Annotated in this window: 39 protein-coding genes and 2 pseudogenes; 19 read left to right on the forward strand and 22 right to left on the reverse strand. The window is 57.5% G+C overall.

The annotated features are described in order from the left end of the window. Together E0F99_RS17160 and dusA are read right to left on the reverse strand one after the other, a co-directional pair. A pseudogene (locus tag E0F99_RS17160) lies at positions 1–177 on the reverse strand (IS256 family transposase); the annotation flags it as partial. A 168-nt stretch (positions 178–345) separates the two neighbouring features. Continuing rightward, positions 346–1,341 carry a tRNA dihydrouridine(20/20a) synthase DusA gene (gene dusA, locus E0F99_RS17165; protein WP_083359533.1) on the reverse strand — a complete coding sequence of 332 codons (996 nt, stop codon included), beginning with the start codon at positions 1,339–1,341 and terminating at the stop codon, positions 346–348. A gap of 189 nt (positions 1,342–1,530) precedes the next feature. Between dusA and E0F99_RS17170 the strand changes: the two genes are divergently transcribed. The 3 genes from E0F99_RS17170 to E0F99_RS17180 all read left to right on the forward strand — a co-directional run bounded on the left by E0F99_RS17170 (position 1,531) and on the right by E0F99_RS17180 (position 4,524). Continuing rightward, positions 1,531–2,460, forward strand: a complete 930-nt coding sequence (locus E0F99_RS17170; RefSeq protein ID WP_083359532.1) for a hypothetical protein — start codon at positions 1,531–1,533, stop codon at positions 2,458–2,460. Position 2,461: 1 nt separating this feature from the next. Continuing rightward, positions 2,462–2,956, forward strand: coding sequence for a hypothetical protein (locus E0F99_RS17175; RefSeq protein ID WP_165447619.1), 495 nt, complete (start codon positions 2,462–2,464; stop codon positions 2,954–2,956). 188 nt (positions 2,957–3,144) lie between these two features. Further along, a complete protein-coding gene (locus E0F99_RS17180; protein ID WP_130908831.1) occupies positions 3,145–4,524 on the forward strand; it encodes a hypothetical protein in 1,380 nt (459 codons plus the stop codon). A 274-nt stretch (positions 4,525–4,798) separates the two neighbouring features. Here E0F99_RS17180 and E0F99_RS17185 read toward each other — a convergent pair whose 3' ends face one another. The 3 genes from E0F99_RS17185 to E0F99_RS17195 all read right to left on the reverse strand — a co-directional run bounded on the left by E0F99_RS17185 (position 4,799) and on the right by E0F99_RS17195 (position 8,742). Then, positions 4,799–5,509, reverse strand: a complete 711-nt coding sequence (locus E0F99_RS17185; protein ID WP_083359530.1) for a hypothetical protein — start codon at positions 5,507–5,509, stop codon at positions 4,799–4,801. Between the two features lie 268 nt (positions 5,510–5,777). After that, positions 5,778–7,337, reverse strand: a complete 1,560-nt coding sequence (locus E0F99_RS17190) for a hypothetical protein (protein WP_130908832.1) — start codon at positions 7,335–7,337, stop codon at positions 5,778–5,780. A 472-nt stretch (positions 7,338–7,809) separates the two neighbouring features. Continuing rightward, the gene (locus E0F99_RS17195; RefSeq protein WP_130908833.1) at positions 7,810–8,742 is read right to left on the reverse strand and encodes an HNH endonuclease; all 933 of its coding nucleotides are present in this window, start codon (positions 8,740–8,742) and stop codon (positions 7,810–7,812) included. A gap of 771 nt (positions 8,743–9,513) precedes the next feature. On the opposite strand from E0F99_RS17195, the gene E0F99_RS17200 reads away from it, so the two are divergent. Together E0F99_RS17200 and E0F99_RS30460 are read left to right on the forward strand one after the other, a co-directional pair. Then, entirely contained in the window at positions 9,514–9,879 is a 366-nt protein-coding gene (locus E0F99_RS17200) for a DUF6124 family protein (protein WP_083359528.1), read from the forward strand. A gap of 146 nt (positions 9,880–10,025) precedes the next feature. Next, complete coding sequence (locus tag E0F99_RS30460; protein ID WP_083359527.1) at positions 10,026–10,247, forward strand: hypothetical protein; 222 nt, start codon at positions 10,026–10,028, stop codon at positions 10,245–10,247. 100 nt (positions 10,248–10,347) lie between these two features. On the opposite strand, the gene E0F99_RS17210 is transcribed toward E0F99_RS30460, so the two are convergent. Continuing rightward, positions 10,348–11,535, reverse strand: coding sequence for an MFS transporter (locus E0F99_RS17210; protein ID WP_083359526.1), 1,188 nt, complete (start codon positions 11,533–11,535; stop codon positions 10,348–10,350). A gap of 493 nt (positions 11,536–12,028) precedes the next feature. Here E0F99_RS17210 and mqo point away from each other — a divergent pair, with 493 nt between their 5' ends. Beyond that, a complete protein-coding gene (gene mqo / locus E0F99_RS17215; RefSeq protein ID WP_083359525.1) occupies positions 12,029–13,675 on the forward strand; it encodes a malate dehydrogenase (quinone) in 1,647 nt (548 codons plus the stop codon). A gap of 113 nt (positions 13,676–13,788) precedes the next feature. Here mqo and E0F99_RS17220 read toward each other — a convergent pair whose 3' ends face one another. Beyond that, entirely contained in the window at positions 13,789–14,178 is a 390-nt protein-coding gene (locus E0F99_RS17220) for a BrnA antitoxin family protein (protein ID WP_083359524.1), read from the reverse strand. After that, on the reverse strand, positions 14,175–14,462 hold the full coding sequence (locus E0F99_RS17225) for a BrnT family toxin (RefSeq protein WP_083359523.1): 288 nt from the start codon (positions 14,460–14,462) through the stop codon (positions 14,175–14,177). Before E0F99_RS17225 ends, E0F99_RS17220 begins: the two co-directional genes overlap by 4 nt. A 352-nt stretch (positions 14,463–14,814) precedes the next feature. On the opposite strand from E0F99_RS17225, the gene E0F99_RS17230 reads away from it, so the two are divergent. Continuing rightward, positions 14,815–15,144, forward strand: a complete 330-nt coding sequence (locus tag E0F99_RS17230; protein ID WP_083359522.1) for a YXWGXW repeat-containing protein — start codon at positions 14,815–14,817, stop codon at positions 15,142–15,144. A gap of 19 nt (positions 15,145–15,163) precedes the next feature. Here the strand turns inward: E0F99_RS17230 and E0F99_RS17235 are convergent, their stop codons facing one another. The 3 genes from E0F99_RS17235 to E0F99_RS17245 all read right to left on the reverse strand — a co-directional run bounded on the left by E0F99_RS17235 (position 15,164) and on the right by E0F99_RS17245 (position 16,259). Beyond that, positions 15,164–15,532: a hypothetical protein gene (locus tag E0F99_RS17235; RefSeq protein ID WP_083359521.1), complete on the reverse strand. Its 369-nt coding sequence runs from the start codon at positions 15,530–15,532 to the stop codon at positions 15,164–15,166. A gap of 77 nt (positions 15,533–15,609) precedes the next feature. Next, entirely contained in the window at positions 15,610–16,005 is a 396-nt protein-coding gene (locus E0F99_RS17240) for a PIN domain-containing protein (protein ID WP_083359520.1), read from the reverse strand. After that, positions 16,002–16,259, reverse strand: coding sequence for an AbrB/MazE/SpoVT family DNA-binding domain-containing protein (locus E0F99_RS17245; RefSeq protein ID WP_083359519.1), 258 nt, complete (start codon positions 16,257–16,259; stop codon positions 16,002–16,004). Before E0F99_RS17245 ends, E0F99_RS17240 begins: the two co-directional genes overlap by 4 nt. A gap of 155 nt (positions 16,260–16,414) precedes the next feature. Here E0F99_RS17245 and E0F99_RS17250 point away from each other — a divergent pair. Then, positions 16,415–16,805 (forward strand): annotated as a pseudogene (locus E0F99_RS17250) (RidA family protein). Here E0F99_RS17250 and ppnN read toward each other — a convergent pair. Both ppnN and E0F99_RS17260 read right to left on the reverse strand, forming a co-directional pair. Beyond that, positions 16,806–18,179, reverse strand: coding sequence for a nucleotide 5'-monophosphate nucleosidase PpnN (gene ppnN, locus E0F99_RS17255; protein WP_083359518.1), 1,374 nt, complete (start codon positions 18,177–18,179; stop codon positions 16,806–16,808). A gap of 149 nt (positions 18,180–18,328) precedes the next feature. Beyond that, on the reverse strand, positions 18,329–19,153 hold the full coding sequence (locus E0F99_RS17260) for an aspartyl/asparaginyl beta-hydroxylase domain-containing protein (protein ID WP_083359517.1): 825 nt from the start codon (positions 19,151–19,153) through the stop codon (positions 18,329–18,331). 375 nt (positions 19,154–19,528) lie between these two features. Here E0F99_RS17260 and fabV point away from each other — a divergent pair, with 375 nt between their 5' ends. Next, positions 19,529–20,722: an enoyl-ACP reductase FabV gene (fabV, locus tag E0F99_RS17265; RefSeq protein WP_083359516.1), complete on the forward strand. Its 1,194-nt coding sequence runs from the start codon at positions 19,529–19,531 to the stop codon at positions 20,720–20,722. Positions 20,723–20,931: 209 nt separating this feature from the next. Then, positions 20,932–21,555, forward strand: a complete 624-nt coding sequence (locus E0F99_RS17270) for an HAD family hydrolase (RefSeq protein WP_083359515.1) — start codon at positions 20,932–20,934, stop codon at positions 21,553–21,555. On the opposite strand, the gene E0F99_RS17275 is transcribed toward E0F99_RS17270, so the two are convergent. Further along, positions 21,552–22,457: a LysR family transcriptional regulator gene (locus tag E0F99_RS17275; protein WP_083359514.1), complete on the reverse strand. Its 906-nt coding sequence runs from the start codon at positions 22,455–22,457 to the stop codon at positions 21,552–21,554. The two genes, E0F99_RS17270 and E0F99_RS17275, sit on opposite strands and share 4 nt — an antisense overlap. A gap of 103 nt (positions 22,458–22,560) precedes the next feature. Between E0F99_RS17275 and E0F99_RS17280 the strand changes: the two genes are divergently transcribed. After that, positions 22,561–23,730 (forward strand): aspartate aminotransferase family protein, encoded by a 1,170-nt coding sequence (locus tag E0F99_RS17280; protein ID WP_130908834.1) that lies wholly within the window; start codon positions 22,561–22,563, stop codon positions 23,728–23,730. A 31-nt stretch (positions 23,731–23,761) separates the two neighbouring features. Here E0F99_RS17280 and punR read toward each other — a convergent pair whose 3' ends face one another. Next, positions 23,762–24,676, reverse strand: coding sequence for a DNA-binding transcriptional activator PunR (punR, locus tag E0F99_RS17285; protein ID WP_083359512.1), 915 nt, complete (start codon positions 24,674–24,676; stop codon positions 23,762–23,764). A gap of 122 nt (positions 24,677–24,798) precedes the next feature. Between punR and punC the strand changes: the two genes are divergently transcribed. Further along, the gene (gene punC, locus E0F99_RS17290; RefSeq protein WP_083359511.1) at positions 24,799–25,983 is read left to right on the forward strand and encodes a purine nucleoside transporter PunC; all 1,185 of its coding nucleotides are present in this window, start codon (positions 24,799–24,801) and stop codon (positions 25,981–25,983) included. A 66-nt stretch (positions 25,984–26,049) separates the two neighbouring features. Here punC and E0F99_RS17295 read toward each other — a convergent pair whose 3' ends face one another. Next, positions 26,050–26,883, reverse strand: coding sequence for a nucleoside-binding protein (locus E0F99_RS17295; RefSeq protein ID WP_083359510.1), 834 nt, complete (start codon positions 26,881–26,883; stop codon positions 26,050–26,052). A gap of 158 nt (positions 26,884–27,041) precedes the next feature. On the opposite strand from E0F99_RS17295, the gene E0F99_RS17300 reads away from it, so the two are divergent. Then, positions 27,042–28,544: a nucleobase:cation symporter-2 family protein gene (locus E0F99_RS17300; RefSeq protein ID WP_083359509.1), complete on the forward strand. Its 1,503-nt coding sequence runs from the start codon at positions 27,042–27,044 to the stop codon at positions 28,542–28,544. A gap of 98 nt (positions 28,545–28,642) precedes the next feature. Here the strand turns inward: E0F99_RS17300 and E0F99_RS17305 are convergent, their stop codons facing one another. Both E0F99_RS17305 and E0F99_RS17310 read right to left on the reverse strand, forming a co-directional pair. After that, entirely contained in the window at positions 28,643–29,575 is a 933-nt protein-coding gene (locus E0F99_RS17305) for a proline iminopeptidase-family hydrolase (RefSeq protein ID WP_083359508.1), read from the reverse strand. Between the two features lie 94 nt (positions 29,576–29,669). Beyond that, the gene (locus E0F99_RS17310) at positions 29,670–30,434 is read right to left on the reverse strand and encodes a LuxR family transcriptional regulator (RefSeq protein ID WP_083359507.1); all 765 of its coding nucleotides are present in this window, start codon (positions 30,432–30,434) and stop codon (positions 29,670–29,672) included. 183 nt (positions 30,435–30,617) lie between these two features. Between E0F99_RS17310 and E0F99_RS17315 the strand changes: the two genes are divergently transcribed. The 6 genes from E0F99_RS17315 to E0F99_RS17340 are packed head-to-tail and all read left to right on the forward strand — an operon-like array spanning position 30,618 to position 36,773. Then, the gene (locus E0F99_RS17315) at positions 30,618–31,505 is read left to right on the forward strand and encodes a proline iminopeptidase-family hydrolase (RefSeq protein WP_083359506.1); all 888 of its coding nucleotides are present in this window, start codon (positions 30,618–30,620) and stop codon (positions 31,503–31,505) included. A 3-nt stretch (positions 31,506–31,508) separates the two neighbouring features. After that, positions 31,509–32,456 (forward strand): ABC transporter permease, encoded by a 948-nt coding sequence (locus tag E0F99_RS17320; RefSeq protein WP_083359505.1) that lies wholly within the window; start codon positions 31,509–31,511, stop codon positions 32,454–32,456. After that, entirely contained in the window at positions 32,453–33,310 is an 858-nt protein-coding gene (locus E0F99_RS17325; protein ID WP_083359504.1) for an ABC transporter permease, read from the forward strand. Before E0F99_RS17320 ends, E0F99_RS17325 begins: the two co-directional genes overlap by 4 nt. Beyond that, complete coding sequence (locus tag E0F99_RS17330; RefSeq protein ID WP_083359503.1) at positions 33,307–34,263, forward strand: ABC transporter ATP-binding protein; 957 nt, start codon at positions 33,307–33,309, stop codon at positions 34,261–34,263. The genes E0F99_RS17325 and E0F99_RS17330 overlap by 4 nt, the downstream gene beginning before the upstream one ends. Beyond that, positions 34,260–35,243, forward strand: a complete 984-nt coding sequence (locus tag E0F99_RS17335; protein ID WP_083359502.1) for an ABC transporter ATP-binding protein — start codon at positions 34,260–34,262, stop codon at positions 35,241–35,243. Before E0F99_RS17330 ends, E0F99_RS17335 begins: the two co-directional genes overlap by 4 nt. A 15-nt stretch (positions 35,244–35,258) precedes the next feature. Next, positions 35,259–36,773 carry an ABC transporter substrate-binding protein gene (locus tag E0F99_RS17340; protein WP_083359501.1) on the forward strand — a complete coding sequence of 505 codons (1,515 nt, stop codon included), beginning with the start codon at positions 35,259–35,261 and terminating at the stop codon, positions 36,771–36,773. Positions 36,774–36,919: 146 nt separating this feature from the next. Here E0F99_RS17340 and E0F99_RS17345 read toward each other — a convergent pair whose 3' ends face one another. From E0F99_RS17345 to E0F99_RS17360, 4 genes are all read right to left on the reverse strand, one after another. Next, entirely contained in the window at positions 36,920–37,660 is a 741-nt protein-coding gene (locus E0F99_RS17345) for a YciK family oxidoreductase (RefSeq protein ID WP_083359500.1), read from the reverse strand. A 177-nt stretch (positions 37,661–37,837) separates the two neighbouring features. Next, a complete protein-coding gene (gene mupP, locus E0F99_RS17350; RefSeq protein WP_053255094.1) occupies positions 37,838–38,509 on the reverse strand; it encodes an N-acetylmuramic acid 6-phosphate phosphatase MupP in 672 nt (223 codons plus the stop codon). Between the two features lie 4 nt (positions 38,510–38,513). After that, a complete protein-coding gene (gene ubiG, locus E0F99_RS17355) occupies positions 38,514–39,212 on the reverse strand; it encodes a bifunctional 2-polyprenyl-6-hydroxyphenol methylase/3-demethylubiquinol 3-O-methyltransferase UbiG (protein ID WP_083359499.1) in 699 nt (232 codons plus the stop codon). A gap of 61 nt (positions 39,213–39,273) precedes the next feature. Next, a partial coding sequence (locus E0F99_RS17360) for a TRZ/ATZ family hydrolase (protein ID WP_130908835.1) occupies positions 39,274–40,460 on the reverse strand: 1,187 nt, incomplete at its 5' end.

A 40,460-nucleotide genomic window follows, 5' to 3' on the forward strand; every position in this document is an offset into this window, starting at 1 on the left:
GTGGTGGCCCAGCTCGGCACCAAGGGCTCGCTCGATCAAGGCCTTTTTGAACGCCATCGACGCATCCTGAATGGCTTCGGCACTCATCGGGCCGCTGACGAACTGGTCGATCAGCTCTTTTGGAATGACTGGAAGGTCACGCTGGGCCCTGCGGGCCGGTTTCTTTGTGGTTGGCATACATGCACCTCTTCAACATGTTATGCCCGAACACAAAATTTATGACAGTCCCGAGTCAGATGCTGGCTTTTAGTCCCACCACCCCAACAAGTCTAACCATACAAGCGGGCTTGCTCGCGAAAGCGGCCTGTCAGCCCCAAATAACCCCACTGACACCCACCCACTAAATCACCGCCCCTCCAACAATTCCCCCGCCTGATCCAACAACGCCAACGGATCACTCGCCTTATGAATATCCACCGACAACAACTGCCTGAACCGACGAGCCCCCGGAAACCCGGTCCCCAACCCCAACACATGCCGCGTAATGTGATGCATCGCCCCACCACTGGCCAAATGCTCCGCAATATACGGCCGCAACTGCGCCAACGCCTCAGCCCGACTCACCACCGGCGCCTCACTGCCAAACAACCGCTGATCCACCTCCGCCAGCACATACGGATTGTGATAAGCCTCGCGCCCCAACATCACCCCATCAAACACCTGCAAATGCGCCTGGCACTGCGCAAGCGTCTTGATCCCACCGTTCAGCACAATCTCCAGCTCCGGGAAATCCTGCTTCAACTGCGCCGCCACGTCATAGCGCAACGGCGGAATGTCGCGATTCTCCTTCGGCGACAACCCCTCCAGAATCGCAATCCGCGCATGCACCGTAAAACTGGTGCACCCGGCGTCCCTCACCGTCCCGACGAAATCACACAACTGGGCATAACTGTCGCGCCCATTGATCCCGATACGATGCTTCACCGTCACCGGAATCGACACCGCATCCCGCATCGCCTTCACACAATCCGCCACCAGCGCCGGGTGCGCCATCAGAATCGCGCCGATCATATTGTTCTGCACCCGATCACTCGGGCAGCCGACGTTCAAGTTCACTTCATCGTAACCGCCAGCCTCAGCCATACGCGCGCAGGCAGCCAGGTCAGCGGGAACACTGCCGCCCAACTGCAGCGCAAGCGGGTGCTCGGCTTCGTTGTGACGCAGGAAGCGCTCGTGGTCGCCATGCAGGATCGCGCCGGTGGTGACCATCTCGGTGTAGAGCAGGGCGTGCTTGGAGAGCAGGCGCAGGAAGAACCGGCAGTGGCGGTCGGTCCAATCCATCATCGGTGCGACGGAGAAGCGGCGGGAGAGGGGAGCGGGTATGGTCGTGTTTGCGGGCATGGGGGAAATCTAAATAGATGAGGCGGAGGGCTGGAGTTTAACAGGAACGGCGACGGGCTAGCCTGGCTGGTTTTTCCAACCGGATGGGTAAGGCTTCATGTGGTGTTGTGATTGCATATTGAGATCACTTTGTAAAAAGGGTACGTTCCTCGCTCTGCCATCCCAAATTGCAATTTCAAGGATTTTTTTGTGAAAGGAATCAAGCCATTCTTGGTGCTGCGGTACATGCTCATCGAAAATAAGCAAGCGGCTCTTGTATCTAAGCCTCTTCCAAACCCCAAAGGTGCAGCCGTAGTTTCGGCCCTCCAAGACGACGGTCGTGAGTTTGTTAAAAATAAGGTGCGTTATAGTTTTGTTGGTTTTTTTTATGTTGACCCAATAAGTACAGAGTTTCCCAAGGGAAGGTTTTTGGTGGGAAAAACTGCTAAACATAAAATAACCAAAGTGGGCGATAAAATTCCTGGTGACATCGTTCCTCATGATGCCGATGATTGGGTTCCTGTCATAACAATTGTTGATACTGTTGATCAGTACGTTTTTGTACAACATGATTGGCGGTTTGGCACTGAGGAGCAGATAGCTAATGCCATTCATGCTGGTTTAAAAAATGCTATTTTGGATGAGTATAACTATTCGATATTTATAGAGCCTAAAACAGTGAGGGGGGAGTTTTGGAGTGTTGTTAATTCTCATGATAAGGTTTTTGAGATTGAGTTAGAGCTTATTTCTCCTAATATTCTTGAGACTAATGTTAAGGCCCGTGATGCGCTGGCAGCGATGAAAAAACTATTCGGTCAGGAAGAGGTTAAGATTACCCTGAGTAATGAATATGGAGATCTGAAAGCTCCAAAAGCTCCGCTAGATGACTATTTGGACTATATTGAGGAAGGTGAAGGGAAGTGGAGTGTTACAACTGAAGGCGAGAATGGCGGTAAAAAAATTCATAAAAGCATATCTGCTATAGTAAAAATTGATCTGGACGTTCCTTCGGATGAAGTAGTGATGCATGAGGGGCAGTTGGAGCTTGAGACTGGTCTTCCTGCTCCGGGGCGTACAGGAAATGATGCTCGGATGGTATCTGAAGTCTATTCAGCTATAGGCAGCTTGTTGAGGCGTTAATATGCTTCGTTTGTTATTCGTGTTTTCAGCGTCGTTTAGCCTTTCTTATCTGCTGTTGTGGGGTACTGATGGAGAGGCTAGCCCTGCTTTTGGCAATATCAATGCGGTTCTGTTTGTTTTAGGGGCAATGTTTGGGGCTTTGTCTTTGGCGTTTTTTAGTTATGTTGAAGGCGTTATGAAGGATGTTCCTAAGAAATTAAAAGTTCAGAATTTCGAGCTGTACTCTCTGGTTATTAGTTCGTTGACTGATCTAAAAAGAGAGGTTATTAGTAATGTGCTTTTGGTTGTTGTTTTGTTATTGGTAGCATTTTTTGCTGGTGCAGTTGGGGAGATGGATTTTTCACATAGGTTGAGTTATTTATCATATTTGGCATGGGTGATTCAGTCTGTTCGTGGTGCTTGTTTTTTGAGTGTTATTGTTGTGGTGTGTGTTCAATTAGCTGGGTTCGTAACGGCAAATAGTTTGCGCGCAGAAGTTTCCATGTATGGTGAATAGAGTTGTGGGGCGCGCTTCGGAGAGTCTAACGTAAACGGGATAGATTTATTTTACGCCTAGCGCTCTAGCTTCCACCTTAAATAAATCCGTCCCGTTTACTGAATGTCCCTATGTCTAGAGTTTGAAGTAGGGTTTGAGAATATTGAATTCCCCAGTAGTTTTTTGTGGGTGGCTTGTTGGGAGGTTTAGTGCGTCGTATTAAAAAGCTTGTGATGTGTTCGCCAGGAGATGATGGATATATTGATTATGGTTCCTCAATTGTCAATATTGTCAAGTATACTAGCCGCGATAAGAAAGTATTGCGGAGGGCTATAAAACCTAAAATTGGCAGTGGTCGTTTCGACGTTGCCGCTGTCCAGGCAGCTAGATTGATAACTCATGAGTACACGCATTATTTAGATTTGACAACGACAGTTTGGGGGTTGGAGTTTATAGTGCGGAGGAACTTGGCATATCAAGCTATCGATGCCGGTGCTGACATAGAGAGCAAAGCCGTTGAAGTCGCTATGCTCAATTATGCTGAGATTCTAATGCATAAGGGGTTAGTGAAAGTTTACGGTCATGTTCCGATTGAGGATGTAGTTACAAAGCATAGTCTCTCTCGAAATGAAAAGTATGGAACTATTATAATGATTCACCTAATGAAAGGTGAGGGGAGGATAGCCGATGTTCCAGTTAGTATGTTGTCTTTGCTCGAGGCTAATGCGGTCGCCAATGAATTGATGGGTGAGGCTTTATGGATTGAAAGAGTTTTTGGAGAAGTAAGCTCATTTCATAAAAATCGTATCTCGTCAAATTTAGATTCGATTATGAAAAATGTGAATGCTTTGGAATATAACGCATTTCACTTGCTGGTAGTAATCCATTTTCCACGGTTGACGATATTTGATCGCCTCCGACTTGTTGGGGCTGTGGCAGACTTTGCTCTGAACATTAGTGGGATGCATCTTTCTCATGTGGCTAATACTATATTTCGATCCATTCTCAATTCTACACTAAGAAATGCTTTGTGTAATGAGTTGTGCAGAGGCATGTCTAGGCAGGTTGTGGCCTTTAAGGTTTTGTTGTTTATTTATCAATATACTCAAGAAAATGAATTAAGTGATGAAGGTGTGTCGGAAAAGCTTAAGTCTCCTTTGGAGTTAATTTGTTCGGCGCTCCAATACTTCGGATGCGATTTGCAAGCAGTGAATGTAAGGTCTATGTCTGACTTTGAGTATTGTTTCTCGGTTAGTATGTTAAGGGGGCTGAGAAGAAAATTTGAGCCCGCTGGTCACGTGGAGGCAATGCTGAGGAACAGGAGAGCGAGAAAAAATACTGTATTTATTTCTGAGAAGTTTGGTTTTTTTAAGTTGCCTGATCTTTATTTGTTCGACGATAAGTACTTCAAGATGCCTAATAGACAAAGATTCAATCTTTGGTCGTATTATGAGTCCATTTATGATGTTTATCGCCAGCTAAATAAATTTATGAATGATCCTGATCGCTTTAGAAAGCAGCAGCTTCCCCTCGGCTTCGGACCAATGGATTACTTGCAGAATTCGAGAGGCGAGGATCAAGTAGATTAGATATTGATCAACTTTTATTGTGTTTGCTCGTGCTTCAATGGTTGCGTCAGACCTAGTGTCATGGATCCTTCACCACTCTGCTGTTCGTAATATGCAGCGGGTTTCCAAGATTGACATTGTCTGGGATATCGTGATCTGACCCCGATATTCCATTTCATGACCCCGCTACATCTTTTAATGAGGAAACGCTCCGTTCATAGATGTGGTTCGCCGAACGAATACAATTATCGGCGTATTGTGGACGGTCAGTTTGTAGGGCGTGCTTAACCAGCCATTACAACCTTAAGCCTAAATCCCATGGGAAGGTGACAATTTCTGAAGTTGCTGACACCGCAGCCCAGTTGATCTTCAATTTATCCGCAGGAGTTATAAGCACGGCTTCGTTCCTGTCCCACTGGAAATCGTCATCTATTAACAGGGGGCCCGGAATGTGCGGGTTTAACACCCCGAAAGCGATGTGGTGAAAAGCTCCTCGTGGCCCTTCACTGCCTGTGATCACTAGCTCACTATGCCGAGTGGAATCATTGAATGTTAATGAAAGATGATCCACCTGGAGATCAGCCACGACCATTTTCCCTAGCGGGGGGCAGTCAAAATGTAATGCAGGGAACTCAAACGTCGTTTTTTCATCTGTGAGCGCTACGGCGAGCGTTAATAGAGAATGGTTAGCGTCGAATGTCAGAGAAACTAGGGAGTCGGAAAATCGGTATCCCCACCAATTTTCAGCAATCTTATTTGGTTGTCCAAGTTGCTCTTTAATCCATTCTGCAGGGGCCCCCAATTCAATGCCTGTAAAGATATTTTTAGGCGTTTTTCTTGCTTGTAGCATTACAGACGGTCGTCGAAATCTGGATCTCAACGTCCTGATGCCTTGCGTACCCATCGCTAGCCACAGAAGTGTAGCGCTGCCGAGAAACCCACCGATGGCGTTTATAGCTATGTCAGCAAGGTGTAGAGAATTAGCTAAATCAATGAATGTGCTCATGGCTCCACTCTAAATTATCTGAAGTTTTTAATGGTAGTCGTCATCGCCGCTCCCGTGGATAGGCACATGGCAGCTTTGGGCCCAATGTTGCCGTGAGCGAACGACAGCGCTCGATTTAGATACGCTCGTCGGGGGGGGTGAAGGGTTAAAGGGTGATGCGAGGTTCTTGTTACGGCTCAACTCGGAACTCGACGGGGCCAAAATGCCCTTTATACCCGATTTGGGTGAGGGCTAAGCGATTGATTCACTACTTAAGGCCGCTCTGTTCTCAGAGTGCAGCCTCTAGGGCAGAGTTGAGCTCCTTACTCAGGTTCCCCAGGTGAGCCCGAAGCACATGGTCCTGTTCATCGAAAAATTGCTTGAGGGTATACAGGTAGTCTTTTTTTTCTCTGTAGCCATAGGGGCTGATGAGGTGTGTACGCATCACACTAGCTAACGGTGCAAAGTGCGCATGCGGCTCTAAGTCACGCAGGGTTGTGAGCGCCACACCAAGCAATTCACCCTTGAGTCGGCGGGGCAAGCGCGGGGATGTCAAGATAGCGTGCATAACTCGGCCGATGGCGTCCGCGGCTTCGAAGGAGATGTAAACGTGATTGCCTTCGATTTGGTTGGGTCTTAGCACGTCGACAGGTTTTGTTAGATATTCGGCATCCCTAACCCACACCGCGGTAGCGTCAACGATTTCGTACAACAGGTAGCCCAGCGGTGTTGGGAACTCATAGTTCTCGTCTTCGGGGCGGACTTCGCGAGCGCGATCGACTAAACGCCCAGCGAAATGAGGCATGTAGTGGAGCCACAAGTGATCAGCGGTACGCTGATGCAGGCCTTCCAGGACCATTATCCTGAAGAACCAGATGCCTGCATAAATCGGGTCGTGGTGCTTTCCAACATCTTTAAAGGTAAGCAGCCGCCCGTTGAATTTCTTTTCTAGGGTTTCATCTGCATCAATCCGCGCGAGTACGGCCTCGCCAATAGATCGGTAGACCCCGAGCCGGGCTGCTACGCCAACATCGGCAAAGTAGAATCGCAAGATGCGGTTCTCATCTGGCAGCCTCAAGCGGCGTCCGCCCTCGCCGAAGTTTTTGTTGTTCTTGAGCTCGCTGTACAAGACGCTAGCTTCATTTGCCAACAGTGCGTTGAAGAACTCGTCTTGGAAGTCCTCTTCAAAGCGCGTTGCGCGCTCCATGACCTCCATGCAGAGATATGGTCGAACGATCGCGAGGTGTCCGGCAAGTCGCCGGGATGACAATAATCGTTTTACGACGATGGCGGCACGACGCTGCAGCCGCTGCGAGGGGCCGATCAGGTCGGCAAGCCACTCGCGAAAACTGAACCATTTGCGGAATAACCAGTTTGCCGGAGCACCTTCTCCTAACGAGAAGGACCCGTCGTCTCGGAAAATTAGTTGGAAGTCGGGTCGTGGTGGGCGAATAGCGCTGGCCAAATGGTTTCGCACGCTCTCGGACGCAGCCAGATCAATAGCAGATGCGAGATGACGATGTAGCAAGTCAGCAAGCTCATCTAGCTTACCTGCATGTAATAGCGACGTGCTCAAGTCATCGAATAGGTCTAGGTTCCACCGTGTAAGCTTCGTCCTGCGCGACCGCCAGTAGACAAATCCAGCGAGGAGTAGAAACAGCAGGTACTGGGTGGCGCTTTTGTCGAATCCCCATAGCCAGGGGCCAAAGCTAGGAACTCCTAGTGTGGAGAGTACGGGCTGGAAAAAAAACCATGGATGACTAGCAGGGTCGACCAGATAACCAGCCAGTCGAACCAATTCAAACTTAACCGGAAGCTGAGTCTGGCAGTGCTGGGCACGATCGCCCACACCGCAGCAATTAAGCCTAGCATGGTGAGTAATGCGCTAGTGTCAATGCCTGCAGGGTTCATAGAGTGATTCAACCGTAGAATAACTGTGGGGCCAAGGGTTTTACTGAAGCAGTTGTGGTTGTTACGGAGCAGCACCGTCTTCACTGCTACATTGATGACCTGCCCGGCACTCCGTCTTCACATAGCTCATATTGCAGTCAGTGAGTCCTAACTGCCATTGCTGGCGATTTGCTTCGAAAAGAACCAATCATAGCACTGACAATGCTTGGGATTACTGCATCCAGCGAGAAGGGACGGATTTTCAGCGCATAAAAACGTTTTTGGTGCGAAATTGGTGCTTATGGTCGGCGGTAGCGCTGTAGTCCAATATTGTGAGTGCTTTAGGTTTAGGCATTCCAATCCATCAAGGGGCGACGGAGAAGCGACGGAAGAGAGGAGCGGTTTGAGTCGCCGGAAAAACTGCGTGTGCACTACTCCTCGTCTATTAATTTTAAGACCTCTGGCTTAAAAATGCCACCCAACTCATAAAATGATAGATGTACCTCGGGACTTCCGTGCGCATAGCCTCCAACTTGATACTCGGCAAAAATAAATTCTAGCCCATACTGCCCAACTATAAACGGGGTCGATGCGATCGAGCTAGGGCTCGTTCCTTCCGTAAACCATTCTCCGTCGAATTGAGTGAACTGTTTTTTAATCTTTTCCCTAATGATGTCGGAGAGCTTGTTCAAGCATTGACTATTAATCAGCAAGGAATCTAAAGTTAAGGGGGAGAATGGTGATAGGAGAAAATTTTGTGCTCTAGTCTCTCTATATCCATGCGCACCTCCCAAGAATCCTTGAATGTTGTATCGTACGCTCAATACAGAATTATCTCTCCTAATAACGTCGTATCTGCCGACCAAATAGGTTCCGAGATGAATGTAGTCATTATCAATTGCAGCCTTCTTGTTGCTTTCGGCTATAGACGTGTGCCAATTCAGCAGCTCATTACCCCAGGCTTCTATGTTTTTTGAAGCGATAATTACTTCTGCATTGCAGAAGTCTGGGAATTCAAAGTCAAAGTAAATGCCAGGATGGTTGATGTCGATTGTATATATACGTCGCTTGATTTCAACGATAGGTTGATCAAAAGCTGAGTTTCCTAAGTCGCGAATAGCTGATACCAGTGCTGACTTGTATTTAATTAGTGACTTACGATCTATTTCGCCATCATGAACCCGAGTGTGGCAGTTGGGACAGAGTGCAATAAGATTGTGATATTCGTGTTTTTTGCATTTCGCCCACGGAATAATGTGGTGAATTTCTACCCTCGAGTGTCGGCAGGCAGGAATCGCGCATTGATGACTCGCCTCAATCAACACTGCTCTTTGAATCTCCATTGGAATTGCAGGTCTAGCCACGCCACTTATTCCTTACTTAATAGTGTCGAAATCCTTTTTGCATATTATCATAGGTCGCGGCGGACAAAAGGCGTGCAATTACCACCTAGTGAGTGCTGAGCTTTTTGACCGGCGACAATGATGTAGAGCAATTCCTTGAAACGCGTAGGTTGGCTAAGGTCATATAACGCCCGCTAGCGAAGACCCTCGGCCTCTCAATTGAGCCGGCCCTTGTTTGACGTGGCCCGGGTTTCCTACTCAATTTGAATACAATCAAACCTAGCTGTCCTAGCTCTGGCAGTGGTTAGACGAAACGCAGCCTACGAGAACGCGGCGCGGCTTCGGTGTGTAGAGGCTGTGCTGGTACGAAAGTGGTACGGCCTTTTGTTGGGAGGCTTTAAGGCCACGGATTACATGGTTTGTGAGATCAGGTGGTCCAATCCATCATCGGGACGACTCACAGAGTACTGAGTGATCTCGTAACAGGCTAAATACACTGGGAAACTTCCCACACTTTTCTCAGCTTGCCCCTCAGACCCCCTCTAGCTAACCTCCTCCAGCCGCTGCCAATCCAGCGGCCGGATGTGGAAGTCCGTCCAAGCTGAAGGCGCTCAATCGCCCATAAACACCTACCGGCGTTTTTTTACGTCTGTATGATTGCTTATGGCGGCTGTGCGCGGGGCACTTCGGTGCGCCGGGTCCTTTAGCCCTGGTCTTCCACACCTGCGTACAGCTGCCACCCTCATGTGGAAGTGAGTTTGGTAGTTCCTGGAATTCTAAAGGAGCTTCGCCATGTACAAGGTCACACCGAATCCGCCTCATGCCTCAAATGCTGAACCCGCTGATGCCAAGCTTCAAGCTGCAGCTCAGCGCGCTATTCATCATTACCTGCCCCCATCTGACGACACCGCCACCTCCGATCACGCAACCAATAACCTATTCCTAGTCAGCCCCAACATCGACACCGAAACCCTCCTAGCCAACGCCGCCGAAAACCTCGAATCCGCCAACCAAATGGCCGCCACCCTGGCGTTCGATCTCGAAGACCCCCACCGCGCCATCATCCTCGGCATCCAACAACTCATCGACCTAAGCGCTCTACTCGTCGCCCGAGCCCAGGAGCAAGTCGCGCCTGCCGCCAGCCCAGCCACCGCCTGACCCCCAACCCCGCCGCCTTACCCCAAGGCGGCAACCTGAACCCATGCTGTCACCCCGCTAAATTTCATAATCCCCAGTGCCTTTGAGGTCTACGATCCTCTTCAAGAGAGGGCCCCCGCGCCTCCAGCCCATAGGGAACTGAAAACATGATCTCGAACCTGGTTAAAGTCGTGATGATTGCTGGCACGTTGCTGTTGGGCGCTTGTTCGACGGGGTCGTCGGGCGGGAGCAGTGACCCGTGTTTTTCGGGGGGATGTCGGGCGTTTGGGGACCATAGCCCGGGCAAGGCGGCCAAGATGAGTTTTGGCGGCAGTGGGTTGGGGAGCAGTTATGGGGAGTATGGGTCGGGGTTGTTGCATGATGATTGATGGGGTGGTGGGGCAGTCATTGATGTGTTGACTGACCCACCGCTTTCGCGAGCAAGCCCGCTCCCACATTCGATCTGTGGTGGAGGCAAAAATTGTGGCGTTAGTGCCCGCCTTTCATGCGGCGGGCAATCAGGTAGATGCCCAGGCCGACCAGCGCTGTGGCGGCGCCGATGTAGCCGGTGCTGGTCCAGCCATACTCGGCTGTAATCGCCATCCCGCCAAACCACGGCCCCAGCGCGTTTGCCAGGTTGAATGCTGCGTGGTTGGACGCTGCCGCCAGGCTTGGGGCTTCGTGGGCGATGTCCATCAGGCGGATTTGCAGCGGTGCGGCCAACGCCACCATGGTGCCGACCAGGCCCATGCTCAGCAGCACGCCCCATAGCGACGATGCCGCGAAAGGGAAGAACAGCAGCACGGCTATCGACCACACCAAGATCAAGCCCACCGCGCGGAACTGCATGCGGTCGAACAGCTTGCCGCCGGCAATGTTGCCGATGATGCCGCCGACGCCAAAGGCGGCGAGGCCGAAGGGGATCCACTGCGGCGAGACTTTGGTCACTTCGAGCATGGTCGGGGCGAGGTAGCTGAATACGCAGAACATACCGGCAAAGCCAATTGCGCCAATCGACAGCGCCATCCACACCTGCGGTTTGGTGAAGGCGCGCAGTTCTTTGCGCGGGTCGCTGCGCGGTTCGTCGCGGCGGTCGGGGACGAATTGCCAGACGAGGAAGAGGGTGCACAGGGCGATGGCGCTGACCAGGGCGAACGCCGAGCGCCAGCCCAGGTGTTGGCCCAGGAAGGTGGCGATGGGGTTGCCGAGCAGCATGGCCAGGGTCAGGCCCATCATCACGCGGGCCACGGCGCCGGCGCGTTTGTCGTTGGGCACCATGCTGGAGGCGACGACGGCGGCAATGCCGAAGTAGGCGCCGTGGGGCAGGCCGCTGATGAAGCGGAAGGCCACCAGCGAGCCGAAGGTCGGGGTGAAGGCGGTGGCAAGGTTGCCCAGCGCGTACAAGCCCATCAGCAATAAGAGCATGTGTTTGCGCAGCAGCTTGGCGCCGAGGATGGCCAGCAGTGGCGCGCCGACCATGACGCCGAGGGCGTAGGCGCTGATCGCGTGGCCGACTTGGGGTTCGCTTAAGCCCAGGTTTTGGGCGATGTCGGGCATCAGGCCCATGATGGCGAATTCGCCGGTGCCGATCGCGAAGGCGCCCACGGCCATGGCCGCTTCCATTTTGGCGGCGCTGCGCGCGGGCAGCACGTGCCCGGGTGTTTGCTGGATAGTCATGGGTAACTCTGTGTGGGTGAAGTGCACGAAGGACCGCCGCCGATGCTACGCAAGCAGCGGCGAAGGTGTCTAGAACAGCCTTGACCGCGAGAGTTCCGCGCCGATTGCGACCCTGTGACGCCACGTCGCGCTTGCTCGGCTTGACAGGGGCGGGGAAAAGTCCGGTTTTAGCGCTGTCAATTAGCCAAACGACGCATAAACGCTGTTTAGCGTGATATTCTGCGCGCCGTCTTGGTCTAGTCTTTCCCCGGTGCGTACATCCGTATACGCCCCGGCGGTTGGCTGTCGCCCAGGTAGCTGAAGCCAATAATGATAAGAAGTCAGCGCAGAAGGGACAAAAACAGTGAGGTCGATACGTCGGCCTTGTGTGCCCACCCTGCGGCCCTTACGTGAATGTGCAAACCCCGCGGTGCGCTGCCTGGCGCGGCGTGGTGGAGGGTTGCGCATGCTCAGGGGCGGTGGGGCGGATGGCGTTTTATCATAGGTGCTACTGATGTTTAAAAAAGTAAACACTGCCCTGCTGGGGCTGGCTTTGTCGATGGGGATCACGTCCGTTCAGGCGCAAGAGGCAAAGAAAGTCGATGTGCTGCTGATCGGCGGCGGCATCATGAGTGCGACCCTGGGTGTATGGCTTAACGAGCTGCAGCCGGACTGGTCGATGGAGATGGTCGAGCGCCTGGATGGCGTGGCCGAAGAAAGCTCCAACGGCTGGAACAACGCCGGTACCGGTCACTCGGCGTTGGCTGAGCTGAACTACACGCCGGAAGACAGCAGCGGCGTCGTTCAGATCCCGAAAGCGGTCGAGATCAACGAAGCGTTCCAGATCTCCCGTCAGTTCTGGTCCTGGCAGGTCCAGCAGGGCGTGCTGAAGAACCCGCGTTCGTTCATCAACTCCACACCGCACATGAGCTTTGTGTGGGGCGATGACAACATCAAGTTCCTGAAAAAACGCTACGAAGCCCTGCAAGCGAGCCCGCTGTTCGCTGGCATGCAGTACTCCGAAGACCCGGCGCAGATCGCCAAATGGGTTCCGCTGATGATGGAAGGCCGTGATCCGAAGCAGAAGATCGCCGCCACCTGGAGCCCGATCGGCACCGACGTGAACTTTGGCGAGATCACCCGCCAGTTCGTCGCCCACCTGCAAACCACGCCGAAGTTTGACTTGAAATTGTCGAGCGAAGTGCAGGACATCACCAAGAACGCCGACGGTTCGTGGCGTGTGAGCTACAAAAACCTGAAAGACGGCACCAAGACTGAAACCGACGCCAAGTTCGTGTTCATCGGCGCCGGCGGCGGTGCACTGCACCTGCTGCAAAAGTCGGGCATTCCTGAAGCCAAGGAATACGCCGGCTTCCCGGTTGGCGGCTCGTTCCTGGTGACCGATAACACGGCCATCGCCGAGCAGCACATGGCCAAGGCCTACGGTAAGGCTTCGGTTGGCGCGCCACCGATGTCGGTGCCGCACTTGGACACCCGCGTGCTGGATGGCAAGCGCGTCATCCTGTTTGGCCCATTCGCGACCTTCTCGACCAAGTTCCTCAAAGAAGGCTCGTACCTGGACCTGCTGACCAGCACCACCACCCACAACATCTGGCCAATGACCAAAGTCGGTATTCGTGAATACCCACTGGTTGAGTACCTCGCCGGCCAACTGATGCTGTCGGATGACGACCGCTTCAAGGCGCTGCAAGAGTACTTCCCGAACGCCAAGCAATCCGACTGGCGCCTGTGGCAAGCCGGTCAGCGCGTGCAGATCATCAAGCGTGACGAAGAGCAGGGCGGCGTCCTGAAACTCGGCACCGAAGTGGTCAGCTCCGCCGACAACACCCTCGCCGGCCTGTTGGGTGCATCGCCAGGCGCGTCCACCGCGGCTCCGATCATGCTGACCGTGCTGCAGAAAGTGTTCAAGGACAAGGTCGCGACCCCTGAGTGGCAGGCCAAACTGCACCAGATCGTACCGAGCTACGGCACCAAGCTGAACGACAGCCCTGAGGCTGTTGCCAAGGAATGGGCCTACACCGCCGGTGTCCTGCAACTGACGCCACCGCCTGCGATTCCGCAGATGGCCGCGCCAAAGGCCACCGAGGCTGCCAAGCCTGCGGCTGAGCCGAGCAAGCCGGCGTCTGACCTGGCGCTGTAAGCCAAGCCGGATGTTAAAAAGCCCGCTGAACCGGTAACGGTCAGCGGGCTTTTTTTGTCCAGCTTTCCCGTCGCTGAAATTCGGGATTCAATCCATTCGGGAGGCTTTCTTACTCAGTCCGCGTCAGCCATCTGCGTTTTTTTCTGGCCTGCTACTTTGGCCTTGGGGGCTTTGTGCTCTGGATTATCCAGAAATAGCTGCATCTCAATCACGAGACTTGCCATTTTTTGCTCCAAAATGGCCACTTCTGTACGGCTAATTGTCGTGCGAGATTTGGATGCTGGTTTTTTGACCGTCGGCGAAGTCAGTTTATGAGTCTCTGGCACCAATGCTTGGCGTAGGAGATTATTAATAATCGTCTGATAGCCCGTTCCGGCATTTTCGGCTCGATCACGCGCAGCCTCGATAACGGCGTCATCCAGCATGATAGTAATACGGGTTTTGCCCTTGCTGCTGGCAATTTGTCCCCGCGTGGCTTCGCTGAAATCATATTCACTTTTCATCGCTTACCTCTTGCGTAGGATCTACGTTCTTTTGCAGTTGCCTTACGAGCGCTTATAGCCCGGATGATGTCAGGGTCTCGGTAGGTAAACAGTACTGTTAGTAACCGGCCCGCTGCGTCCAGCCCTACCGCGACCCATCTCTGTTCGTCATGGTCCTTATCTTCTAAATCTCTAAGGGCCCTGTCGTCATAAAACACCATTTCTGCGTCCGCAAGATTTACTCCGTGTTTATCTTTGTTAAGTTCGTTTTTTTCGGGGTCATACTCGTAATCGAATGATTTCATTATGCATATTTCATATGTATAAAAAAGGGTGTCTGTATGCCCGTCGTCGGCTTCATGAGTATCACATGCTCGCCTTTGGACTGCGGGCGTTCTGAGCGTAGGTTTCAATTCGCTGAAACACTGTAGAACATCCTGGCGATTGAGAAGGGTAGGTCAAAGCACTGTTGATCAGTGATCGAAGCTATGTCATGCGGTTCTCATCGATTTGTTTTAGAGGCAGCCCTCGCAGGGTTCAGCAATCTGACAGACATCACCTGTTACAAAGAACCCAGGCCTTAGCAGGAGCGCGGCTGAATCAAGGGGGCATTTTTTACTGGTGCAGGTGTTGGGCGTTAGCGCCCGAGGGCTTTGTATGTGGCTACGTTATGCAGCAATGGCGGCAGTGGTCGTCGCGGCATCCGGGTGTGTGCAAGAGCGCGTTGTGCATGACCGCAGGCCGGTACAGCGTGAGTATGTCGAAGTGGTTGCGCCACAACCGCCACCGGTCCAGGTGATCGAAGTCGAACCCGCAGCCCGTTACGGCTATGTATGGTCGCGCGGTTACTGGCGTTGGGAAGGTGGGCGATACGTCGCGGTGCACGGCCATTGGGAGCACGTGCGCGAAGGCTATCGTTATGTGCATCCGCACTGGGTGCAACGCAATGACGGTTACCACTGGCAGGGCGGTGGCTGGGTTCGCTGAGCCCCGGCTGAAACAACGTCTAGATCGGCTTCTGGGTACCTAGAAGCCGAACTTCCCGCAACAGCGCGGCACCCAGTTGATCAGTGCCCAATTCCTTGTAGCCGACCGCCTTGATCTCGCCGTTCTCTTCGGCCTGGATGATGATCACCGGTGTTTCCTTGCCGGTGCCTTCGTCCACATGCAGGGCGTACTGGGGAATAGCCAGCTTGATCGGCGTACCCGCCGCTTTGCCTTGCACGTTGATCAAGAACGCTGCACAGCCGCTGTCGACATCCACGCTGGTGGCTGAGCGGCCGCTGACGAAACAGGTTTTCGGCAGGTCGGGCCAGGCGATGGTGTCGGCGGAGGCCAGGGTGGAGGCCAAGCTCAAAGTAGCGAGTAGCAGCATGCGCACGTGAGTCTGTCTCTTGATCAAGGTTTAACGCGGTTTTTACCAAAGCCTGAACGGTGTCGCAATGGTGTGGCTCAGGTCAGCCGTTTCATCCCGGTTGCCTTGGCCGCGTTCAGATCAAAGGTGGCGGTGTATTCGCAGCCGGCCGCATGGGCGCAGCGCTCTATCAGGTAGTCGGCGAAATCGGCTTTGCCCGCCGTGAATCGTCGCAGTGCCTGCCAGATGATCTCGGCATGTTCCACAGTCAATTCACGTGTGCGCAGCAGCGTTTCCAGAACGGTCACCACCTCGCTCTTGGCCGATTGGTAACAGCTTTGTAAAACCCAGACCAGTTCCACCACCGAGACCAGGCTGACAAAGCCCGGCGACAGTGCAGTGAGCGATTCGATCAGCTCCGACGCCTTGGGTGATTGGACCGGGTCATCCTGGGTGACATAACGCACCAGTACATTGGTATCCAGGCCGATCATCGCGCTTTTGCTCCCTGGGTTGCGATGGCGTGGTTCATGGCGTCGATCGATACGGCCTGGGCGGGCTTGCGGATCAACCCCTTGAGGTCATGCACGGTTTTGCTCGCGGCAATGATGGAAAACTTTCCGTCTTCCGTTTCGACAAATTCAACCCGGTCGCCGGTTTCCAGGCCCAGCGCTGTGCGGACTTGGATAGGGATGGTGATTTGCCCTTTCGAGGTAAGTGTGGCGGTCGCCATAGTGAAGATCTCCATCGTGATATTCCTTACCCTAAGGTAAGGACTGATGAAGGGCAAGATCCGTTGGTCCATAGGTCGCTCTGCTGGTGTGAGTCAGTGGGAACAGATAAAACCCTAGCCCGAACTTTTCGCTCTCACACGCTTTCCTGCGCCCCAAAGAGATACAAGCTATGACCGATCGCCACCGCTCATCCCTCCCGCCATGCAGCCTATTGTTGAGCGCGCAGGCTGCGTGCCCGCGGTTAAAGTTGGCGACACTTTGTACTGCGCAGGACCGGCCGGCTGTACACCGGAACTGGCGGTGATTGAAGATCCCGAGGCGCAATTCATCGCCGCCTGGCAGAACCTGCGGCAGGTGTTGGAGGAGGGCGGTTGCCGGTTTGAGGGCGTGGTGGACATGACCACGTACCACGTGAACATGAGCCAGCACATGGCGGTTTTTCGTGAGGTGAAAAACCGCCTGTTCCCACGCGGGCATTGCGCCTGGACCACAATCGGAGTGTCCGAACTGGCACACCCCGGTTGGCGGTGGAAATCAAATGTGCGGCGGTGCAGCGCTAGTTACTGCACCACGCGATAACAGGGTACATACGCCGCGCCGCCCGGCAACTTCATGCGGTGCTGGGCGACAAACGCCTCTAGCAGTTCGTCCAACGGCTTCATGATGGCCGGGTCGCCGTGGATTTCGTACGGGCCGTTCTGCTCGATCAGGCGAATGCCCTTGTCCTTGACGTTGCCCGCCACGATCCCCGAGAACGCACGGCGCAGGTTGGCCGCCAGTTCATGGGGTGCCAGCGCGTGGGTCAGTTGCAGGCTGGCCATGTTTTCGTGCGTCGGGTCGAACGGGCGCTGGAAGCCTTCGTCGATCTTCAGCAGCCAGTTGAAGTGGAAGGCGTCGTTGCGTTCGCGGCGGAACTGCTTCACCGCTTTGAGCCCTGCTGTCATCTGGCGCGCCACTTCAGCCGGGTCGTCGATGATGATCTGGTAGTGCGCTTGCGCCGCTTCGCCGAGGGTGGCGCCGACGAATGCGTGCAGTTGTTGCAGGTACGGCGCGGCGTGTTTCGGCCCGGTGAGGATGACCGGGAACGGCACGTCACGGTTGTCCGGGTGCATCAGGATGCCCAGCAGGTACAGGAACTCTTCGGCCGTGCCGGCGCCGCCCGGGAAGATGATGATGCCGTGGCCGACGCGCACGAAGGCTTCCAGGCGTTTTTCGATGTCCGGCAGAATCACCAGCTCGTTAACGATCGGGTTCGGCGCTTCGGCGGCGATGATGCCGGGCTCGGTCAGGCCCAGGTAGCGCCCGCCGGTAATGCGTTGCTTGGCGTGGGAAATGGTTGCGCCCTTCATCGGGCCTTTCATCACGCCGGGGCCGCAGCCGGTGCACACGTCGAGGCTGCGCAGGCCCAGTTCATGGCCGACTTTCTTGGTGTATTTGTATTCTTCGGTATTGATCGAGTGCCCGCCCCAGCACACCACGATTTTTGGCTCGACACCCGGGCGCAACGTGCGGGCGTTGCGCAGCAGGTGGAACACGTAGTCGGTGATGCCTTGGGAGTCGCTCAGATCAATGCGCTGGCTGCCCAGTTCATTCTCGGTGTAGACGATGTCGCGCAGGGCGCTGAACAGCATCTCGCGGGTGCTGGCGATCATTTCACCATCGACGAAGGCGTCGGCCGGCGCGTTCAGCAGTTCCAGGCGCACGCCACGGTCCTGCTGGTGGATGCGTACTTCGAAGTCTTGATAGGCGTCGAGGATGGTCTTGGCGTTGTCGATATGCGCGCCGGTGTTGAGGATGGCCAAGGCGCATTGACGGAAGAGGGTGTAGATGCTGCCGGTACCGGCTTCGCTTAGTTGCTGGACTTCACGTTGGGACAGGGTTTCGAGGCTGCCCTTGGGGCTGACGGAGGCATTGATGACTTGACGTTGGGGCATTCTGATTCCTTGAAGGCGCAGCCACCGCACCCGTCACGGGCAGCGATGGCTTGAAAAGGGTGAGCGCCGAATTCGGTCGCACGAGACTGTAGTTTGGCCGTCTCACAGGCAGGGCGCAAACACCGTCAAGCACCATCATGGCGCAGAACTTACTGAATCAGCTTCCAGTTTTTGTAGAAAACCCGACGCAGGGTAAAGACCAGCCCGGCAAAGCCCGCGATCACGGCGTTGAGCACGGAGGGCAGCAAGGTCGGCCGCACAATATCGATAAACAGGCAGTAACGTTTTGCGTCATTCTTGTTGAAGGACGCGTGCATCAGCGTGTCATCGAAGATGAACAGCGGGTCGTCGTGCCAGTAATGTTTGTGCTTACCCACCTGGATGTAGACACCTTCGTGGTGAGGTGCCGGCGCCATGTTGTAGAGCACGCGGAACATCATGCGCAGTGGGCCGAAGTGGAAGGATGTCGAGCGGTTCTCGTTGAACACCGAGACGCCGATGGTCTTCACAAACGGCAGTTTTTTGCGCAGTTGCGGGATGTTCAGGGTGGTTTCGATTGGGCGGCCGTACCATTGGAAAAACAACATGCCGCGCTTCTTTTCGGCCATGCGCTCATCCAGGTAGCTAATGATTTCATCCTTGTTGGTCATGGCGTCGTCAATCACTTGCTGCAGGTCTTCACGCCAGGCGGGCGGCAGGTCGCGCAGGGTGTAGACATGGCGGTTACGCAGGCTCAGCAGGTCGAACAGGGTGTTGAACGGCGCCAATATCCAGGTGTTGCGGCCGCTGCCGATGAAGTATTTCTTGATGGTGTCGGCGTCATACAGGCCGTTGCGCAGGAAGTCGTAGACACCGCACACCAGCACCAGCCCGAGGAATACCGCGGTGGTCAGGGGGAAAAGGCAAATAATCAGCAGGACACCGATGACCCATGCGACCGACACTGCTTTTTTGCGTAAGGCAGACTTGCTCATGAAACTCAGCTCCAGCTGGACGCCATTCGACAGGTCCGGATCCGTGGCTGCGAGTGGTGGGGAAGTGAAACATGTAGATACATCCCTCCTATGATAAGGCGTTCAGCGACGAATAGGCGTTTTAAATATTGCAAAATTGTGAAGGAATTGAACAAACCTTCTCGTTTATGGTCCGGCTCATACTGTTGTGCAGCAAACCCGGTGAGAGAGTGAACGGTAGCAGGCGCGCGCCAAAAGGCGCTGCGCCGATTGAATTTTGTAAACAGAAGATTTGCGACTATCGTGACGCTTCGGTTTTTTGGACGTCATAGACCGGTACGATTAAGTTGAATGGCCACCATTGGCCTTCGGCACCTTGGAAGAGGCAGAAATTTTATGATCATCAAACCGCGGGTTCGTGGCTTTATCTGTGTGACCGCTCACCCTGTTGGCTGTGAAGCGAACGTCAAGGAACAGATCGACTACGTAACCAAAAACGGCGTCATCGAAGGCGGCCCGAAGAAGGTGCTGGTCCTCGGCGCCTCCACCGGTTACGGCCTGGCCGCGCGCATCAGTGCAGCGTTTGGCTGCGGCGCTGACACCCTGGGTGTGTTTTTTGAGAAAGAAGGCGAAGAAGGCAAGCTGAGCTCCGCCGGCTGGTACAACAGCGCGGCGTTCGAGAAGTTTGCGGTTGAAAAAGGCCTGTACGCCAAGAGCATCAACGGCGACGCGTTCTCCGACGAGATCAAGCGCCTGACCATCGAAACCATCAAGAAAGACCTGGGCAAGATTGACCTGGTGGTTTACAGCCTGGCCGCGCCACGTCGTACCGATCCGCAAGGCGTGGTGCACACCTCCACCCTCAAGCCGATCGGCAAGGCCGTAACCCTGCGCGGTATCAACACCGACAAAGGCGTTGTGGTCGACACCACCCTTGAGCCTGCCACCCAAGAAGAAATCGACGGCACCGTAAAAGTCATGGGCGGCGAAGACTGGCAGCTGTGGATCGACGCCCTGCGTGACGCCGACGTACTGGCCGAAGGCGCCAAGACCACCGCGTTTACCTACCTCGGTGAAAAGCTGACCCAGGACATCTACTGGAACGGCTCCATTGGCGAAGCCAAGAAAGACCTGGACAAAAAAGTCCTGACCCTGCGCGACAACCTCGCGGCACTCAAGGGCGACGCCCGGGTGTCGGTGCTCAAGGCTGTGGTCACCCAGGCCAGCTCGGCCATCCCGATCATGCCGCTGTACCTGTCGCTGCTGTTCAAAGTGATGAAAGAGCAGGGCACCCACGAAGGTTGCATCGAGCAGGTCTACGGCCTGTTCAAGGACAGCCTGTACGGCCAAGAGCCCAAGCTTGATGCCGACGGACGCCTGCGTGCCGACCTGGCTGAGCTGGAGCCGAAAGTCCAGGACGCCGTAGCGGCGCTGTGGAACCAGGTGACTGACGACAACGTTAACGAGATCAGCGATTTTGCCGGCTACAAGGCTGAGTTCCTGCGCTTGTTCGGTTTTGAAGTCGACGGCGTTGACTACGAAGCGGATGTGAACCCGACCGTCAAGATCAATGGTTTAGTTCAAGCATAAATGCAGTTAAAAATGTGGGAGCGGGCTTGCTCGCGAATACGGCGTGTCAGTCGCCGATAGGTTGGCTGATACACCGCTTTCGCGAGCAAGCCCGCTCCCACATTTGCTTTGTGTGAAGCCGGACCGCTCCTGCAAGCCATCGCGCTCCCGCTACCGTCCTTAATCTGCCAGACTCCACCGGCTATCAAGCCACGCTAACGGAGGATCTGATGACGATTCGTGCAGTAGTTTTTGATTTCGGCGGTGTCCTGTTCGACTGGAACCCGCACCACCTGTACCGCAAGCTAATTGCCGACGATCGCGAGCGGCAGCACTTTCTCGACACCATCTGTACTCAAGCCTGGAACACAGAGCAGGACGCCGGCCGCAGCCTGGCCGAAGGCACTCGCCACCTGATCGAGCAATACCCGCAACACGAACCTCTCATCCAGGCCTATTACGAGCGCTGGCATGAGATGTTGCGCGGCTCATTGCCGGAAGGCGTGGCCATTCTCGAAGGTCTGCATCAAGCCAATATGCCGTTGTTCGGGCTGACCAATTGGTCGGCTGAAACCTTCCCTTATGCGCGGGCCCACTATCCGTTCCTGCAGCGGTTTCGCGACATCGTGGTGTCGGGCGAGCTGAAGCTGATCAAGCCGGATGCGGCGATCTATCACGCGAGCCTAAGCCAGGTGCGTGCCCATCTGCCGGCTATCCAGGCCAGTGAAGTGGTGTTTATCGATGATGTGGCCGGCAATATCGAGGCGGCTATCGCCCTCGGTTGGCAAGGTATTCACCACGTGTCGGCCGAGCGTACCGCTGCACGCTTGCGTGAGCTGGGCGTGCGCTTCTAGCGCGCCCACTTTTCCATGGCGAAATCCACAAAGGCGCGCAACTTGGGCAGGCGATATCGGTCTTGGCCGTAGAGTAAGTGCATGGGGCGGCTGGACAGTTGATAGGTGGTCAGCAAGGCCACCAGCTTGCCGCTCTCCAGGTCCGGTTGCACCAGCGCATCGGCCAGCATGATGATGCCCATGCCGTTCACTGCCGCCTGGCGCAAACCTTGCGAGCTGTTGATGGTCAATGAGCCGGACACCGCAACCTCTACCTCGCCTTCCTCGCCGGTCATGCGCCAGCGCTTGTCGGTGTCGCGCCAGTTGTCGGTCGCAGGGTAGGCGAATGCCAGGCAGTTGTGTTGCCGCAGGTCTTCGGGTTTGGACGGCGTGCCGCGTCGCGCCAGGTATTGGGGTGATGCGCAAAGGATGAGTGTGTAGGCCTGCATGGGCCGGGCGATCAGGCTGGAGGGTTCCAGTTCGCCGAGGCGGATCGCCACGTCGAAGCCGCTGTCGACCAAGTCCATCCGCTCATTGCTCAGCATCACGTGCAGGTCGATCAGCGGGTATCGCTGGGAAAATTCGCTCAGGGCCGGTGCGAGGCGTTCGGTGCCGAACACCGGTGGTGCGGTGATACGCAGGCTGCCTTTAGGGGTTTCACTGTGGATCTGCTCCGCCAATAACTCGGAGTCGGCCACCAGACCCAGCACCTCCAGGCAGCGCTGGTAGTACTGCCCGCCAAACTCGGTGAGGCTTTGTTTGCGCGTGGTGCGTTTGAGCAGGCTGACGCCCAAGCGTTGCTCCAGCGCGCGCAGGTGATTGCCGACCATGGTGGTCGACATTCCGCACTCCTGTGCGGCGGCCGTCATGCTGCCGGTCTCCACCACTTTCACGTACACCGACATCGCTTGGAACAGGTCCATTATCAAGCCTTGGTTTAAAGTCATTGCAGGAAAGTGCAGTTTATCCAGCTTGGGTGGCTAACGATACTGCACCTATCCCAACGATGCACTGGAGCTTGCCACCATGACCGCCGCCTGCCTGATGACCACGTATCAACCCTTGGCCCTGAGCTTCACCCGTGGCCTGGGCACGCGCCTGTGGGACCAGCAGGGCCGTGAATACCTCGACGCGGTGGCCGGTGTGGCGGTGACCAATGTCGGGCATTCGCACCCGCGGCTGGTGACGGCGATCAGTGAGCAGGCGGGGCTGCTGCTGCACACGTCCAACCTCTACAGCATCGACTGGCAGCAGCGGCTGGCCCAGCGCCTGACGCAGTTGTCCGGCCTGGACCGCGCGTTCTTCAACAACTCCGGCGCCGAAGCCAATGAGACGGCGCTGAAACTGGCACGGCTGCATGGCTGGAAAAAAGCTATCGAAGAACCCTTGGTGGTGGTGATGGAAAACGCTTTTCACGGGCGTACCCTCGGCACCATGGCGGCCAGCGACGGGCCATCGGTGCGCTTGGGCTTTCAGCGTTTGCCGGGCGATTTTCTCAAGGTGGGGTTTGGCGATCTGGCGGCGCGGGAAGCCATTACGCAACAGTTCGGCCCGCGCATTGCGGCGGTGCTGCTGGAACCGATTCAGGGCGAAAGTGGCGTGCTGCCAGCGCCGCCCGGCTACCTCAAAGCCCTGCGCGAGCATTGCACGCGCCACGGTTGGCTGATGATGCTCGATGAGATCCAGACCGGCATCGGCCGCACTGGCGCCTGGTTTGCGTTCCAGCATGAAGGCATTGTGCCGGATGTGATGACCCTGGCCAAAGGTCTCGGCAACGGGGTGCCCATCGGTGCTTGCCTGGCCCGTGCTTCGGTGGCTCAGTTGTTCACCCCCGGCAGCCACGGCAGCACCTTCGGCGGCAACCCGTTGGCTTGCCGCGTGGGCTGCACGGTACTGGACATTATTGAAGAGCAAGGCTTATTGCAGAACGCTGCGCAACAGGGCACGCATTTGCTGGCGCGGTTGCGGGTGGAGTTGCGTGAACACCCGCAGGTGCTGGCGATTCGTGGGCAGGGCTTGATGATCGGCATCGAACTGGCCCGCCCTTATCGTGACCTGGCCCTGCGTGCGGCGCACGAGCATGGCCTATTGATTAACGTGACGCGCGGCAAGATCATTCGCCTGCTGCCACCGCTGACGCTGGATGCCAAAGAGGTCGAGATGATCGTGCGGGCCATCACCCGTCTAGTGGATTGAAACCTGGTCAAACAGGTGGGAGGCGTGATGTTCAGCGATTTGGGCCATTCAGCCATTCCTGATTCATGGTTTCGGTATCGCCCAGGTACTCCAACAACCAACTCATCGCCGGCGACAGTTTGTTCTGCGCCCATGCCACGCACGACGGGCTGGCTGGGAACGGCCGGCTCAATTGCAGCGCTACCAGTTCGCCGCGTTCGATCCATGGCAACACTTGATGCGCCGGCGCCATGCCGACGCACAGGCCGTCGCGCAGGCAATCAAGCGCCGAGGACCAGTTGGGCACCACCAGTCGGCGTTGGTTATCCAGGGTCCAGGTGTCGCGCTTGGGCAGGTTGCGTGAGGTGTCGGTCATGCACAGCGACGCGAACGGGCGCAGTTGGTCGTCACTGAGCAAGCCTTCCACGCTCGCCAGCGGGTGCTTGGCGCTGACCACGCACAGCCAGTTCAACAGCCCCATGTCCCGAAAGGTAAAGTGGCTGGCCACCGGCACCGCGCTGGTGGCGCCGATCACGATGTCGGTGCGCTCGTCGGCCAAGGCGTCCCACACACCGTTGTACACCTCGTACTCCAGCAGCAATTCCACCTCGGGAAACTGGCGGTAGAAGTCCAGCACCAGTTGCCGACAGCGCTGGGGTTTGACGATGGAATCCACCGCCACCTTCAGTTGGCCGCTCCAGCCATTCGCCACCTGCTGGCATAAACGCCGGGTGCCGAGCATTTTTTTCATCACCCCGCGGGCTTCGTCTATAAATAAACGGCCGGCCGGGGTGAGCTCCACGTCGCGATGGCGCCGCACAAACAGCGGCACCGCCAGCCATTCTTCGAGCTGGCGTACGGTATAGCTGATGGCGGATGGCACGCGATGCAGCTCTTGGGCGGCGGCGCTGAAGCTGCCGTGGCGCGCGACTGCATCGACCACGTCCAGGGAGTATTCGGACCACATAATCGCTGCCTTCAAAATAGTTGATAGGAACGTCCAATTATTATCGCTTCACACACAAACTGTCAGCTTCATAATGGGCGCCAGTCAGCAAATAGTTTGATGGCAGATTCAGCAAGGCTTCAATGAAAAATTCTTTTGGTTTTACCTGGTATCTGGCGGGGCTGAGCATGCTCGGTTATCTCGCCATGGACATGTACTTACCGGCGTTCGGCGCCATGGGCGAACAACTGCACATCAGCCCCGGGGCCGTGGGCGCCAGCTTGAGTATTTTCCTCGCCGGCTTTGCGGTGGGGCAACTGTTGTGGGGGCCGTTGTCTGATCGCCTCGGGCGCAAGCCGGTCCTGCTGACGGGCCTGAGCCTGTTCGTGTTCGGCTGCCTGGGCATGTTTTGGGTCGAGACGGCGCCGCAGCTGTTGGCATTGCGCTTTGTGCAGGCGATTGGCGTGTGTTCCGCCGCCGTCAGTTGGCAGGCGCTGGTAATCGACCGTTACCCGGCCGATAAGGCGCACCGTGTGTTCGCCAGCATCATGCCGCTGATGTCGCTGTCACCGGCTTTGGCGCCACTGTTGGGGGCCATGGTGTTGAATCACTTCGGCTGGCAGGCAATCTTCGCGGTGTTGCTGGGCGTGTCGCTGCTGTTGCTGCTGCCGACGTTGTTCCTGCGCAAAATGCCGAAGCGTCGGGCAGAGGAGGGCGAACCTTCGCGCCTCGGTTATGGGCAGTTGCTGACTTCCCGCGTGTTCACTGGCAACGTGATGATCTTCGCCGCGTGCTCCGCCAGCTTCTTTGCCTGGCTGACCGCTTCGCCCTTCATCCTCGGTGCTATGGGCTACAGCCCGAATGACATTGGCTTGAGCTACGTGCTGCCGACCTTGGCCTTCCTGATCGGTGGCTACAGCTGCCGCAGCGCCTTGCAGCACTATCAGGGCAAAACCCTATTGCCCTGGCTGCTGGTGGCTTATTGCATCAGCATGGTGGCGTTGTACTTGGTCGCCACCTTGACCGTGCCGACCCTGACCACCTTGCTGATCCCGTTCTGCCTGATGGCGCTGGTCAACGGTGCCAGTTACCCCATCGTAGTAGCGAATGCGCTGATGCCGTTTGCGGAAAACTCCGGCAAGGCGGCGGCGCTGCAAAACACCCTGCAACTGGGACTGTGCTTTCTGAGCAGTCTGTTGGTGTCGTCGATGATTGATCAGCCATTGCTGATTACCGTGATTGTGATGTTGGCGACGGCGCCGTTGGCGGTGCTGGGTTACTGGCTGGCGCGGCCGAAGACGGACAATTCGGAACTCGCAAACGCTTAAGCTTTAATACGATCAAAAATGTGGGGGCGAGCAAGCCCACACATTTGGAGTCGGTTTGGTCAGTGGTCAGAAGGTCACTTCCATATTCAGCGTCGGCGTTGAGGTCCGGGTACCCCGGCCGCCGTCCACGCCGAACTTGTTATGCCAATACTCGTAACCCACCCCGAGATACAGGTTCGGCTTGACGCTTTTGCCCGGTCGCACCGCCACCATCAGCGCGGTGCGCAGCAGGCCTTCCGGTGCGGTGTCACGGCCGTGATAGTCCTCGCCTTTGTCCCCGACGTAATTGATAAACCCCTGGAATTTCGCCGCGCGGTTGGCGATGTCAAACGGGCGCATCCAGGTCAGGTTGAGCATGTAGGTGTCGTCGAAGGTGTGGTTCGACTCTTGCGCGCCGGGGATGCCGGTGTGGTTCCTTTCTTTGTAGTACATCAGGCTCAAATCCAGCACGCCGACGGTATTGAACTTCAACGTCGGGCCGATCACCAGTGCGCGTTTTTTGGCTGAGGCGAGGTTGTTGTTGCGGTTGGCGTCGAAGCCCAGGGTCAGGGCGTAATCTTTGATCAGCCCGGTGCCGAGCGGCACATCAAATACCCGTGAAGCGTACAGCTGATGCCGATACACCGCGTAGACCTCACTGCCGCCGTGATCGGTGCCCTTGCGCGGGTCGCGACTGTCGGACAAGAACACATCCAGGTTCAGGAAGTTGCTGCCGTATTGGTAGCCGCTGGCATGGGTGAAACTGTAGATGCGCTTGCTGAAGTCGTCGGGGTTATTCGGGTTGGTAAAGTGTTGGCCGTAGCGAAACCCCACGCTGTTGTTCATCCATTCCACCGCAGCCGCCTCCCCACCGCCGAGGAGGGTGAGTGCAACGGTTGCGCCCTGTACTGCCTTTTTCATTGTTCTAGGTCCTTTGGCGTTCTGGCTCATGACGGCCGGATTGTTTTTGTAACGCCGACGGAGGGTATCTTGTTCGATTGATTGTATACAACTCTATGGACATACAGTCCAAACATTGCATACAGTGATCGCACAACAAAAACAGAGAACCCCTCACCATGACTACCCCGAAGGCGTCACCGCAGCGGCCAGAAGATGAGAATCTTGGCGTCGCCGCCAACATGGCTTACGGCCTGCAGCATGTGCTCACCATGTACGGCGGCATCGTTGCCGTGCCGTTGATCGTCGGCCAGGCGGCCGGGTTGTCGCCGGCGGATATCGGCCTGTTGATCGCCGCGTCGCTGTTTGCCGGTGGCTTGGCCACATTGTTGCAGACCCTCGGTTTGCCGTTTTTTGGCTGTCAGTTGCCACTGGTGCAGGGCGTGTCGTTTGCCGGTGTGGCAACCATGGTGGCGATTGTCGGCAGTGATGGCGCCGGCGGGATACCGGCGATTCTCGGGGCGGTGATGGCCGCCTCGTTGATCGGCCTGTTGATCACGCCGGTGTTCTCACGGATTACCAAGTTTTTCCCGCCGCTGGTCACCGGTATTGTGATCACCACCATCGGCTTGACCTTGATGCCGGTAGCGGCACGCTGGGCCATGGGCGGCAACAGCCGCGCGGCGGATTTCGGCAGCATGGCCAATATCGGCCTGGCGGCATTGACCTTGGTGCTGGTGTTGCTGCTGAGCAAAATCGGCAGCGCGACGATTTCGCGGTTGTCGATTCTGCTGGCGATGGTGATCGGCACTGTGATCGCGGTGTTCCTCGGCATGGCGGATTTCTCCGGCGTTGCCCAGGGGCCGATGTTCGGTTTCCCTGCACCTTTCCATTTCGGTATGCCGACCTTCCATGTGGCGGCGATCATTTCCATGTGCATCGTGGTCATGGTGACCTTGGTGGAAACCTCGGCTGACATCCTGGCCGTGGGCGAAATCATCGACACCAAAGTCGACTCCAAACGCCTGGGCAATGGCTTGCGTGCCGACATGCTGTCGAGCATGTTCGCGCCGATTTTTGGCTCATTCACCCAGAGCGCATTTGCCCAGAACGTCGGCCTGGTGGCCGTGACCGGGGTGAAGAGTCGGTTTGTGGTGGCCACTGGCGGGGTGTTCCTGGTGGTGTTGGGTCTGTTGCCCTTCATGGGGCGGGTGATTGCCGCCGTGCCGACCTCCGTGCTGGGCGGGGCCGGCATTGTGCTGTTCGGCACCGTGGCGGCCAGTGGTATTCGTACGCTGTCGAAGGTGGATTATCGCAACAACATGAACCTGATCATTGTGGCTACGAGCATTGGTTTTGGCATGATCCCCATCGCGGCGCCGAACTTTTACGATCACTTCCCCGCCTGGTTCGCGACCATTTTCCACTCGGGCATCAGTTCGTCGGCGATTATGGCGATATTGCTGAACCTGGCGTTTAACCACTTCACCGCAGGTAACTCCGACCAGCAATCGGTGTTCGTGGCCGGAACTGAGCGCAGTTTGTGCTTCCACGATGTGGCCGCATTGCGCGATGGGGACTACTTCAGGGGCGGCAAGTTGTTTGATGCTGAAGGGAAGGAGATTCCGGTGGTGGCGGAGGTAGCAAGGAAGTCGGTAAAAGCTGAGACCACCGAAGTCTAAACATGTGGGAGGGGGCTTGCTCCCGATGGGGGTGGTTCAGTGAAACCTTGGTGACTGACACACTGCCATCGGGAGCAAGCCCCTTCCACATTTAGAATTCAGCCAGCCTTCAGGACATTGTGCGGCACTGAACACGCCTCATCCAAAAACGTCACCACTGTGCCCATGCACGCTTGGCGTTCTTCCACGTGGGGCATGTGGCTGGAGTCTTCAAACAGCGCCCAGCGCACGTCCTTGATCTCATCCAGGAACGGCTTGACCACCCGCGGCGTGGCTTCGTCGTGTCGCCCGGAGATCACCAGGGTCGGCACATTGATCGCCGACAAGCGGCCAATCACATTCCAATCCTTCAGGCTGCCAATCACGTGGAACTCGGTGGGGCCGCTCATGGCGTGGTACACCGTCGGGTCTGCATCCATTGCGGCGAAGGTGCGCGCTACCTCTTCCGGCCACGGGATCACGCGGCACACGTGCTGATCATAAAAAACTCGTGAGGCGCCGAGGTATTCCGGGTCTTGGTAGGTGCCGGCCTGTTCGTGTTTGAGCAGGGTTTCATGCACGCCATCAGGCAGCAGTTTGCGCAGGCGGTTGGCTTCGCTGACCCAGGTGCGCATGCACGTGGGCGAGTTGGCCGCAATAAACGCGCGCAGGCCCTTCGGTTGCAGGATTGCATGCTCGCTGCCGAGCATGCCGCCCCAGGATTGCCCGAGAATCGCGTAGTTATTGCTGATTTGCAGGTGGTCCAGCAGGTTGTTCAACTCGTCGAGGAACAGACCAATGGTCCAGAAAGACGCGTCTTTTTCCGGCAAATGCGTGGAGCGGCCATTGCCCAACTGGTCGTAGTGAACCACCGCGTAGCCGCTGGCCGCCACGTCTTTGAAGGCGTCGACGTAGTCATGGGTGCAGCCGGGGCCGCCGTGAATGATCACCAACGGTGTACGGCCGGTGGTCAGGTCGCCGGTAACGCGGTACCAGGTCTGGTAGGCGCCGAACGCCGCATAGCCTTCGCGGACTTTCTCGATGAATTCCATTTCGTACCCTGCTCTGAAAAAAAAGGATCAGGGATACGATAGTCGGCACGCGAAGTTTAAGTAACTAGCAAAACAGCTAGGTTTTGCTGACGGCTCAATCTTCCAGCAAGCGGTAATGGGTGGCGCGGACCACCGCCTGCACGCGGTTCTTGGCCCCCAACTTGTGCATCGCCGAAGCCAGGTGCAGGGTGACCACCGCCAATGAGCGGCTCAATTGCGTGGCGATTTGCGCAGCGGTCAGCCCGTCGGCGGCCCATTTCAGGCATTCACGCTCGCGTTTGGTCAGGTGAATATGCGGGTAAGTGCGCAGTTCCTTGCTGAACAGCGGGTAGGCCGCTTCCTGCAGGGCATGGGTAATCAGGCTGAAATCCGCCAGGGTCTGCTGCGCATCCTGCACCACCGTGTTGGCCTTGCCGGTACGCAGCCCGGTCAGCGATGCGAAGCCGCCGCGCGGCAGATGAATGGGCACGCTGACGCCGCAGGTCAGTTGACGTTCATGCAGGTAAGAGGACACGGGCGCATGGCAGGGGTCGATGATTTTTTGCAGCGCCGTATCGGCTTTCGCCTCATAGGACCATACGAACGGCGACACCGTGCTCAGGGCCAAGTGTTGCACCGGGTCGATCTGGTAAAAGCCTTCGCTGCACCATAACGCGTGCCAATCGGGCGGGGTATTGCGCAGCTCCAGCACCGAGGGCGTAATCAGCGAACCGTCCTGGTCGATGGGCACTGGGGTGTAGTCGTACACCAGCGCATCGAAGCCCAACTGCTGGGCAAGAATAAACGTATTGTCCATCTGTTCATCCAGGCTCCTGCCTGGCATGAGACGGTTATTGAAGGCAGTTAGCTTGGCCAGCATCCGTTCTGCTCCCGAATTCATTTGAATCTCGACTTGCGGCAAGTAGAATGCCACGCCCCGGCGAAGGACTGCCAGGCCAAACCTATAAGAAATACTAGGTTATGGACGCACGGCATCCTCGGTAGTGTTGGCCTGATAAACGGCCGCTACCCGCCAGGCCGATACAACACAAGGAATGTATGCATGTGGCGTGAAATTGCCCCCGACCAGCAGTACAACGTGCAAGTCGACGGCCATAATCTGGTGGTCTACAGCTTTGGCGACGGCGATGAGGTGCTCTTGTGCCTCAATGGCGGCCCGGGCCTGCCGTGTGACTACTTGCGCGACGCCCATGGCTGGCTCAAAGAGCATCACCTGCGAGTGGTTGCATTCGACCAGCTTGGCACCGGCGCATCAGCCAGGCCCACCGACGTTTCCTTGTGGGAAATCAGCCGTTATGTCGAAGAAGTCGAAACCGTGCGCCAAGCCCTTGGTCTGGGCCGGGTGCACTTGCTGGGGCATTCCTGGGGTGGCTGGTTGGGCATCGAGTACGCCATCCATTACCCGGACGCACTGAAAAGCCTGATCCTGGAAAACACCGTCGGCGACATTCCGCACCTGTCCCAGGAACTCGAACGCTTGCGCGGCGCCCTCGGCAGCGAAACCGTGGCCATGATGCAGCGCCATGAAGCCATGGGCACCCTGGATCATCCGCAGTACCAGGCCGCGATCACCTTGCTCAATTACCGCCACGTCTGTCGCCTGGACGAGTGGCCCGAGCCGGTCAAGCGCTCCCTCGGTGACTGGAACATGGGCCCCTACGAAACCATGCAAGGCCCCAACGAATTCCTCTACACCGGCAACCTCAAGGACTGGAACCGCCTTCCTGAGATGGCCGACTTTAAAATGCCGATCCTGATCACCACCGGCCAGCACGATGAACTCACCCCCGCCTGCGCCCTGCGCATGAAGCTGGCCGCCAAACATGCTCAATTGCACGTGTTCCCCAACAGCAGCCACATGCCCTTTTATGAGGAACCCCAGGCTTACTTCCCGGTGCTGCTGGACTTCCTCGCGCGTCACCGGGGCTGACGGATGAACCTGGCGCGTTACCGTTTTGTGCTGTCCCGGCCGCTGCAATTGCTGCCGGTGCTGTTTGGCATCAGCCTGATCACCTTTGTGCTGGTGCGCTCGATTCCCGGCGACCCGGCGCGGGCCTTGCTCGGCTCGCGCAGTACGCCGGATGCCTTGTTGAAGATTCGCGCTCAATACGGCCTGGATCAACCCTTGTGGCTGCAATACTTCTACTTCCTCAAAAACCTGCTCAAGGGCGACCTCGGCCAATCACTGCTGTACAAAGTCGATGCCTTGAAGCTGATCGTCACCCGCATCGAGCCGACCTTGGTGCTGGTGCTTGGCAGTGTCTTGCTGGCGCTGTTGATTGCGCTCCCGCTGGCGACATGGGCGGCGCGCAATAAAGGCGGCTGGGCGGACAACCTGATCCGCGTGTTCACCACCGTCGGCCTGGGCATGCCGGCGTTCTGGCTGGGCTTAATGTTGATTCTGTTGCTGAGTGTGAAGTGGGGCCTGTTCCCGGTGTCTGGCTACGGGCGCAGCGGGCTCGACAAAGCTCACCATATGCTGCTGCCGTGTCTGACCATCGCCCTGGCGCTGTCGGCGGTGCTGGTACGCAACTTGCGCGCGAGCATGTTGATGGAGTTGCAGGCCGACCACGTCACCGCCGCCCGAGCGCGCGGGCTGTCCGAGGCGGCGGTGTTCCGTCGGCATGTGCTGCCCAATTCGCTGGTGCCGGCGGTCAACCTGCTGGCGGTGAATATCGGCTGGCTGATCAGCGGCACGGTGGTGATCGAAAGCCTGTTCGCTATTCCCGGCATCGGCCAATTGCTGGTGCGCGGCATCTTCACCCGTGACTACATGGTGGTGCAGGGCGTGGCCATGGTACTGGCGTGTGCGACAGTGGTTGTAAACTTCGTCGCCGACGTGGTGACGGTGGCCCTCGACCCACGGGTGAAGATGCAATGAACAGCCGCCCATTGATTGCCCCGTGGCGTTTGCGCCTGCGTTTCGGTTTTCGCAATGGCCGGCTGACCGCTGCGTGGGGCCTGTTGATTCTGTTGCTGTGGTTTGCCCTGGCGCTGTTCGCGCCGTGGCTCGCACCGTTTGACCCGATTGCGCAGAACACCGACATCAGTTTGCTCGGGCCGAGCCTGGCGCATCCGTTTGGCACAGATAACTATGGCAGGGACATCCTTTCGCGCGTGATCTGGGGCGCGCGGATCGACTTGCAACTGGCCATCGTCGGGGTGATTTTCCCGTTCATGATCGGCACCTTCGTCGGTGCAGTTTCCGGCTACATTGGCGGGCGCTTCGACAGCGTCTGCATGCGCGTGATCGACGTGATCCTGGCGTTCCCGTTTCTGGTGCTGATGCTGGCGATCATGGCGATCCTCGGCCCAGGCCTGAAGAGTTTCTATATCGCTATGGCGCTGGTGGGGTGGGTCTCGTATGCGCGGCTGATCCGCTCGCAGATCCTGGTGCTCAAGGAAAGTGAGTTTGCCCTGGCCGCCAAAAGCTTGGGGTTTGGCCATGGGCGCATTCTGTTTCGGCATCTGCTGCCTAACGCGATGTTTGGTTCGATTGTGTTTTCCATGTCTGACGCGGTGCTGGTGCTGCTCAACGGCGCCGCCGTGAGCTACCTCGGCCTGGGCGTGCAGCCGCCGACCGCCGAATGGGGCACGATGGTCGCCGAAGGGCAGGCGTTCATCACCACGGCCTGGTGGATTTGCACCTTCCCGGGCTTGGCCATCGTGACGCTGGCCATGGGCTTCAGCTTGTTGGCCGATGGCGTGGCGCAAGTGTTGGGGGATCGCGCATGAGCGTGCTTCAGGTGCAGGACCTCAGCGTGATTGCCCACAACGCCGGGCGCGATGTCACCTTGGTCGACCGTGTGTCCTTCGACTTGGCCGAAGGTGAAATCCTCGGCCTGGTCGGCGAGAGCGGCTCGGGCAAGACCCTGGCCTGTCGCGGGCTGATGCGCCTGCTGCCGTCGCCCACCTTGCGCGTGCAAGGCGCTGCTGTGCGCCTGGCCGGGCAGGATCTTTTGACGCTGGACGATGCCGGCATGCGCGCCGTGCGCGGCGGGCAATTGGGTATGATCTTCCAGAACCCCAGCAGCCACCTTGACCCGTTGATGCGCATCGGTGAGCAGATTGCCGAGGGCATTCGCCTGCACCAGGGTGCGTCAAAAAAGGACGCGCGCCTGCACGCCATCGAGGTGTTGCGCCAAGTGGGCATTCCCGATCCAAGGGCGCGAATCGACAACTACCCGCACGAATTTTCCGGCGGCATGCGCCAGCGCGCGATGATCGCCGTGGCCCTGGGCTGCAACCCTAAAGTGCTGATTGCCGACGAGCCGACCACCGCCCTTGATGTGACGGTGCAGGCGCAAATCCTGCGTCTGCTGCTGGACCTGCGCGATCAGCGTGGCGTGTCGATCATCATGATCACCCATGACCTCGGTGTGGTGGCGCAGACCTGTGATTCGATTGCGGTGATGTACGCCGGGCGCCTGTGCGAGCACGGCAGCAAGTACGACCTGCTGGCGCATCCGCAGCACCCTTACACCGCCGGCCTGATCGATTGCCAGCCCGCGCACAGCAGCGGCCACGCCTTGCTGCGCACGATTCCCGGGCAGCCGCCGTTGCTGGATGCATTGCCCGCCGGTTGCCGCTTCAACCCGCGCTGCCCGCAGGTTGGCGCGTTGTGCACGGAGCTGCTGCCGGAAGGCGCGCGGGTGGCCTGTCACTATCCGTTGGGAGATCGCCCATGAGCCTGTTGCAGATCAAGGATCTGGAGGTGCGTTTTGCGGCCTCCGGCAGCGGCCTGTTCGGCATGAAAAAGCAGTGGGTGAGGGCGGTCAACGGCGTGTCGCTGAACCTGGCAGCGGGCGAAACCCTCGGGCTGGTCGGCGAGTCCGGCAGCGGCAAAAGCACGCTCGGCAGGGCGATCCTGCACCTCAACCCGATCAGCGCCGGCCAGGTGTTGTTTGACGGCATCGATATGGCCCACGGTAGTGCCATCGACATCGCCCGCTTGCGCCACGAAACCGCGATGATTTTCCAGGACCCGTATGCCGCGCTGAACCCGCGCCATACCCTGGGCGAAACGCTTGCCGAAGTGTTACGCGTGCAGCGCAAAGTTGCGCCGCAACAGATACCGGCCCGCGTGAATGAACTGCTCGACCTGGTCGGCCTGCGCCCCGAATTGGCCAGCCGCAAACCCGGCTCCTTAAGCGGCGGCCAGTGCCAGCGCGTCGGCATTGCGCGGGCGCTGGCGGTGGAGCCGCGCTTGATCATCGCCGATGAATGCGTGGCAGCGCTGGATGTGTCGATCCAGGGCCAGATCATCAACCTGTTGCTGGAGCTGCAACAACGCATGAACCTGGCGATCCTGTTTATCGCCCATGACCTGGCCATCGTGCGGCGACTGTGCGACCGCGTGGCGGTGATGTACCTGGGCAAGATCGTCGAAGAAGGGCCTGTGGAGGCGGTGTTTACTGCGCCGCGCCATCCGTACACGGCGGCGCTGATCGAGGCAATTCCCGAGATCGATCCGCATCGGCCGTTGCCTACAGAACCATTGCCGGGTGAGCCCCCGAGCCCGTTGAATGTGCCCACGGGCTGGGCCTTTCATCCGCGTTGCCGACATGCCCGGACGATGTGTTCCGTGGTGTTGCCACCGACGCATTTCCTGCACGAGCATCGATACAGTTGCGTGCTTGAAGAGCCATTAACCTTTCTGCCGTCCTAAACAAGGAGTTATGACATGCAATCGCGCCACTTGAAGTTGCTCGCCGCCGCTACGTTGACCGCTTGGTCGCTGACCGCTGGGTTGGCTCAGGCCGCCGGTGTACTGACCATCGGCTGCCGTGAAGACAGCACCACATTTGACCCGATCAAAAGCGCGCAAAACCGCGACACCTGGGTGTTCGCCAACGTCTACGACACCCTGGTGCGCGTGGATAATCTGGGCACCAAGATGGAGCCTGGCCTGGCAGAAAGCTGGGAGATCTCCAAGGACGGCCTGACCTACACCTTCAAGCTGCGTGATGCAAAGTTCTCCGACGGCTCGCCGATCACCGCCGATGACGCGGCGTTCAGCCTGCTGCGCATTCGCGACAACAAGGCCTCGCTGTGGAGTGACCCGTTCAGCCTGATCAATACCGCCAAGGCGTCGGGCCCGAAAACCCTGGTGGTCACCTTGAAAACCCCAGCGGTAGCCTTCCTCTCCCAACTGGCGTCGCCGACGGTGTCGATCCTGTCGCAAGAGGCCATGACCAAGATGGGCGAAGACGCCTACTCGGAAAACCCAGTAACGTCCGGCGCGTTTACCGTGGATGAGTGGCGCAAAGGCGACCGGGTTATTTTGAAGAAGAACCCGAACTTCTGGCAGGCCAAAAACGTGAGCCTGGATGGCGTGGAGTGGGTGTCGGTCACCGACGACAACACGCGCATGCGTATGGTGCAGAACAACGAACTCGACACGGCGATCTTCGTACCGTTCTCCCGCGTGGAAGAGCTGAAGAAAGACAAGAACGTGGTGATCCATTCCGACCCGTCCACCCGCGAAGATCACCTGCTGATCAATCACGCCCACGGGCTGCTGGCCAAGCCGCAAGTGCGCGAGGCGCTGGACATGGCCATCGACAAACAATCGCTGGTCAAAACCGCCACTTACGGTCAAGGCACCGTGGCCTATTCCTACATCCCGAAAGGCTCGCTGTACCACTACGCCAACAACCTGCAACGCCCGTATGACCCGACCGCCGCCAAGAAACTGCTGGAAGAGGCCGGGGCCAAGGACTTGAAGCTCAACTACGTGGTCAACGCCGGCAACGAAGCCGATGAACAAATCGCGGTGATCATCAAGGACCAACTGGCCAAGGTCGGCGTGACCGCCAACCTGCAGAAAGTCGACCCAACTCAAAGCTGGCAGATGCTGGTAGACGGTGAGTACGATATTTCGGTGATGTACTGGACCAATGACATCCTCGATCCGGACCAGAAGACCACCTTCGTGCTGGGCCACGACACCAACCAGAACTACATGACCCGCTACAAGAACGACAAGGTCAAGACGCTGGTGGCGGCTGCGCGGATCGAGGCCGACCCGGTCAAGCGTGAGCAGATGTACGTCGACCTGCAGAAGCTGGCGAAACAGGATGTGAACTGGATCGACTTGTACTACAGCCCGTACATCAATATCTCACGCAAGAATGTGAGCAACTTCCTGCAGAACCCGCTGGGGCGTTTCACCCTTGAGGACGTGGTAAAAAACTAAACACCACCGCTGAACAACTGTGGGAGCGGGCTTGCTTGCGAAGGCGCCGTGTCAGTCAACTGAAATATTGACTGATGCACCGCCTTCGCGAGCAAGCCCGCTCCCACATTGGGTTCTCTGTTCTGTCAGTTGAGTCAGCTTAAGGCTTACTGCGCATCAAACGCCTGGCCATTGATGCCCGCACTGTCTGGCCCCATGAGGTACAGGTACACCGGCATGATCTCTTCCGGCGCCGGCCTTTCCAGCGGGTTTTCGCCTGGGTACGCCTGGGCGCGCATGCTGGTGCGTGTGCCGCCTGGGTTGATGCTGTTGGAGCGTACCGCCGCCACATCCTCAAGCTCATCGGCCAGGGTTTGCATCACGCCTTCAGTGGCAAATTTCGACACGCCATAAGCGCCCCAGTACGCCCGGCCTTTGCGCCCGACGCTGCTGGAGGTGAACACCACCGACGCATCCTGGGACAGTTTGAGCAGCGGCAGCAAGGTGCTGGTCAGCATGAACATCGCGTTGACGTTGACGTGCATCACCCGCATGAAGTTCTCACCGGACAACTGCTCAAGCGGTGTGCGTGGGCCGATGATCGAGGCGTTGTGCAGCAGGCCATCGAGGTGACCGAACTCCTTTTCGATCATCGCGGCCAGCTCATCGTATTGATGGGGCAGGGCGGTCTCCAGGTTGAACGGAATCACCACCGGCTGAGGCTGGCCGGCCGCTTCGATCTCGTCATACACCTGGGCCAGGTTGGCTTCGGTCTTACCCAGCAACAGCACGGTGGCGCCATGGGCGGCATAGGTTTTCGCCGCCGCCGCGCCAATCCCGCGACCGGCGCCGGTCACCAGGATCACGCGGCCTTTGAGCAGTTCTGGACGTGCGCAGTAATCAAACATAAATAGCCTCGACAGAATTCAAGCTGATACAGCTCTTGAAGTGGAATCCATTTCAGGTGGGAGCTGGCTTGCCTGCGATAGCGGTCCGCCCGCCAGCACCTGTGGCGACAGCTACTGCGCCATCGCGGGCAAGCCAGCTCCCACATTGATCTCAGTGTTGGTGAGATCCTCGAACAATCAGCAACTGCACAGTGCGTTATCCAGCACTTTGCGCAGTTCCAGCGGGTGATCCACCACCACATCGGCGCCCCAGTTGCGGGGGTTGTCGTCCGGGTGGATGTAGCCGAACGTGACCGCTGCGGTGCGGGTGCCGGCGTCGCGGCCGGATTCGATATCGCGCAGGTCATCGCCCACAAACAACACGCTGGCCGGGTCCAGGTCGAGCATCTTGCACGCCAGGATCAACGGCTCCGGGTCCGGCTTGCTGTTCTTCACGTGGTCCGGGCAGATCAGCAGCGCCGAGCGCTCGGCCAGGCCCAGCTGCTGCATGATCGGCTCGGCAAAGCGCAGCGGCTTGTTGGTGACCACGCCCCACACCAGCTTGGATTTTTCGATGTCTTCCAGCAACTCGGCCATGCCGTCGAACAGTTTGCTGTGGATTGCGCAGCCCTTGAGATAGCGCTCCAGGAACTCCAGGCGCAGTGCTTCAAAGCCAGGGGATTCCGGGTCCATCGAGAAGGTCACGGCAACCATCGCCCGCGCACCGCCGGAGATTTCATCGCGGATGTGCTGGTCGTTGATCGGCGCCAGGCCGCGGTCGGCGCGCATGGCCTGGCAGATCGCGATGAAGTCCGGCGCAGTGTCCAGCAAAGTACCGTCCATATCGAAGAGAACCGCTCGCAACTTCACAGGCTTACTCCTCGCGCAGGGTCTGGATCATGTAGTTGACGTCCACGTCACTGGCCAGCTTGTAGTGCTTGGTCAGCGGGTTGTAGGTCAGACCGATGATGTCTTTGACGGTCAGCCCGGCCTCACGGCTCCAGGCGCCCAGTTCGGAAGGGCGGATGAATTTCTTGAAGTCGTGGGTGCCACGCGGCAGCAGCTTCATGATGTATTCGGCGCCGATGATCGCGAACAGGTAGGCCTTGGGGTTGCGGTTGATGGTGGAGAAGAACACCTGGCCGCCCGGCTTGACCATGCGCAAGCAGGCGCGGATCACCGAGGACGGGTCCGGTACGTGCTCGAGCATCTCAAGGCAGGTGATCACGTCGAACTGCTCAGGCATTTCTTCGGCCAGGGCTTCGGCGGTGATCTGGCGGTATTCCACGCTCACACCGGACTCCAGCTGGTGCAGCTGGGCCACGGCCAGCGGGGCTTCGCCCATGTCGATACCCATTACCGTGGCGCCACGCTGGGCCATCGCTTCGCTGAGGATGCCGCCGCCGCAACCAACGTCGAGTACTTTTTTGCCCGCGAGGTTGACGCGTTCGTCAATCCAGTTGACCCGCAGCGGGTTGATGTCGTGCAGCGGTTTGAACTCGCTTTCACGGTCCCACCAGCGGTGGGCCAGGGCTTCGAATTTGGCGATTTCGGCGTGGTCGACGTTGCTCATGGTGAATCCTCTAAATCTGATAAGTCGGTTTGCAGGTTTGAAGCGTAGGTTCAAACCTGCGTTATTCGCCGTGCCCGCTGATGCGTTGGCCCCAGGCAATGGCCATGGCGGTTAACTGTTGTTCATCCATGCGGGTCAATTGCCGGTCGTCGAGCAACTGCTTGCCGGCGACCCAAAGGTGTTTCACACAATCGCGTCCGGTGGCGTATATAAGCTGTGAGACCGGATCGTAGATCGGTTGTTGCGCCAGCCCTGAAAGATCAAAGGCCACGATATCGGCGGCCTTGCCGACCTCCAGCGAGCCTATCTCGCTTTCCAGGCCCATGGCCCGTGCGCCGTTGAGCGTGGCCATGCGCAGGGCACGGTGGGCATCCAGGGCGGTGGCCGAGCCGGCGACGGCCTTGGCCAGCATCGCGGCGGTACGGGTTTCGCCCAACAGGTCCAGGTCATTGTTGCTGGCGGCGCCGTCGGTGCCGATCGCCACATTGACGCCAGCCTGCCACAGACGCTCCACCGGGCAAAAGCCGCTGGCCAGTTTCAGGTTCGATTCCGGGCAATGAATGACGCTGGTGTTGCTTTCTACCAGCAAAGCCAGGTCGTCCTCGCTGATTTGGGTCATATGAACGGCCTGGAAGCGCGGGCCGAGCATGCCGAGGCGACCCAGGCGTGCCAAGGGGCGTTCGCCGGTCTGCTCGACGGCTTGCTGCACTTCAAAGGCAGTTTCATGCACGTGCATGTGGATTGAGGCGTCCAGCTCTTCGGCCATGATGCGGATTTTCTCCAGGTTCTCATCGCACACGGTGTAGGGCGCATGCGGGCCGAAGGTAATCTTGATGCGCGGGTGGTGCTTGAGGTCGCCGAACAGCTCGACGCCTTGGCGAATCGCCTCATCGGGCGTGCTGGCGCCGGGAATCGGGAAGTCGAGGATCGGAATCGCGATTTGCGCGCGCATGCCACTGTTGTGCACGCAGTCGCTGGCGACCTTGGGGTAGAAATACATGTCGGAAAAGCACGTGATGCCGCCCTTGAGCTGCTCGGCGATGGCCAGGTCGGTGCCGTCGCGCACGAAGGCTTCATCGACCCACTTGGCCTCGGCGGGCCAGATGTGTTTTTCCAGCCAGGTCATCAGTGGCAGGTCATCGGCCAGGCCGCGAAACAGGCTCATTGCCGCATGCCCGTGGGCATTGATCTGGCCAGGGCTGCGCCGCATCCCTTGCAGCTCGAGTACCTCTTTGGCTGCAACGTTCA

The sequence above is a fragment of the Pseudomonas antarctica genome, from assembly GCF_900624995.1.
GTDB classification, from domain to species: domain Bacteria; phylum Pseudomonadota; class Gammaproteobacteria; order Pseudomonadales; family Pseudomonadaceae; genus Aquipseudomonas; species Aquipseudomonas antarctica.

Excerpts from the sequence above, each read along its gene's own strand:
- dusA (WP_083359533.1), bottom strand. The coding sequence starts at position 1,341 with ATGCCCGCAAACACGACCATACCCGCTCCCCTCTCCCGCCGCTTCTCC.
- E0F99_RS17175 (WP_165447619.1), top strand. The coding sequence starts at position 2,462 with ATGCTTCGTTTGTTATTCGTGTTTTCAGCGTCGTTTAGCCTTTCTTAT.
- E0F99_RS17185 (WP_083359530.1), bottom strand. The coding sequence starts at position 5,509 with ATGAGCACATTCATTGATTTAGCTAATTCTCTACACCTTGCTGACATA.
- E0F99_RS17200 (WP_083359528.1), top strand. The coding sequence starts at position 9,514 with ATGTACAAGGTCACACCGAATCCGCCTCATGCCTCAAATGCTGAACCC.
- E0F99_RS30460 (WP_083359527.1), top strand. The coding sequence starts at position 10,026 with ATGATCTCGAACCTGGTTAAAGTCGTGATGATTGCTGGCACGTTGCTG.
- E0F99_RS17210 (WP_083359526.1), bottom strand. The coding sequence starts at position 11,535 with ATGACTATCCAGCAAACACCCGGGCACGTGCTGCCCGCGCGCAGCGCC.
- mqo (WP_083359525.1), top strand. The coding sequence starts at position 12,029 with ATGTTTAAAAAAGTAAACACTGCCCTGCTGGGGCTGGCTTTGTCGATG.
- E0F99_RS17220 (WP_083359524.1), bottom strand. The coding sequence starts at position 14,178 with ATGAAAAGTGAATATGATTTCAGCGAAGCCACGCGGGGACAAATTGCC.
- E0F99_RS17225 (WP_083359523.1), bottom strand. The coding sequence starts at position 14,462 with ATGAAATCATTCGATTACGAGTATGACCCCGAAAAAAACGAACTTAAC.
- E0F99_RS17230 (WP_083359522.1), top strand. The coding sequence starts at position 14,815 with ATGTGGCTACGTTATGCAGCAATGGCGGCAGTGGTCGTCGCGGCATCC.
- E0F99_RS17235 (WP_083359521.1), bottom strand. The coding sequence starts at position 15,532 with ATGCTGCTACTCGCTACTTTGAGCTTGGCCTCCACCCTGGCCTCCGCC.
- E0F99_RS17240 (WP_083359520.1), bottom strand. The coding sequence starts at position 16,005 with ATGATCGGCCTGGATACCAATGTACTGGTGCGTTATGTCACCCAGGAT.
- E0F99_RS17245 (WP_083359519.1), bottom strand. The coding sequence starts at position 16,259 with ATGGAGATCTTCACTATGGCGACCGCCACACTTACCTCGAAAGGGCAA.
- ppnN (WP_083359518.1), bottom strand. The coding sequence starts at position 18,179 with ATGCCCCAACGTCAAGTCATCAATGCCTCCGTCAGCCCCAAGGGCAGC.
- E0F99_RS17260 (WP_083359517.1), bottom strand. The coding sequence starts at position 19,153 with ATGAGCAAGTCTGCCTTACGCAAAAAAGCAGTGTCGGTCGCATGGGTC.
- fabV (WP_083359516.1), top strand. The coding sequence starts at position 19,529 with ATGATCATCAAACCGCGGGTTCGTGGCTTTATCTGTGTGACCGCTCAC.
- E0F99_RS17270 (WP_083359515.1), top strand. The coding sequence starts at position 20,932 with ATGACGATTCGTGCAGTAGTTTTTGATTTCGGCGGTGTCCTGTTCGAC.
- E0F99_RS17275 (WP_083359514.1), bottom strand. The coding sequence starts at position 22,457 with ATGGACCTGTTCCAAGCGATGTCGGTGTACGTGAAAGTGGTGGAGACC.
- E0F99_RS17280 (WP_130908834.1), top strand. The coding sequence starts at position 22,561 with ATGACCGCCGCCTGCCTGATGACCACGTATCAACCCTTGGCCCTGAGC.
- punR (WP_083359512.1), bottom strand. The coding sequence starts at position 24,676 with ATGTGGTCCGAATACTCCCTGGACGTGGTCGATGCAGTCGCGCGCCAC.
- punC (WP_083359511.1), top strand. The coding sequence starts at position 24,799 with ATGAAAAATTCTTTTGGTTTTACCTGGTATCTGGCGGGGCTGAGCATG.
- E0F99_RS17295 (WP_083359510.1), bottom strand. The coding sequence starts at position 26,883 with ATGAAAAAGGCAGTACAGGGCGCAACCGTTGCACTCACCCTCCTCGGC.
- E0F99_RS17300 (WP_083359509.1), top strand. The coding sequence starts at position 27,042 with ATGACTACCCCGAAGGCGTCACCGCAGCGGCCAGAAGATGAGAATCTT.
- E0F99_RS17305 (WP_083359508.1), bottom strand. The coding sequence starts at position 29,575 with ATGGAATTCATCGAGAAAGTCCGCGAAGGCTATGCGGCGTTCGGCGCC.
- E0F99_RS17310 (WP_083359507.1), bottom strand. The coding sequence starts at position 30,434 with ATGCTGGCCAAGCTAACTGCCTTCAATAACCGTCTCATGCCAGGCAGG.
- E0F99_RS17315 (WP_083359506.1), top strand. The coding sequence starts at position 30,618 with ATGTGGCGTGAAATTGCCCCCGACCAGCAGTACAACGTGCAAGTCGAC.
- E0F99_RS17320 (WP_083359505.1), top strand. The coding sequence starts at position 31,509 with ATGAACCTGGCGCGTTACCGTTTTGTGCTGTCCCGGCCGCTGCAATTG.
- E0F99_RS17325 (WP_083359504.1), top strand. The coding sequence starts at position 32,453 with ATGAACAGCCGCCCATTGATTGCCCCGTGGCGTTTGCGCCTGCGTTTC.
- E0F99_RS17330 (WP_083359503.1), top strand. The coding sequence starts at position 33,307 with ATGAGCGTGCTTCAGGTGCAGGACCTCAGCGTGATTGCCCACAACGCC.
- E0F99_RS17335 (WP_083359502.1), top strand. The coding sequence starts at position 34,260 with ATGAGCCTGTTGCAGATCAAGGATCTGGAGGTGCGTTTTGCGGCCTCC.
- E0F99_RS17340 (WP_083359501.1), top strand. The coding sequence starts at position 35,259 with ATGCAATCGCGCCACTTGAAGTTGCTCGCCGCCGCTACGTTGACCGCT.
- E0F99_RS17345 (WP_083359500.1), bottom strand. The coding sequence starts at position 37,660 with ATGTTTGATTACTGCGCACGTCCAGAACTGCTCAAAGGCCGCGTGATC.
- ubiG (WP_083359499.1), bottom strand. The coding sequence starts at position 39,212 with ATGAGCAACGTCGACCACGCCGAAATCGCCAAATTCGAAGCCCTGGCC.